This is a genomic window from Nonomuraea sp. H19 (genome assembly GCF_052068215.1).
Classification (GTDB): domain Bacteria; phylum Actinomycetota; class Actinomycetes; order Streptosporangiales; family Streptosporangiaceae; genus Nonomuraea.
Genome location: NZ_JBQHCV010000008.1, coordinates 56,557 through 110,445, shown reverse-complemented (window position 1 = coordinate 110,445; position 53,889 = coordinate 56,557). Strand labels below are relative to the sequence as shown.

65 protein-coding genes and 2 pseudogenes (2 of these 67 cut by a window edge) are annotated in these 53,889 nt (G+C 69.8%); 33 read left to right on the top strand and 34 right to left on the bottom strand.

All coding sequences use genetic code 11. The features are described 5' to 3' along the window. Positions 1-220: the 5' end (the start) of an Rv2578c family radical SAM protein gene (locus ACTMTI_RS19190; RefSeq protein ID WP_441121760.1), read on the bottom strand. 812 nt of this gene lie to the left of the window's left edge; 220 of the gene's 1,032 nt are visible here — the first part of the coding sequence; its start codon is at positions 218-220; its stop codon lies beyond the left edge, outside the window. Between the two features lie 134 nt (positions 221-354). Here ACTMTI_RS19190 and ACTMTI_RS19185 point away from each other — a divergent pair, with 134 nt between their 5' ends. Then, the gene (locus tag ACTMTI_RS19185; RefSeq protein ID WP_441121759.1) at positions 355-621 is read left to right on the top strand and encodes a DUF3040 domain-containing protein; all 267 of its coding nucleotides are present in this window, start codon (positions 355-357) and stop codon (positions 619-621) included. Here ACTMTI_RS19185 and ACTMTI_RS19180 read toward each other — a convergent pair. After that, complete coding sequence (locus ACTMTI_RS19180; RefSeq protein WP_441122094.1) at positions 581-997, bottom strand: ChbG/HpnK family deacetylase; 417 nt, start codon at positions 995-997, stop codon at positions 581-583. The two genes, ACTMTI_RS19185 and ACTMTI_RS19180, sit on opposite strands and share 41 nt — an antisense overlap. Positions 998-1,019: 22 nt before the next feature. Here ACTMTI_RS19180 and ACTMTI_RS19175 point away from each other — a divergent pair, with 22 nt between their 5' ends. The 3 genes from ACTMTI_RS19175 (at position 1,020) to ACTMTI_RS19165 (ending at position 3,018) form a co-directional block, all read left to right on the top strand. Further along, positions 1,020-1,292 carry a hypothetical protein gene (locus ACTMTI_RS19175; protein WP_441121757.1) on the top strand — a complete coding sequence of 91 codons (273 nt, stop codon included), beginning with the start codon at positions 1,020-1,022 and terminating at the stop codon, positions 1,290-1,292. A 325-nt stretch (positions 1,293-1,617) separates the two neighbouring features. Continuing rightward, a complete protein-coding gene (locus ACTMTI_RS19170; protein WP_441121756.1) occupies positions 1,618-1,995 on the top strand; it encodes a hypothetical protein in 378 nt (125 codons plus the stop codon). Between the two features lie 468 nt (positions 1,996-2,463). After that, positions 2,464-3,018: an EF-hand domain-containing protein gene (locus ACTMTI_RS19165; RefSeq protein WP_441121755.1), complete on the top strand. Its 555-nt coding sequence runs from the start codon at positions 2,464-2,466 to the stop codon at positions 3,016-3,018. 499 nt (positions 3,019-3,517) lie between these two features. Here the strand turns inward: ACTMTI_RS19165 and ACTMTI_RS19160 are convergent, their stop codons facing one another. Further along, a complete protein-coding gene (locus tag ACTMTI_RS19160) occupies positions 3,518-4,207 on the bottom strand; it encodes a FadR/GntR family transcriptional regulator (protein WP_441121754.1) in 690 nt (229 codons plus the stop codon). 148 nt (positions 4,208-4,355) lie between these two features. On the opposite strand from ACTMTI_RS19160, the gene ACTMTI_RS19155 reads away from it, so the two are divergent. From ACTMTI_RS19155 to ACTMTI_RS19145, 3 genes are read left to right on the top strand one after another with little or no spacing between them, the layout of a single operon-like run. Further along, entirely contained in the window at positions 4,356-4,514 is a 159-nt protein-coding gene (locus tag ACTMTI_RS19155) for a hypothetical protein (protein WP_441121753.1), read from the top strand. After that, positions 4,511-5,368 carry a dioxygenase family protein gene (locus tag ACTMTI_RS19150; RefSeq protein WP_441121752.1) on the top strand — a complete coding sequence of 286 codons (858 nt, stop codon included), beginning with the start codon at positions 4,511-4,513 and terminating at the stop codon, positions 5,366-5,368. Before ACTMTI_RS19155 ends, ACTMTI_RS19150 begins: the two co-directional genes overlap by 4 nt. Beyond that, on the top strand, positions 5,365-6,216 hold the full coding sequence (locus tag ACTMTI_RS19145) for a fumarylacetoacetate hydrolase family protein (RefSeq protein WP_441121751.1): 852 nt from the start codon (positions 5,365-5,367) through the stop codon (positions 6,214-6,216). The genes ACTMTI_RS19150 and ACTMTI_RS19145 overlap by 4 nt, the downstream gene beginning before the upstream one ends. 144 nt (positions 6,217-6,360) lie before the next feature. On the opposite strand, the gene ACTMTI_RS19140 is transcribed toward ACTMTI_RS19145, so the two are convergent. The 6 genes from ACTMTI_RS19140 to ACTMTI_RS19115 form a co-directional block, all read right to left on the bottom strand. Beyond that, positions 6,361-6,945, bottom strand: coding sequence for a TetR/AcrR family transcriptional regulator (locus tag ACTMTI_RS19140; RefSeq protein WP_441121750.1), 585 nt, complete (start codon positions 6,943-6,945; stop codon positions 6,361-6,363). Between the two features lie 133 nt (positions 6,946-7,078). Next, a complete protein-coding gene (locus ACTMTI_RS19135) occupies positions 7,079-8,416 on the bottom strand; it encodes an alpha/beta hydrolase family protein (RefSeq protein ID WP_441121749.1) in 1,338 nt (445 codons plus the stop codon). Between the two features lie 269 nt (positions 8,417-8,685). Further along, positions 8,686-8,853, bottom strand: a complete 168-nt coding sequence (locus ACTMTI_RS19130; protein ID WP_441121748.1) for a hypothetical protein — start codon at positions 8,851-8,853, stop codon at positions 8,686-8,688. Between the two features lie 308 nt (positions 8,854-9,161). Then, on the bottom strand, positions 9,162-9,377 hold the full coding sequence (locus tag ACTMTI_RS19125) for a hypothetical protein (RefSeq protein ID WP_441121747.1): 216 nt from the start codon (positions 9,375-9,377) through the stop codon (positions 9,162-9,164). A 70-nt stretch (positions 9,378-9,447) separates the two neighbouring features. After that, positions 9,448-9,957, bottom strand: a complete 510-nt coding sequence (locus ACTMTI_RS19120) for an OsmC family protein (RefSeq protein ID WP_441121746.1) — start codon at positions 9,955-9,957, stop codon at positions 9,448-9,450. A 125-nt stretch (positions 9,958-10,082) separates the two neighbouring features. Next, entirely contained in the window at positions 10,083-10,727 is a 645-nt protein-coding gene (locus ACTMTI_RS19115) for a GntR family transcriptional regulator (protein ID WP_441121745.1), read from the bottom strand. An 80-nt stretch (positions 10,728-10,807) separates the two neighbouring features. Here ACTMTI_RS19115 and ACTMTI_RS19110 point away from each other — a divergent pair, with 80 nt between their 5' ends. The 3 genes from ACTMTI_RS19110 to ACTMTI_RS19100 all read left to right on the top strand — a co-directional run bounded on the left by ACTMTI_RS19110 (position 10,808) and on the right by ACTMTI_RS19100 (position 14,077). Beyond that, positions 10,808-12,328, top strand: a complete 1,521-nt coding sequence (locus ACTMTI_RS19110) for an MFS transporter (protein ID WP_441121744.1) — start codon at positions 10,808-10,810, stop codon at positions 12,326-12,328. 117 nt (positions 12,329-12,445) lie between these two features. After that, a complete protein-coding gene (locus ACTMTI_RS19105) occupies positions 12,446-13,087 on the top strand; it encodes a PadR family transcriptional regulator (protein ID WP_441121743.1) in 642 nt (213 codons plus the stop codon). A 138-nt stretch (positions 13,088-13,225) separates the two neighbouring features. Next, on the top strand, positions 13,226-14,077 hold the full coding sequence (locus ACTMTI_RS19100) for an alpha/beta fold hydrolase (RefSeq protein ID WP_441121742.1): 852 nt from the start codon (positions 13,226-13,228) through the stop codon (positions 14,075-14,077). Between the two features lie 17 nt (positions 14,078-14,094). Here the strand turns inward: ACTMTI_RS19100 and ACTMTI_RS19095 are convergent, their stop codons facing one another. From ACTMTI_RS19095 to ACTMTI_RS19075, 5 genes are all read right to left on the bottom strand, one after another. Continuing rightward, the gene (locus ACTMTI_RS19095; RefSeq protein ID WP_441121741.1) at positions 14,095-15,669 is read right to left on the bottom strand and encodes a penicillin-binding transpeptidase domain-containing protein; all 1,575 of its coding nucleotides are present in this window, start codon (positions 15,667-15,669) and stop codon (positions 14,095-14,097) included. 65 nt (positions 15,670-15,734) lie between these two features. Further along, a complete protein-coding gene (locus ACTMTI_RS19090; protein WP_441121740.1) occupies positions 15,735-16,394 on the bottom strand; it encodes a lysophospholipid acyltransferase family protein in 660 nt (219 codons plus the stop codon). Positions 16,395-16,647: 253 nt separating this feature from the next. Further along, positions 16,648-17,244, bottom strand: a complete 597-nt coding sequence (locus ACTMTI_RS19085) for an NUDIX hydrolase (protein ID WP_441121739.1) — start codon at positions 17,242-17,244, stop codon at positions 16,648-16,650. Positions 17,245-17,348: 104 nt separating this feature from the next. Further along, complete coding sequence (locus ACTMTI_RS19080) at positions 17,349-17,618, bottom strand: hypothetical protein (RefSeq protein WP_441121738.1); 270 nt, start codon at positions 17,616-17,618, stop codon at positions 17,349-17,351. A gap of 84 nt (positions 17,619-17,702) precedes the next feature. Continuing rightward, a complete protein-coding gene (locus ACTMTI_RS19075; protein WP_441121737.1) occupies positions 17,703-19,691 on the bottom strand; it encodes a HelD family protein in 1,989 nt (662 codons plus the stop codon). 66 nt (positions 19,692-19,757) lie between these two features. Between ACTMTI_RS19075 and ACTMTI_RS19070 the strand changes: the two genes are divergently transcribed. After that, positions 19,758-20,366, top strand: coding sequence for a TetR/AcrR family transcriptional regulator (locus ACTMTI_RS19070; RefSeq protein ID WP_441121736.1), 609 nt, complete (start codon positions 19,758-19,760; stop codon positions 20,364-20,366). Positions 20,367-20,395: 29 nt separating this feature from the next. Here ACTMTI_RS19070 and ACTMTI_RS19065 read toward each other — a convergent pair whose 3' ends face one another. Together ACTMTI_RS19065 and ACTMTI_RS19060 are read right to left on the bottom strand one after the other, a co-directional pair. Further along, complete coding sequence (locus tag ACTMTI_RS19065; protein WP_441121735.1) at positions 20,396-21,367, bottom strand: tyrosine-type recombinase/integrase; 972 nt, start codon at positions 21,365-21,367, stop codon at positions 20,396-20,398. Positions 21,368-21,395: 28 nt separating this feature from the next. Beyond that, positions 21,396-22,574 carry a cysteine desulfurase-like protein gene (locus tag ACTMTI_RS19060; RefSeq protein WP_441121734.1) on the bottom strand — a complete coding sequence of 393 codons (1,179 nt, stop codon included), beginning with the start codon at positions 22,572-22,574 and terminating at the stop codon, positions 21,396-21,398. 9 nt (positions 22,575-22,583) lie between these two features. On the opposite strand from ACTMTI_RS19060, the gene ACTMTI_RS19055 reads away from it, so the two are divergent. From ACTMTI_RS19055 to ACTMTI_RS19035, 5 genes are all read left to right on the top strand, one after another. Beyond that, positions 22,584-23,630 (top strand): winged helix DNA-binding domain-containing protein, encoded by a 1,047-nt coding sequence (locus ACTMTI_RS19055; protein WP_441121733.1) that lies wholly within the window; start codon positions 22,584-22,586, stop codon positions 23,628-23,630. Positions 23,631-23,751: 121 nt separating this feature from the next. After that, a complete protein-coding gene (locus tag ACTMTI_RS19050) occupies positions 23,752-25,182 on the top strand; it encodes a WS/DGAT/MGAT family O-acyltransferase (RefSeq protein ID WP_441121732.1) in 1,431 nt (476 codons plus the stop codon). Positions 25,183-25,243: 61 nt separating this feature from the next. Then, a complete protein-coding gene (locus ACTMTI_RS19045; RefSeq protein ID WP_441121731.1) occupies positions 25,244-26,182 on the top strand; it encodes a winged helix DNA-binding domain-containing protein in 939 nt (312 codons plus the stop codon). Next, positions 26,085-26,348, top strand: coding sequence for a DNA glycosylase AlkZ-like family protein (locus ACTMTI_RS19040; protein WP_441121730.1), 264 nt, complete (start codon positions 26,085-26,087; stop codon positions 26,346-26,348). Before ACTMTI_RS19045 ends, ACTMTI_RS19040 begins: the two co-directional genes overlap by 98 nt. Beyond that, complete coding sequence (locus ACTMTI_RS19035) at positions 26,300-26,620, top strand: hypothetical protein (RefSeq protein WP_441121729.1); 321 nt, start codon at positions 26,300-26,302, stop codon at positions 26,618-26,620. Before ACTMTI_RS19040 ends, ACTMTI_RS19035 begins: the two co-directional genes overlap by 49 nt. A 161-nt stretch (positions 26,621-26,781) precedes the next feature. On the opposite strand, the gene ACTMTI_RS19030 is transcribed toward ACTMTI_RS19035, so the two are convergent. Continuing rightward, positions 26,782-27,549: a TetR/AcrR family transcriptional regulator gene (locus tag ACTMTI_RS19030; protein WP_441121728.1), complete on the bottom strand. Its 768-nt coding sequence runs from the start codon at positions 27,547-27,549 to the stop codon at positions 26,782-26,784. A gap of 182 nt (positions 27,550-27,731) precedes the next feature. On the opposite strand from ACTMTI_RS19030, the pseudogene ACTMTI_RS19025 reads away from it, so the two are divergent. The 5 genes and pseudogenes from ACTMTI_RS19025 to ACTMTI_RS19005 form a co-directional block, all read left to right on the top strand. Next, positions 27,732-28,643 (top strand): annotated as a pseudogene (locus tag ACTMTI_RS19025) (RNA polymerase sigma factor); the annotation flags it as partial. A 162-nt stretch (positions 28,644-28,805) separates the two neighbouring features. Further along, positions 28,806-29,573, top strand: a complete 768-nt coding sequence (locus ACTMTI_RS19020) for a class I SAM-dependent methyltransferase (RefSeq protein ID WP_441121727.1) — start codon at positions 28,806-28,808, stop codon at positions 29,571-29,573. 66 nt (positions 29,574-29,639) lie between these two features. Next, positions 29,640-30,584, top strand: coding sequence for an adenosine deaminase (gene add, locus ACTMTI_RS19015; RefSeq protein ID WP_441121726.1), 945 nt, complete (start codon positions 29,640-29,642; stop codon positions 30,582-30,584). 43 nt (positions 30,585-30,627) lie between these two features. After that, positions 30,628-31,068, top strand: a complete 441-nt coding sequence (locus tag ACTMTI_RS19010; RefSeq protein WP_441122093.1) for a phosphotransferase — start codon at positions 30,628-30,630, stop codon at positions 31,066-31,068. A gap of 32 nt (positions 31,069-31,100) precedes the next feature. Further along, a complete protein-coding gene (locus tag ACTMTI_RS19005; protein ID WP_441121725.1) occupies positions 31,101-31,586 on the top strand; it encodes a hypothetical protein in 486 nt (161 codons plus the stop codon). Here the strand turns inward: ACTMTI_RS19005 and ACTMTI_RS19000 are convergent. The 8 genes and pseudogenes from ACTMTI_RS19000 to ACTMTI_RS18965 form a co-directional block, all read right to left on the bottom strand. Next, entirely contained in the window at positions 31,577-32,068 is a 492-nt protein-coding gene (locus tag ACTMTI_RS19000) for an NUDIX hydrolase (protein WP_441121724.1), read from the bottom strand. The genes ACTMTI_RS19005 and ACTMTI_RS19000 overlap by 10 nt on opposite strands. A 97-nt stretch (positions 32,069-32,165) precedes the next feature. Next, entirely contained in the window at positions 32,166-32,975 is an 810-nt protein-coding gene (locus tag ACTMTI_RS18995; protein WP_441121723.1) for a glutamate ABC transporter substrate-binding protein, read from the bottom strand. 248 nt (positions 32,976-33,223) lie between these two features. Beyond that, a complete protein-coding gene (locus ACTMTI_RS18990; RefSeq protein ID WP_441121722.1) occupies positions 33,224-34,060 on the bottom strand; it encodes an AraC family transcriptional regulator in 837 nt (278 codons plus the stop codon). A 33-nt stretch (positions 34,061-34,093) separates the two neighbouring features. Beyond that, entirely contained in the window at positions 34,094-34,459 is a 366-nt protein-coding gene (locus ACTMTI_RS18985) for a hypothetical protein (RefSeq protein WP_441121721.1), read from the bottom strand. Between the two features lie 139 nt (positions 34,460-34,598). Then, a complete protein-coding gene (gene mltG / locus ACTMTI_RS18980; protein ID WP_441121720.1) occupies positions 34,599-35,549 on the bottom strand; it encodes an endolytic transglycosylase MltG in 951 nt (316 codons plus the stop codon). Beyond that, positions 35,546-36,058: a SigE family RNA polymerase sigma factor gene (locus ACTMTI_RS18975; protein ID WP_441121719.1), complete on the bottom strand. Its 513-nt coding sequence runs from the start codon at positions 36,056-36,058 to the stop codon at positions 35,546-35,548. Before ACTMTI_RS18975 ends, mltG begins: the two co-directional genes overlap by 4 nt. A 171-nt stretch (positions 36,059-36,229) precedes the next feature. Next, positions 36,230-36,406: pseudogene (locus ACTMTI_RS18970) on the bottom strand (phosphotransferase); the annotation flags it as partial. A gap of 261 nt (positions 36,407-36,667) precedes the next feature. Continuing rightward, complete coding sequence (locus tag ACTMTI_RS18965) at positions 36,668-36,820, bottom strand: hypothetical protein (protein ID WP_441121718.1); 153 nt, start codon at positions 36,818-36,820, stop codon at positions 36,668-36,670. Between the two features lie 153 nt (positions 36,821-36,973). Here ACTMTI_RS18965 and ACTMTI_RS18960 point away from each other — a divergent pair, with 153 nt between their 5' ends. The 6 genes from ACTMTI_RS18960 (at position 36,974) to ACTMTI_RS18935 (ending at position 42,907) form a co-directional block, all read left to right on the top strand. Then, positions 36,974-37,789, top strand: coding sequence for an oxidoreductase (locus tag ACTMTI_RS18960; protein ID WP_441121717.1), 816 nt, complete (start codon positions 36,974-36,976; stop codon positions 37,787-37,789). A 51-nt stretch (positions 37,790-37,840) separates the two neighbouring features. Beyond that, positions 37,841-38,923 (top strand): SMP-30/gluconolactonase/LRE family protein, encoded by a 1,083-nt coding sequence (locus ACTMTI_RS18955; protein ID WP_441121716.1) that lies wholly within the window; start codon positions 37,841-37,843, stop codon positions 38,921-38,923. Positions 38,924-38,975: 52 nt separating this feature from the next. Beyond that, positions 38,976-39,566 carry a TetR/AcrR family transcriptional regulator gene (locus ACTMTI_RS18950; protein ID WP_441121715.1) on the top strand — a complete coding sequence of 197 codons (591 nt, stop codon included), beginning with the start codon at positions 38,976-38,978 and terminating at the stop codon, positions 39,564-39,566. A 61-nt stretch (positions 39,567-39,627) separates the two neighbouring features. After that, complete coding sequence (locus ACTMTI_RS18945) at positions 39,628-40,536, top strand: alpha/beta hydrolase (protein WP_441121714.1); 909 nt, start codon at positions 39,628-39,630, stop codon at positions 40,534-40,536. 850 nt (positions 40,537-41,386) lie between these two features. Next, the gene (locus tag ACTMTI_RS18940; protein ID WP_441121713.1) at positions 41,387-41,602 is read left to right on the top strand and encodes a hypothetical protein; all 216 of its coding nucleotides are present in this window, start codon (positions 41,387-41,389) and stop codon (positions 41,600-41,602) included. Between the two features lie 318 nt (positions 41,603-41,920). Beyond that, positions 41,921-42,907: an NAD(P)-dependent alcohol dehydrogenase gene (locus ACTMTI_RS18935; protein WP_441121712.1), complete on the top strand. Its 987-nt coding sequence runs from the start codon at positions 41,921-41,923 to the stop codon at positions 42,905-42,907. A gap of 17 nt (positions 42,908-42,924) precedes the next feature. On the opposite strand, the gene ACTMTI_RS18930 is transcribed toward ACTMTI_RS18935, so the two are convergent. The 3 genes from ACTMTI_RS18930 to ACTMTI_RS18920 all read right to left on the bottom strand — a co-directional run bounded on the left by ACTMTI_RS18930 (position 42,925) and on the right by ACTMTI_RS18920 (position 44,303). Beyond that, positions 42,925-43,134 carry a DUF1304 domain-containing protein gene (locus ACTMTI_RS18930; RefSeq protein WP_441121711.1) on the bottom strand — a complete coding sequence of 70 codons (210 nt, stop codon included), beginning with the start codon at positions 43,132-43,134 and terminating at the stop codon, positions 42,925-42,927. A 99-nt stretch (positions 43,135-43,233) separates the two neighbouring features. Beyond that, positions 43,234-43,494 (bottom strand): hypothetical protein, encoded by a 261-nt coding sequence (locus ACTMTI_RS18925; protein ID WP_441121710.1) that lies wholly within the window; start codon positions 43,492-43,494, stop codon positions 43,234-43,236. A gap of 416 nt (positions 43,495-43,910) precedes the next feature. Beyond that, positions 43,911-44,303, bottom strand: a complete 393-nt coding sequence (locus tag ACTMTI_RS18920; RefSeq protein ID WP_329081569.1) for a DUF6326 family protein — start codon at positions 44,301-44,303, stop codon at positions 43,911-43,913. 242 nt (positions 44,304-44,545) lie between these two features. On the opposite strand from ACTMTI_RS18920, the gene ACTMTI_RS18915 reads away from it, so the two are divergent. From ACTMTI_RS18915 to ACTMTI_RS18895, 5 genes are all read left to right on the top strand, one after another. Beyond that, a complete protein-coding gene (locus tag ACTMTI_RS18915) occupies positions 44,546-45,766 on the top strand; it encodes a sensor histidine kinase (RefSeq protein ID WP_441121709.1) in 1,221 nt (406 codons plus the stop codon). Beyond that, positions 45,745-46,425, top strand: coding sequence for a response regulator transcription factor (locus ACTMTI_RS18910; protein ID WP_329081573.1), 681 nt, complete (start codon positions 45,745-45,747; stop codon positions 46,423-46,425). The genes ACTMTI_RS18915 and ACTMTI_RS18910 overlap by 22 nt, the downstream gene beginning before the upstream one ends. A 637-nt stretch (positions 46,426-47,062) precedes the next feature. Next, entirely contained in the window at positions 47,063-47,575 is a 513-nt protein-coding gene (locus ACTMTI_RS18905; RefSeq protein WP_441121708.1) for a hypothetical protein, read from the top strand. Between the two features lie 101 nt (positions 47,576-47,676). Further along, positions 47,677-48,957, top strand: coding sequence for an alpha/beta hydrolase family protein (locus ACTMTI_RS18900; protein WP_441121707.1), 1,281 nt, complete (start codon positions 47,677-47,679; stop codon positions 48,955-48,957). A gap of 312 nt (positions 48,958-49,269) precedes the next feature. Continuing rightward, positions 49,270-49,458: a hypothetical protein gene (locus ACTMTI_RS18895; RefSeq protein WP_441121706.1), complete on the top strand. Its 189-nt coding sequence runs from the start codon at positions 49,270-49,272 to the stop codon at positions 49,456-49,458. 5 nt (positions 49,459-49,463) lie between these two features. Here ACTMTI_RS18895 and ACTMTI_RS18890 read toward each other — a convergent pair whose 3' ends face one another. Continuing rightward, entirely contained in the window at positions 49,464-50,315 is an 852-nt protein-coding gene (locus tag ACTMTI_RS18890; RefSeq protein ID WP_441121705.1) for a hypothetical protein, read from the bottom strand. A gap of 93 nt (positions 50,316-50,408) precedes the next feature. Between ACTMTI_RS18890 and ACTMTI_RS18885 the strand changes: the two genes are divergently transcribed. After that, complete coding sequence (locus ACTMTI_RS18885) at positions 50,409-50,615, top strand: hypothetical protein (RefSeq protein WP_441121704.1); 207 nt, start codon at positions 50,409-50,411, stop codon at positions 50,613-50,615. Positions 50,616-50,956: 341 nt separating this feature from the next. On the opposite strand, the gene ACTMTI_RS18880 is transcribed toward ACTMTI_RS18885, so the two are convergent. The 5 genes from ACTMTI_RS18880 to ACTMTI_RS18860 all read right to left on the bottom strand — a co-directional run. Then, positions 50,957-51,253 (bottom strand): hypothetical protein, encoded by a 297-nt coding sequence (locus tag ACTMTI_RS18880; RefSeq protein ID WP_441121703.1) that lies wholly within the window; start codon positions 51,251-51,253, stop codon positions 50,957-50,959. 77 nt (positions 51,254-51,330) lie between these two features. Beyond that, complete coding sequence (locus ACTMTI_RS18875; RefSeq protein WP_441121702.1) at positions 51,331-51,909, bottom strand: RICIN domain-containing protein; 579 nt, start codon at positions 51,907-51,909, stop codon at positions 51,331-51,333. Positions 51,910-52,021: 112 nt separating this feature from the next. Further along, on the bottom strand, positions 52,022-53,095 hold the full coding sequence (locus ACTMTI_RS18870) for a helix-turn-helix domain-containing protein (protein ID WP_441121701.1): 1,074 nt from the start codon (positions 53,093-53,095) through the stop codon (positions 52,022-52,024). 238 nt (positions 53,096-53,333) lie between these two features. Further along, positions 53,334-53,525 carry a hypothetical protein gene (locus ACTMTI_RS18865; RefSeq protein ID WP_441121700.1) on the bottom strand — a complete coding sequence of 64 codons (192 nt, stop codon included), beginning with the start codon at positions 53,523-53,525 and terminating at the stop codon, positions 53,334-53,336. 315 nt (positions 53,526-53,840) lie between these two features. Beyond that, positions 53,841-53,889, bottom strand: partial view of a hypothetical protein gene (locus ACTMTI_RS18860; protein WP_441121699.1) — the 3' end only. It continues 185 nt past the right edge of the window; 49 of the gene's 234 nt are visible here — the last part of the coding sequence; its start codon lies beyond the right edge, outside the window; its stop codon occupies positions 53,841-53,843.

Here is a 53,889-nt window from a genome sequence, read left to right as displayed (position 1 = left end):
AGCGATGACTGCAGCCGCGGTAGGGGTTGATCGTGTACTCGAACGGCACCCGGCTCGCGGCCGGCACGCGGTTGATGATGGACCGGGCCCTGATCTCGTAGAACGTCATGCCCTTGAATTCGGGCGTGTCGAACGTACGGGTCACCGCGCCGCGGGCGAACAGCGGCACGGCGGGATCGTCCTGACCTGGGCCGGTCAGCCGCAGGTTGTCCCAGCGCATCCCATGATTAGAACAAAAGTTCGATCTTGATCGCAACCTCAAAAGAGGGTGCAATTACCTGGTCAGCCCGCGGCTAATGATCTTCAGGGTTGGGCAGAAAGAGGCCACAGAGCTTGCGTTCCGGAGGTGCACCCATGGCCTGGTCGCAGGACGAGGAGCGGATGCTTGCTCAGATTGAGCAGCACCTCGTCGACGACGATCCGCGACTCGTCGCCCGGCTCGAGTCGTTCAACGCGCGGGTCCGTCGCAGCGAGGAGAGGTCCAAGGGGCAGCTCGGCGGCAGGCGCCGGCCGCGCCGCTCGACGGTCATCATCCTGATCAGCTGGCTGCTCATCGCCACGCTGGTCGCCACACTCCTGATCATGGTTCTCCGTCACGACGCCGCTGCCCTGGCGTTCTGAGTCTCACCGCGCGGTCCAGGCTCGACGGACCGTCTCGTGGCCGATCGCGGTGATCCCTGCAGCACCTCCTGAGCCGGATCGAGCCAGGCTCGCACCGCCACGGCCGTGCTCGTCGGCCAGGGGCCACGGTCAGCTCGAAGACGTCCTCGCGCCCGCCGTCGGCCAGGCAGTGCCAGTCCAGGTGGGCCGGGGCCGGGGCCGGCCCGGCGTCGAGCACGGCGCGGGTCTGTGCGCGGAACTCGATCTCGATCTCGTCCAGCCGGGCGTGCGCCAGCAGTTCGGGAATGCGGTCGCGAGGGTAGAGTCCGCCCGTCTCGTCAAGCAGCGAGGGCACCCGCGCCTTGTCCGCCGGCGGCCCCCACGGCCGTCCCGGCAGCTCGCAGACCAGCGTCAGGTGAATGCCGAATCTCCGGCCGTTCGCGCACCAGGTCCATGGCGTGGCCGGCGGCCGGGCACGGCGCCATCAGGCTGCAGGAGATCACGTCAGGGGAAATAAGTGGGTTGCCAACAAGCCGTCCAAAGTCACCAATGGGCAGGCCGGTTCTGAGTTCCCCCAAGGTCGTAAATTTTTTCAGACCGACCCGACGCGACTGAAGGAGTTCAATAATGCCATCGCTAAAACGATGCAGACCGAGGCGGTCAAAGGGCATAACGGGTCAAGAATTCCGTGAACGACCCGGGGCAGGACCGCAACCCGAACGCGAAGCATTATCATGTTCCGGGGCAGACCGGAAGCCGCCGGGCTTCCTTCGCGGCATGATCGGGGCCAAGCAATAAGATAGGCGTCCTGGGCGGTCTGCCCTTCGTGCTCACCGGTGCGGCCTGCGCCGCCGATCCTCAATGTACGGATGACTGCCTCCGCGAAGAGTATGGGCTACACCATCCGTCGGAAGTGGTTGCATGATGGCTCTGCACTCGGAATGGGCTTGCGCATCGGAATGAGGCCTCCTTGACCTATCACTTCAGTGCTCGCCGAATATTCCCTCAGGGATGGCCATGAATGAATTTGATCTCGACCGGTTTGTAACCCTGGAAGAACTTATCGAGCGGACTCGGGAGATCCTCTGGAAGATGCCCTCTGCGCGGCGATTCATTCAGGCGCTCGACGCGGAGGCCGAGGAAGACGGATCGGACGTCCACATGTTCGACTATCTGCTCGAGGTCGTTACCGAGGTGTTTGGGCCAGCAGTAGAGGAGGACGACAAGGACCTTATCAAGTCCTTCTTCGTCATCTGCGAAGAGCTTCTCGGCATGAACAGCAGCCTCCTCAGGGAAAAGGTCGACGATCTCGTGGCAAAGATGCTCATTCGATATTATCCTCACCTTATTTCACAGAGCGGCCCGCAGCTACAGAAACTCATCGCCACTCACTGAGATGATCCAGAGCCCCAGCAATCCGGCCATGGCCCGGAAGCCGCCACCGCCATGGGGATGTCGCGAGCGCGCTTCAACCCGTCGGGTCACAGCGCGGCTCGCTGGCGTCACCGGGGACTGTACGGTCTTCTGCCACAGGGCCGATCACTGGACAGGCCCTGGTCTCCCGCAGCGGGTGCGAGCGGGCGGTGACCATGGCGACGAGCGGGATCCGGGAGCGGTGCCGCTCGGCGATCCGCCCCGTTCGTGAAGCTGGACAACAGCGGTCGCCTGCGCGGCACCTCAGGGTCATACGGCTGTGTCGCTGCGGCTAGTGCTGCATTGACCTGGTAATACTACGCTCTGCAGTTAGTCAATCACCGTAAAGGGTTGGGGTAGCGATCGACGTGGGACAGCTGGCCCGCTCCTCCTGGGCGTGGACACGCCAATGCACGGATCCCCCTGACCGTAGCTCGCGGAGGCGTACACATGTCCCAGGAATTGCTCGAGGCGAACCTCATCGGCGTGTTCACCGTGCTCGACACCGACGGCGATGGCCACATCACCGTCGCCGACTTCACCGAGAAAGCCGATCAACTGTGCGCCGCCTACTCGCTCGAAGCGCAGTCCCCACACCACACCGCGATGCAGCGGGCCTACGCCGCCTGGTGGGAGCAGATCCGCCGGGGCGCCGACAGCGACGGCGACGGAAGGGTGAGCCAAGCGGAGTTCGTCGCGGCGATCCGTTCGGGCACTGCTGCCGACCCGGGTTATCTCCAGACCGTCGACGGGGTGTGCCACGCCGTCTTCGACAGCTCCGACGGCGACGGCGACGGCCGTATCTCGCGGGAGGAGTTCGAGCGTATCTACGGGGCGGTGGACATGCAGGCCGACGTCACGCGAGTAGCCTTCGACCATCTGGACACCGACGGGGATGGCGTGATTTCCCGTGAGGAGTTCGTGGCGGGCGTACGTGCCCTGCTGACCAGTGCGGACCTGAGCCAGCCCGGCACCTGGATGGTGGGCGAGACCGGCGTCCGCTGAATGTTGCCCATGCGACTGAGCTGAGCCGGCCTGCCGCGCGGCAGGCCGGCCCAGAAGGACGTCTTCTGCACTGAGGGTGATCTGTTCAAGATCTTTACGTTGCCTCCGGCTTCACGCGGGGCCCATCTGGATCGCCCGGCCGCCGCCATCCGGATCAGGCTGGCGAGCAGAGCCTGAACTCTGGCTACCTGTTCCAGTGGCCGTGGGCCACCATGACCTACATCGCCGACCTCCCATACCGGGGCCCGTTCGCGTCGAGGAAACCGAGCGTCGACGGTGCCACCGTCACCGAATCCTGATCCCATTCCCCTCTGCACCACGTGGGTGGCAACACCTGCCCAACGCCCCGGTCAGGGATTCCGGGCTGTCGGCGGCGTGAGGTGTCGGGTCCGTCTGGGTCTGGTTGAGGATGGCGTTCGATCTGACGCTTGGCCCGGAGAACCAGTCGCGCACGCAGGGCGCTGTCCTGCGCGGCAACAGCGAGTCCCGCCGCACCTCGTCAACTTGGCGAGGGGGCGTGATGGCGCTCGACAGCCGCGACAGTCCTCGCCACGTCGCCCGCGATGATGGCCTCCACCAGTTCGGCGTGCACCTCCAACCGCAGGCGAAGATAGTCCTCGGTGCGGCTGGCGTCGTCGGGGTCGGCGTGTTCGGACAGGTCGCTGATGCACCGGGTCATGCTGAGGTAGACGGCCTTGGCCACATGGTTGGGCGTGATCTCCGCGATGCGCTCGTGCAGGGCCCAGTTGGCGCGCATGAACCGGTCCGTGCTGGTCGTGGCGCGTTTGAGGGCGGCCATGAGCCGGCGTAGGTCGGAGATGTCCTGCTTGGTGCGATGCTGGGCGGCGTCGGTGCAGATCAGCGGCTCGAGTGACTCGCGTACGGCGATCGCGTCCGCCACCGTGGTGGGCATCCTCCGCACGGTCAGCAGGGTGTTCCGCAGACGCACGATCGGGTTGGGCCGGGCCACGAACAGGCCGCCGCCGCGGCCCGGCCGGATCTCGACGGTGCCGCGGTCGTTGAGCAGGCGCGCGGCTTCGCTGATCGTCGCGCGCCCGTAGCCCGAGCGGTCGCGGAACTCGTCCATCGTGCCGATCAGGTCACCGGGGCCGAGCCCGCGGTCGACGATCATCGACTCGATGTCGGCGGCCAGCGCCTCGGCGCGCGTCAGGGGTTCAGCGTTAACCACCCGAATGATTCTACTGGATTCCTGGCCATTCCCCCCGGTCCGGCGGTACGCTCCGGCGAGAACATAACACCCTAAACATCCGGGTGGTTATGTTCATCCACCAGCCTGCTGACCAGCGGTTATTTCTTCCGCGCCAAGGAGAGTCGCCATGACCCGTCTGCTCGTCAAGGGCGGCGCCGTATTCACCATGGACCCGGGCGAACGGCTATGTCGGGACGATGTGCTCGTCGAGGACGATGCGATCGTCGCGGTCGAGCCCGGCATCGAGGTCGGCGCCAAGGCGATCGATGTCAGGGGCACCGCATGACCACCCCGCTGCTGCGTCAGGTGCTCGGCCAGATCAACGGATCGGACCCGCGCCTGAACGAGATCGTCTCCGCCCTGGTCACGCACCTGCACGCCTTCGTGGAAGAGGTGCGTCCGACCGAGCGCGAGTGGCTGGCCGGGCTCGACTTCCTCATCGAGACCGGCAAGATGTGCACGCCGGACCGCAACGAGTTCATCCTGCTGTCCGACATGCTCGGCGCGACCAGCGCCGTCGACGACGTCAACCACGCCGGACCCGAGGGCATGACCCCGTCCTCGGTCGAGGGCCCCTTCCACTCCCCGGCGCCGGCGCGTGAGCTCGGCGCCTGGATCAGCTCCGGCCCCGAGCGGGAGCGGGCGGTCCCCACGGTCGTGCACGGCCGGGTGCTGGACTGCGACGGCACCCCGCTGCCCGGCGCGGTCGTGGACCTGTGGCAGGCCAACGACACCGGCCTGTACGACACCCAGGACGATACGCAGGACCGCGGCAACCTGCGCGGCCTGTTCACCACCGACGCCGACGGCCGCTACTGGTTCCGCACCATCCGGCCCAGCAGCTACCCGGTGCCCACCGACGGCACCGGCGGCAAGCTGCTGCACGCGATCGGCCGCCATCCCATGCGCCCGGCCCACCTGCACTACCGCGTCACCGCACCGGGGTACCGGACGCTGACCACCCATGTGTTCCTGGCCGGCGACCCCTACCTCGACTCCGACGCCGCCTTCGCGGTCAAAGAGGAGCTGATCTGCCATCCGCGGCCGCGTACCGAGGGGTGGGGGATGGACGGCGCCCGCGAGGAGATCGAGTTCGATCTGAAGCTGGTTCCCGACGATTGGACGGAGGACGGCAAGTGAAGCTCGCCGGAGTGCGGCTCGCCGGAGACGACACCATCCACATCGCGCGACTGGACGGCGACACCGTCCAGGTCGTGACCGGCCTCGCCCGCTTCTGGGCCGACCCCCGCGGCTGGACGGCCGAGGCCGCCGGCCTCACCGGTGCCGGCGTGCCCGCCGAGTCGGTGCGGTTCGCGCCGCCGGTGCCGCCGTCCGCGCGGGTGATCTGCGTCGGGCTCAACTACCGTGCCCACGCCGCCGAGGGCTCGTTCGAGGTGCCGGAGTACCCGACGCTGTTCGGCCGATGGACGGCCTCGCTCAGCGTCGGCGACGTCCCCGCCCCCGTCCCCACTGGAGAGGCGGGCCTGGACTGGGAGGGCGAGGTGGCCGCGTACGTCGCCGAGCCGCTGGCCGACGCCGACCCCGAGACCGCCCGGGCCGCCGTGCTCGGCTACTCCACCTTCAACGACCTGACCGCCCGCCGTGCCCAGAAGCTCACCACCCAGTGGACGCTCGGTAAGAACGGCGACCGCAGCGGCCCCATGGGCCCGATCGTCACCGCCGACGAGGTCGGCGATCCGCGCGACGGCCTGCGCGTCCAGACCCGCGTCAACGGCACCGTCGTCCAGGACGGCAACACCCGCGACATGCTCTTCGACGTCGGCGACGTGCTGTCTCTGATCAGCCGCACGTTCACTCTGAACCCCGGCGACGTCATCGCGACCGGTACCCCCGACGGCGTCGGCTACGTCCGCACGCCGCCGTGGCTGCTCCAGCCCGGGGACGTCGTCGAGGTAGAGATCGACCGGCTCGGCGTCCTGCGCACCCCCATCGTCAACCCTGACCGGCAACTGGAGTGCGCACGATGACCATCCCGCAGCAGACGTCGCGCTGGACCCGCTCGATCGCCTGGAGGTCCCCGCCGTCCCCGGCGTCATAGTGTCTTCAGCGGCCCGGCCCTCACCAGGGCCTTCGCCGTGACCGGAGATCCGGCCGGGCGTGACCGACGCTCCTCAGTGTGGCGGCGCGAGGAGGATGTCGCGCAGGCTGTGGGCCAGATAGGCCTTGAGCCGATCGGGGGACATTCTCGCCAGCGCCCCGTCCTTGATCACATATCGGGCAAAGGTGATCCCGATGAGCTGCGCGGCCAGCAGGTCGACGCGCTCTTCGACGTCATCACCGGTGAGCACGGCGCGATAAGCGGTGACGCTGCGCTCCTGCATGGCGTGATACAGCGTGGTGGCGGCATCCTCGCTGGAAGCGGCGCTGCGGATGAGGGCGACGAACGGGTCTTCTGTGGCCGCCTTCTCCATGCGTTCGACGAACGCGTGGGCGACCCGATCGGGAAGCTCGGCGCGGTCGCCCTCCACTACGTCGTCGAGATCGCGCGTGCCGGGGACGGCCGCCAGAAACAGCCTTTCCTTCGACTTGAAGTGCCGCATGACCAGCCCGTGGGTGACTCCGGCCCGGGTGGCGATGTCGCGGATGGTGGCGCGAGCGTAGCCGCGTTCGGCGAATGCGGCGCGGGCGGCGCCGAGGATGGCCGCGCGGTGTGCCTCGGGGTCGCGGACGCGCTTCCTGGCCGATGACTGATCCATGACGCAAGTGTACGCCTGGTCATTATGCGGCTCGTATGTCCTTCGGCCGGCTGTGCGGCGCCATGCCGTAGGGGCGTACGAGCACGGACGGAGCGCGCGGCCGACGGTTGCCCATGACGGATGGATGCTCCTGTTACCTCTGCGCCGGGCAGGCGGCGAACAGCCGGCGGGTGCCGGTGGACCAGGCGTCCGGGTCGGTGAATCGGCACCCGTAGTCCGGGTTCGACACGGTGGCCGCATCTATCACGTCGTCCCCGGCAGGGCGCGGACCGCCGCGTTCCCATCGGACCAGGTCGTCCCAGGCGGCCCCGACCTCGGCGTCGCTGAACTCGCAGTGCCCCACCGCCCGGATCGCCCGCTGCACCAGCAACCCGCCGCGCCCGTGACGGGACACGTCGGCTCGGTAGTACTGCTCCATGGAGAACGGCACGAAGTTGTCGCCCAGGTTGTGCAACGAGAGCACGGGCACGTCGATCCTGCCGGAGACAGCGGGGACGGCGGTCAGGCGGTGCGTTCTGCGCGCCACCGGATCTTCGGGAGGCACCCGCTGCACGCTCGCGTCGACGTTCACCGGCGAGTCCGGGCGGTAGCCGGTGTCGAGGTTCGTCGCTACCCTGCCCGGCTCCTGCGCCAGCGTGCCTTCCCCGACAGGCCCCGCGAGCCCGAACAGGAAGTCCTTCCAATAGGCGAAGGCGGCATACGCCCCGGGCCGCTCGCCGCCACCGAGGTTGACGACGATGGCGCGGAACTGCTCGCCGAGCTCATTCACCGGACCCGAGCCGGCCAGCCCGAGCCGTTCCTTGATCCTCGGTACGGCGGAGGTCGCGTAGTCGGCCGGGAACGGGTAGGAGGGCACGTCCGCCAGATCCTGCGCGACGAGGTGGTAGTCGAGGAAGAAGTCGAACAGCTCGTGGTCGCCGAGCACCCCGCACATCGGCAGGGCCGCGTCGTAGTAGCCCGGGTACTGCTCGAGTGAACGGACCGTGACGTGTCCGCCCATGGACACCCCGGCCAGGAACGTCCGCCGTGGCTTGCCGACCACGCGCCTGAAGTGATCGGCAAGGCCGCGGGTGCTCAGCACGCCGGCCCGCACGTCATAGTCATTGGCGTAGTAGGAGGATGCGGCCCACGCATAGCCCTGATCCAGCAGCCGTCGCCGCAACCCGTACCCGGGCGGATCCACGGTGAGCACCCGGGTGTCGCCGCGGAACCCGTGGGCCCACATCAGCAGACCACCATTCCACCGTGGCGGTACCTCGATGTCGAACGCCGCGTGCCCGTGCACTCCCTGCAGGACCCGGCTCGGCCGCCCGGCCACGATCAGGGGCTCCAGCGGCGGGTTGTCGATCGTGTAGCCGGGCAACGGCTGGTCATCCCGCACGTGGTCACCGGGCGCCGCGTCCGCGGCGGTGGAGGTGAGCAGCAGTGCGGATAACGCCATGGCGGACAGGGACAGGCTCCGACGGCGCATCTGCCGTCACCTCCGAGGCGCTTGCTCAGGCGGCTGATGATTCGTTCATACTCCCAGACACCTTGCAGAGGAAGGGTTCGGCAAGACGCCGAAACGGTGGACGTCCCCCAGGCGACCGGCAATGGCGCAAGCGCAGGATCGAGCCGTCGCAGGGGCGGGACCACGCACCTCGCGGTCGTCATGGGAGTCATCGCCCTTCCGAGCGCAAGCCTCCTGAGCGGCCTCGTATACGCCCGGGTCGGTTGCGGGAACGGGTGTCCTGGGCGTGCTCAGCCGGCCCGGCGGGCGACGTACAGGATCCGATCGTGGCCGTCCTCGTTGGCCGGCTCCCGTGCCGACGTCCCCACCAGCCCTCGGGCGGCCACGACGCGCAGTCCGGCCTGCTCTGCCATCCGGCGCACCGTCCGGTCGGAGTGGTGCCGTCGCACGTGCCGCATCGACACCCTCTCCCAGCCGCGCCGTTCCGCTCGAACAGGTCGGTCTCGGGTGCACGCGCAGGTGGTGCCGTTCGCGCGCCCCTGCCAGGAGAGCTGTGTCGCCCGCCGCCTCTCCGGGCAAGCGTGCGATCGAAATTGCGCCGATGTCAGCTCCACGTCGGAGCGGGCCGCCAAGACCACGTTGAAGGCCTCCACGACGCGGTTGTACGTCACAGCACCGACAGGACCCACGGGCCCGGTGCATCGAGCCTCATTTCCGGCGCCCGGACCCCGGCTGGGGGCCAGGGTTCCGGGCCCCGGGGGCGCTCTCACGTGGCGCTCCAGGTGATCCAGCGGGCGCCGGGGGCTGTGTCGGGGCCGATGCCGCCGGGCGGGTGCTGGACGCGACCGGGCGGGGGAGGGAACTCGCCGGGATGCTCGGCGGGCCAGGCGCCGTCGGAGAACGCGCCGGGCCGGGGTTCGCCTACTGCTCCAGGCACTTCGCCGGCCCCGTGCCCGCGCAGCAGATCTGGCCGTTGGCGCATCACGACAGCCTGTCCACCTGGTGCTGCCCGGCGACGCGGCGCGGGCTGGACCACGCGAATCCTTGAGTCGTCACGCCGTGCGCACGGCCGGCTCGTGGCGTACCGGGAAATTGACCGAAGAGGCGATGAAGCACGCCTTGTGGGCGTCGGCGTGCAGCCTGATCGCGGTCTCGGTCATCTCGGGGGCGGCCACGGTGACCTCCGGGCGCAGGACGACCTCGGTGAAGTGGCCGCCGTCGGCGGTCTCGGCCATGGTCCCGACGGCGCGGTCGACGTACTCGGTGACCACGACGCCCGCGACCGCGCACAGGTGCAGATACGACAGCATGTGGCACTGCGACAGCGAGCCGACCAGGAGCTGCTCCGGGTTCCAGCGCGACGGGTCGCCGCGGAAGGCGGGGTCGGAGCTGGACAGGATGGCCGGCGGGCCGTCGGCGGACAGCTCGTGGTCGCGGCTGTAGTCGCGGTATCCGCTGGTGCCGGTGCCCTTGTTGCCGGTCCAGGTCACGACGGTGGGATAGGTGTGCAGGCGGGTCATGCGCAGGTCTTCCTTGCTCGTGCCGGTGTGCGGGTGGGTCATGGGTGGTCGTGCGCGCCGCGTGCGGGCGTGCGGGTGGGTCATGGGTGGTCGTGCGCGCCGCGTGCGGGCGTGCGGGTGGGTCATGGGTGGTCCACGTGCGCGCCGCGTGCGGGCGTGCGGGTGCGTCATGGGCGGTCCTGCGTGCCGCGGGTGGTGGCGCGGGTGTCGAGGACGTGCGTGCGCGCGATCCTCGCGGCCTCCTCGGAGCGGCCCTCGGTGATCGCGGCGAGCAGCTCTTCGTGCTGGTCGGAGACGTGCGCCGGCCGGGCGGGTGGCGCGAGTGAGCGCAGCGTGGACACCTGGATCTGGTCCCAGATCCGCTCCAGCGCGTGCAGCGCCATCGAGTTGGCCGCCAGCACGGCGATCGTCCGGTGGAAGCGCCGGTTGAGTTTGACCGCGTCGGCGAAGCGCCCTTCGGCCGTGGCGGTCGCGGTCTCCGCGGCGACGTCGTCGAGTGCACGCAGGTCGGCGGGGGCGATGCGGCCCTCGCGCTGGCGGGTGGCGGCCAGTTCGGCGGTGAGCGCCTCCAGCGCCGCCCGTACCTGATAAGCCTCGTCCAGGTCGCCCTCCTCCAGCGCCACCACGACCACGCCGCGCCCCGAGGGGCGGACGAGCCCGTCGGCGGCCAGCTCCCGCAGCGCCTCCCGCACGGGGGTGCGGCTCATCTCCAGGGTCGCCGCGGCCTCCATCTCGGTGAGCCGCGCCCCAGGCGGGTAGGTGCCGTCGAGGATCAGCTCCCGGAGGCGGGCGCACGCCGTCTTGGTCTGCATACCACCACTCTATCGCATACATTGCATACATTGCATGCAAACTTGACCTCAACTTCACTTGAGCTTCTACGGTCGGGCTCATGACGGAAAACCTGCGAATGCGGGCAGGACGCCGAGAGTGGACCGGCCTCGCCGTGCTCATCCTGCCGACGCTCCTGCTGTCCATAGACGTGACCGTGTTGCACCTGGCCGTGCCCATGCTCAGCGCGGACCTGAGACCGAGCGCTTCCCAGCTGTTGTGGATCAACGACGTGTACGGGTTCCTCATCGCGGGATTCCTGATCACCATGGGCGCGATCGGGGACAGGATCGGCCGCAAGCGCCTGCTCCTGATCGGCGCGGCCGCCTTCGCCCTGGCCTCGGCGCTGGCCGCGTACGCGCCTAGCGCCGGAATGCTCATCGCCGCGCGCGGGCTGCTCGGGATCGCCGGCGCGACGCTGATGCCCTCCACGCTGTCGCTGATCCGCACCATGTTCCACGACCCGGCCCAGCGGACCGTGGCGATCAGCCTCTGGATGACCGGGTTCACCGGCGGCATGGTGATCGGCCCGCTGGTGGGCGGGGTGCTGCTGGAGAACTTCTGGTGGGGGTCGGTCTTTCTGCTGGGCGTGCCGGTGATGGCGGTGCTGCTGGTGGCGGGGCCGGTGCTGCTCCCGGAGTACCGGGACCCGGCGCCGGGACGGCTCGACCTGATCAGCGTGGCGCTGTCGCTGGCCGCCGTCATCTCCGCCGTCTACGGCATCAAGGAGGTCGCCGCGTACGGGCCGGCCGTGGTGCCCGTGCTGGCCATGCTGACGGGCCTGGCCCTGGGCACGGCGTTCATACGGCGGCAGCGCCGGCTGGCCGACCCGCTGCTCGACCTCGAGCTGTTCGCCGAGCGCAGGTTCAGCGCCTCGCTGGGCACCCTGATGCTCGTCATCCTCGTCGGGCCCGGGGTCATGCTGCTGACCGCGCAGTACATGCAGCTCGTGGCCGGTCTGACACCGCTGGAGGCGGGACTGTGGACGCTGCCGCAGACCGCCGCCGTCGTGCTGGGTTTCATGGTGTCGCCGGCGCTCGCCAAGCGGATCAGGCCTGGGTCGGTCATGGCCGGGGGTCTGGCGGTCGCCGCCGCCGGGGTCGGCCTGCTCATGGGAGCGGGGGGCGCGTCCGGGATGGCGTTCGTCGTGGCCGGGCAGGTGCTGTTCTTCTTCGGCTCGTCGCCGCTCCTGGTCCTGGGTACCGACCTGGTCGTCGGGTCCGCGCCGCCTGAGCGCGCCGGAGCCGCGTCCGCCCTGTCGGAGACGGTGCAGGAGTTCGGCGGAGCGCTCGGGCTGGCGGTGTTCGGCACGATCGCGGCCGCCGTCTACCGGGCGCGGGTGGTCGTACCCGAGGGAGTGCCCGCCGGGATGGGGGAGCAGGCCCGCGACACGCTCGGCGGCGCGGCGGAGGTGGCCATGCGGCTGCCCGATCCCGCCGCCACTGCGCTCCTCACCGCGGCGCGGGACGCGTTCACCGGCTCGCTGCAGGTCGCGGCGGTCGTGGGGGCGGTGGTCGTGGCCTTCACGGCCGCCCTGGCCGCCGTCATGTTCCGCGCCCTGGGCCGGACGCCGCAGTCGTGAGGGCGCTGATCGTCTGCACCGGCAGCCGCCGCGCCCCGCCGAACGTGTAGAGCATTGTGCTCAGATACTCGTCTACGTATACTCGCAGACGAATATACGTAGACGAGGAAGTGAGGGATGGGAAAGCGGCGACCGGTCGGCAATCTGCTGGCGCTGGCCGTGCTCACCGTGGTCGTGCAGCGCCCGATGCATCCGTACGAGATGGCCTCGGTCCTGCGGGCACGCGGCAAGGATCAGGACATGCGGATCAAATGGGGATCCCTATACACCGTCGTCCGCAACCTGGAGAAACACGGCCTGCTGGAGGCGGTGGAGAGCACCCGGCAGGGCGCCCGCCCCGAGCGGACCGTCTACCGCATCACCGACGCCGGCCGGGCGGAGGCCGACGACTGGACCCGCGAGCTGCTGTCCACCCCGCGGCACGAGCCCTCGGCGTTCGAGGCCGGCCTGTCGGTGATGGCCGGGCTCGGCCCCGACGAGGTGACGCCGCTGCTCCGGCAGCGCCTGCAGTTGCTGGAGCAGCGGATCGAGGCCGACCGCCAGGCCCTGGAGCAAGAGGAGCTGCCCAGGCTGTTCCGCGTCGAGTCCGAATACGCGCTGGCGATGCGGGAGGCCGAGGCGGCCTGGGTGCGCTCGCTGCTGGCGGAGCTGATCGACGGCACGTTCCCGGACATCGAGGGATGGCGGGCCTATCACGGGACGGGCCGGCTGCCGGACGCCGTGGCCGACCTCGCGGAAAGGGGACGTACGACCGATTGAAAGACCCGGCGGCGGTGCTGGAACACCGGCCGCCGGGTGATCCCGTACCGACAGACCCGCGGAGCGGGGCCCGGCCACGAGATGGCACTGGCAACAATAGCCGGGCTTCCCTTCGCACGACCAACCATGGGGAGCACCATGATCACGCTCGACACCGTGACGTCCAAGGACGGCGTCACGATCACCTACCACCGGCTCGGCCGCGGCCCGGGGCTGGTGCTCCTGCACGGGGCCATGCAGACCGGCCACAGCAACATCGAGCTGGCCCAGGCCCTGGCCGGCGACTTCATCTGCTACGTGCCGGACCGACGGGGCAGAGGCCGCAGCGGCCCGTACGGACCGGACTACGGCCTCCAGCGCGAGATCGACGACCTCGGCGCGCTGCTCACGGCGACAGGCGCGGAGCACGTCGCCGGGGTCAGCTCGGGCGCCATCATCGCCCTGCGCACCGCACTCGCCCAGCCCGCCCCGCGCAAGGTCGTGGTCTTCGAGCCGCCGCTGGACATCGACGGCTCCAACCCGACCGGCTGGCTGCCGCGCTTCGACCGGGAGATCGCCGCGGGCCGCATCCCGGCGGCGCTGGTCACCGGGATGAGAGCCACCCGGATGGGGCCGCCGATCTTCAATGCCATGCCACGCGTCCTGCTGGAAGCGCTCACCGCCATGATGCTGAAAAGTCAGGACAAGGCGGCCGCGGACGGCGAGCCGACGTTCCGGGAGCTGGCGCCTACGCTCCACTACGACGCCCAGCTCGTCGCGGAGACGGCCGGCGACCTGGACGTCTACCGGTCGGTGGGGGCCGAGGTGCTGCTGCTGGGCGGCACGAAGAGCCCGGCGTACCTGAAGGCGGCGCTGACCGCGTTACAGCAGGTCCTGCCGCGGGCCCGGCGTGTTGATCTGGCGGGCCTCGACCACAGCGCCACCTCCAACGCCGCCATGCGCGGCCGCCCCGAACGGGTCGCGGCCGAGATCCGGCGCTTCCTCAGCTGAAATCCGGGACTCGCCGGTCACAGCCCCTTCAGGAACGTCGCCGCCACCGGGGCCGCCACCGCGCCGCCTCCGCCGCCGCCCTCCACGACCACCGCGAACGCGACATCACCCTTGAACCCCATGAACCAGGCGTGGGTGTCGAGCTTCTCGCCGGTGCCGTATTCGGCGGTCCCGGTCTTGCCGTACGTGCCGGCCGGCAGCCCCGCCGCCTTGGCGGTGCCCTTGGTCACCACGGCCGCCATCATCTCGTGCAGCGGCTCCTTCACCCCGTCTTGCAGTTGCCGCTCGGTGGCCTTCTGCTGCAGCGACGGCACCAGCGTCGGCGGGCGCCAGGTGCCGTCGGCGATCGCGGCGGCCACCGACGCCATCGTCAGCGGGCTGGCGGTGATCCTGGCCTGCCCGAACGCCTCCGCGGCCAGCTCGGCGTCCGACTGCGCCTTGGGGAAGCTGGGCTTGGCCGCCGGCACGCCGATGTTGAGCGGCTGGTTGAAGCCCACGCCCTCGGCCGTCTCCAGGAGCTTGTCCGCGCCCAGCTTCGACTCGGCCAGCGGCGCGAACGTGGTGTTGCACGAGTGGGCGAAGGAGTCCAGGAACGACAGCGACCCGAACGCCTCCTTGTCCGAGTTGCGGATCTTCAGGCCGCCGACGGTGGCGTACATCGGGCACGTGACCTTGTCCTGCGGCGACATCCCCGCCGCCAGCAGCCCGATCGCGGTGACGGCCTTGAAGGTCGAGCCGGGCGGGTAGCGGCCGTCCAGCGCCCGGTTGAACCCGCCCTGGTTGTTGACCACGGACAGGATCTCACCGGTCGACGGCTTGATCGCCACCATCGACGTGGGCTTCTTCAGGTCCTTGACCGCGCCCACCGCCGCCGCCTGCACACGCGGGTCGAGCGTGGTCTGCACGGGCTCGCCCTCGGTGCCCTGGATGGTCTGCAGCGTCTTGCCGCCGAGCTGGATCTCGGTGGACGGGGTGCCCGCCAGCCGCTTCTGGAACGTCTCCTGCAGCCCGCCGCGCCCGACCGCCTGCCCGACCTTGTAGGCGGAGCCGAGCTTGGCCACGTCCTTCTTGGTCGCCTTGTCCAGGAAGCCGACGAGCTGCTGCACGGAGCCGCCGACCGCGCCGGTGTCGATCCGCTCGCCCGCGGCGTCGGTGATCTCGGCGCGCTCCGGCCAGCGCGTCTTGATGGCGAACGTCGCCCCCGCCGTCATCGACGGGTGCAGCGTCTTGGGCGTCCAGTCCACCTTCCAGGTGCGATCGGCCACCATGAGGTCGATCTCGCCCTGGTAGGACCACTGCCCGATGTTCTTCAAGGCGAAGGTCGCGGTGTAGGGGACCCGCGCGCGGTCGTCGCCCTCGGTGACCTTGCCCAGCTGGATCGAGGCGGACTCCACCGAGAGCGCGCTGCGCTGCTGGCCGTACGCGCCGAGCTGCTGCGGCTTGGCCAGCTCCCGCGCCATGGCCGCCTGGTCGCCGGCCTGCCAGGCGGCGGCGAAGCGCTGCGCCGTCTCGGCCGGCGTGCCCCTGGTGTGCAGCAGGTAGTAGGCGCCTCCGGCCGCGGCCCCCACCGCGAGCACGGTGGCGCCGGACACGATCGCGATCGTACGGCCCCGCACCGGTGATCAGCCCCCTGCACCTCGACGACAGGTGTCTGAGCCTAGGGCAAACCGTTGGATGCCTTGACGCTTGCGGCGTAGGAGGGCACGTATTCCTGGCCGGACAGCTTCTGGACGGCCGCCATGATCTCGTCGGTGACACGGCGCCGGTCGCGGGCGCTGGTGTGGTCGCCCTCGAAGCGCATGGGCGCCCCGATGTGGATGCCGATCTTCGCCGGCCTGGGCATCTTGGCGCCGACCGGAAGCACCTTCTCGGTGCCCTTGAGCGCCACCGGCAGCACCGGCGCGCCCGTCTTGAGCGTCAGCCAGGCCACCCCGATCTTGCCGCGGTAGAGGCGGCCGTCGGGGGAGCGGGTGCCCTCGGGGTGGATGCCGAACAGCTCGCCCCGCTCCAGCAGCGCGGCGGCCTCATCCAGCATCACCTGCGCGGCGTGCGCGCTCTCCCGGTCGATCGGCAGGCTCCCGCCCAGCCGCATGAAGAAGCCGGAAACCGGGTTGCCCGAGAAGTATTCGTTCTTCGCGGTGAAGGTCACGTGCCTCGGCAGCAGCGCGGGCAGCAGGAACGAGTCGAGCACCGACAAGTGGTTGGCGGCCAGGATCGCCGGCCCGCTTCTCGGGACGTGCGCCCCGCCGGTGATGTGCGGCCGGCACATCGCGTGGGCCAGCGGCGCTGCGGCGAACTTGACCACTTGGTACAGCAACGGGCTCTCCTGGATCATCGGGCGGTCGGCCACCCCACCATAAAGCAGGCGCCCCGCCGGTGAGCGGGACGCCTGGGGTAATGCTGTTGAGGCCGATGTGGTGGTCGCCTCCTCGGCGAGATGCACAACACGGCTCCAGCCGAACGGTATTCCGTGAAGGCGGTATTTTGCGGCCCGGGGGACACAGCCACATCGGCCTCTTGATGCTAACCGACATCAGGAGAGCGCTATTCCATCCAGCCCCAAGATTCGGTCACGTTCTGGTCCAGTGTGGCTGGGGCACGTCGAAGACCCGCTGCTCACGGCCCCGCAGCGCCACCTCGGCGAACTGCCACAAAATGGCCCCCGTCGGCGCGTGGATCACCATCGACGGTCCCAGCGGCATCTGCAGCACCTCCCCCTTCCAGCGCGGCACCCCGGGCGCCAGGAACCGCTCCAGCGGCACCTCGTGCACCGAGGCGACCTCCCGGGGATCGGGCACGGGCTCCTGCCGGCCGCCGAACGCCACCACCGGCGTGATCACGAACCCGGAGTCGGTGACATAGTCGTCGAGCAGCCCCGCCACCTCGACCCCGGTGACGCCGGTCTCCTCGGCCAGCTCCCGCAGCGCCGCCTCGACGGGCCGCTCCCCGTCGTCCAGCCGCCCGCCGGGCAGCGCCCACTGCCCCGGGTTGCGGCCGCGGGGGGCCCGCTTGATCAGGATCGTGTACGGGACGCGCGCGGCGTCCTCCAGCACGCACACGGTGACGGCGGCCCGGAGGATCCCCCCGGCAGGCGGCACCTCCCGGCGGTCGAACGCGGCCAGCCGGGCGATGATCTCCTCGCGGAGCACGTCAATGGGCGACAGCACGCGTCCAGGATCTCACGGCGCCGTGCGCGGCGGCCGTACTGTGGCCCCCGCAAGCCGCGGCGCGCCGCCCTGCGCGGGCACGCTGGTCGCGTGGTTCCGAGAAATCACGACATGACGCTCTCGAGGATGAAGCTGAGGGCCGTGCCGATGACCATGCCCACACCGGCGGCCGCGGCGGCCCACTTGCCCAGCGGCTCGCCCCTCGCGTGGCCTGCGATGCCCAGCACGATGCCGGCCAGGCCGAACAGGACCGGGGTGAACAGCACGGCCACCACGGCGCAGACGAACCCGATGATCGACAGGACCTGGTCGCTCATGCGCGCCGCGCCGGCGGGCGGATCGCCGCCTCGCGGCGGGTCGTGGGACGAGGTCACGGAGGGCTCCTCTCGGGAGGTGAACACATCACACACCGCGGCCGGGCGCCGTGTCGAGCCGCGGAACCAGGGCATCCCCCCATTTCAGGCGGCCTGTTCCGGGCGGGAGAGCGGGGCCGGGAGCGGGCGCGCGTGGACGACGTCGAGCCGGGAGACGGCCCGCGTGAGGGCGATGTAGAGCCGGTTCAGGCCGCGCCGCTCGGCCTCGGCGATGGCGGCCGGCTCGGCCACGACGACGTGGTCGTACTCCAGCCCCTTGGCCAGCGAGGCGGGCAGCACGCTCAGGCGCCCGCCGAGGTCGAGCCCTTCGTTCCACAGCGCGGCCGTGAGCGCCTCGACGTCGGCGTCCGCCGCGATCACCCCGATCGACCCCTCGTACGCCAGCGCCTCGCGCGCCGCCGCGACCACCCCCTTCTCCAGGCCGGTCACCCTGGTCAGCCGCAGCCTGCCGTCCGAGCGGTACGAGCGGGTCGCCGGCACCTCCACCTCCAGGGCCGCCAGCAGCCTGTTGGCCAGCTCCACCACCGCGCCCGGCACCCGGAACCCGGTCGTCAGCGTGATGACCTCGCCGTCGGGCTTGCCGAGCAGCTCCATCCGCTCCGGCCACGACGTCGCGGCCCACGGCGTGGTGCCCTGGGCCAGGTCGCCGAGCACGGTGAGCGAGCCGTGCTCGCTGCGCCTGGCCACCGCCCGGCACTCCATGGGCGACAGGTCCTGGGCCTCGTCCACGATGACGTGGCCGTAGCCGCGCGGGCGCTCGATCAGTGCCGCGAGCTCGTCGAGCAGCACCAGGTCGGCCGCCGTCCACTTGGCGCTCTTGACGCTGCGCGGCGGCTTGGCCCAGGTGATGGCCGCGCGCTCGGCCTCGGTGAGCACGCCCCGCGCCGGGTCGCCGGCGTCGGCCGGGCCGCGGAGGAGCTCATGCAGGATCTCCACCGGCTTGGCCGGCGGCCAGAGGGCGTCGAGCGGCGGGGTGACGGCGCGGGCCATCTTGCGGGTCCAGGCCGGGGTCGCGGTCTGCCCGCGGGCCTCGGCCTGACGCCGGATCGCGGCCACCACCTGGGCCCGCACGCGTTCGCGGCCCACGCCGTACGGGAGCGACGCGCGCCGGGTGTCGTCGACGATGCGGCGCAGCTCGTCCACGCGCACGCGCCAGCGGTAGGAGCCGTCTGGCGCCACGACGGGCTCGACCGGCTTCCTGATCCGCCCGTACAGCGCTCTGCGCAGGACCTCGGCCATCCGGGCGTCGTGCTTGACGATCGCGGCCGCCTCGCTGTCGGCCGCCGTGACGGGGACGGTGGCCAGCAGCCGGTCCAGCGTGGTCTGCTCGACGTCCACCTCGCCGAGCGCCGGCAGCACGGCGGAGATGTAGCCGAGAAAGGCCCGGTTCGGGCCGAGCACCAGCACGCCGGTGCGTTCGAGCCGCCGGCGGTGCGCGTACAGCAGGTAGGCGGCCCGGTGCAGGCCCACCGCGGTCTTGCCGGTGCCCGGCGCGCCCTGCACGCAGATCGAGGAGTCCAGGTCGGCCCGCACGAGGTCGTCCTGCTCGGGCTGGATGGTGGCGACGATGTCGCGCATGGGGCCGACGCGGGGGCGTTCGATCTCGGCGGCCAGGATCTTGCTCTCGCCCTCCTGGCCCTGTTCGAGCCGCTCGTCCTCGAACGACGTCAAGGTGGTGCCGGACCAGCCGAAGCGGCGGCGTACCGTGACGCCTTGGGGGTCGCGGGCGCTGGCCCGGTAGAACGCCCGCGAGACCGGCGCGCGCCAGTCGATCACCACGGGCGGGCCGCCGTGCTCGCCGGTGATGTGCCGCCTGCCGATGTAGTACGAGCGGCCCCGGTGCTCGGCCGAGCTCTCGCCGAAGTCCAGCCGGCCGAAGAACGGCGGGCCTTCCGGCTCCTCGCTCAGCTCCTTGGCCAGGCTCTTGAGGTGGCGTCCCAGCCGTTCCGCGCTGTAGCGGTCGCCGGCCACGGTCTCACCGACGATCACGTTGTTGCGCGCGCCTTCGAGCATCCTGCGCAGCCCGGCGCGGCAGCGTTCGACGTACTGCCGCTCGTCGTCGAGCGTCCCCATCACACCCCCAAAAGTGTTAACTCGGTTAAGAGATTAACCAGGTTAACACTTTGATAGTGTGTGCACATGACCGGACTGCGACAGCTCCAGCGCGAACGCGTGCGCGAGGCCATCTCGGCGGCGGCCGTCGCGCTCTTCCTCGAGCGCGGCTTCGACGAGGTGCCCGTGACCGAGATCGCGGCGGCCGCGGGGGTGTCGAAACCGACGCTGTTCAAGTACTTTCCGGCCAAAGAGGACCTGGTCCTGCACCGGATCGCCGACCACCAAGGGGAGGCGGCGCGGGTGGTGCGGGAGCGGGCCGCGGGGGAGGCGCCACTGGAGGCGCTGCGCCGCCACTTCCTCGACGGCCTCGCCCGCCATGACCCCGTCACCGGGCTCAACGACCACCCCGCGGTGATGGCCTTCCACCGGATGGTGTTCGAGACGCCCAGCCTGGCGGCGCGGGTGTTCCAGTACATGTCGCGCGACGAGCGCGCCCTCGCCGATGCGCTCCGGGACACCATGGACGATGTCACCGCCGACCTCGTCGCCGCCCAGGTGCTGGCCGCGCAGCGGGTGCTGGCCCGGCGCAACTGGCTGCTGCTGGCGGAGGGGCGGCCGTTGCGGGAGGTCGAGCCGGAGGCGGTGCGCGCCGCCGAGCGGGCGTTCGCGCTGCTGTCGGTTCCTGCGAGCTGAGTCGCTCCCAGGCCGGCGGGCCGGGCGGGCTACGACAGGGGGCGGGCGGTGGGGAGACGGAGGCGGTCGACGGCTTCGCGGCGGGTGCGCTCGGGGCGGCGGTCGTAGCGGGCCGTCGTGGCCGGCGACGAGTGGCCCACCAGCGCCTGCGCCGTCGCCAAATCCACCCCCGCGTCCAGCAGCTCGCCGATGAACGTGCGCCGGAAGTCGTGCGCCGTACGCCGCGAAGCGCCCGCCGCCCCCAGCCGCCGCGCCAGGATGTCGGCGATGCCCTGCCCCGTCAGCCCCACCGGCCGGCCGTCGCGCAGCCGCACCCGCCCCGCCTTGCTGATCGGGCTGAACAGCGCGCCGGGGCCGCCGCCGCGGATCGCCAGCCAGCGCTCGACCAGCCCGATCGCGTCCGTCGTCAGATAGACCAGGCGCTCCTTGTCCCGCTTGCCGCGCACCCTCAGCGACCGCGCCCCCGGGTCGTAGTCGGTCAGCGAAAGCCCGCCGAGCTCGGCCCGGCGGCACCCGGTGGAATAGAGCACCGCGATCAGCGCCGCGTCGCGCACCCCGGCCGGCGAGTCGTCGCAGGCGGACAGGGCCGCGCCGACCACCTCGGGCGGCACGTGGTGCCCGGTCGGCAGCCGGCTCTGCCGTACCGGGGCCAGGTCGGAGGCGCGGGCGAAGTCCTCCGCGCTGGTCTGGCCCAGCCGCCAGGCCTCCTTCAGCACCCGGCGCAGCGCCACCAGGTGCTTGTTGACGTACGCCGCCGACCAGCCCTGATCGGTGAGCAGCGTACGGATGCGCACCGTGTGCTCGTACCGCAGCAAATGCCACGGCTGTCCCGCGCCCGTCGCGCTCTCCTCGCCGGTGAGCAGCCGGGCCAGCCGATCGAGGCAGCCGCGCATGCTGCGGCGCGACTCCGGGCTGGTGAGCGAGTCGAGATAGACGTGGTACGGGTCGCGGGCCGGCTCGACCGCCGGCGCCGCCACTTCAGGTACGGCAGGCACGCTCACCTGGACGATCTTAAGGCGGAACGGCGGCTCAGCCCAGACGGGCCACGCCTTCGAGGAGCCGATCCACGTCGGAGCGGTCGTTGTAGTGGACCAGGCCCGCGCGCACCGCGCCGCCCGAGTCGCGGATGCCCAGCACGCCGGTCAGCTCCCAGGCGTAGTTGTGGCCGTTCCACACGTTCACGCCGAGCCTGGCCAGGTGCTCGGCCACCTGGCGCGGGGCGTGCCCGGCCACGTTGAAGTACGCGGTGGCGGTGCGCCGGGCCGGCTTGCCGTACAGCGTGACGTTCGCCAGCTGCTCCAGCCCCTCGATCAGCACCCCGAACAGCTCCAGCTCGTGCTCCTCCACCGCCGCCATCGAGGCCAGCAGGCGTTCGCGGCGCGAGCCCGTGCCGGGGACCATGGCGGCCAGGTGGTCGACGGCCGCCGTCACCCCTTCCAGGTCGGCGAACGCCGCCGTGCCCGTCTCGAACCGCTGCGGCACCGTGTCCGGCGACGAGGCCAGTTTGTCCGGCCTGATCGTCTCCAGCAGCGCCGGGTCGGCCACCACCGCGCCGATGTGCGGGCCCGACCACTTGTAGGCGCTGGTGGCGTAGAAGTCGGCGCCCAGTGCGCGCATGTCCACCGGGCCGTGCGGGGTGGCGTGCACGCCGTCCACGTACATCAGCGCGCCCGCCCGATGCGCCAGCTCGGCGATCGCGGGCACGTCCGGGCGGGTGCCGAGCACGTTGCTCGCCGCCGTCACCGCCACCACCCTGGTGCGCTCGCTGATCAGGCCGGCGTACTGCTCGACCGGCAGTTCCCCGGTCACCGGGTCCACCTCGGCCCAGCGGATGGTCGCGCCGGTCTGGATCCAGGGGCGGACGTTCGCGTCGTGGTCCAGCCTGGAGACCACCACCTCGTCGCCGGGGCCGGCGATCGCCCTGGACAGGCGGTAGGTCAGGGTGGTCATGTTCGGGCCGAGTATCACCCCGTCGGGGTGGCCGCCGACCAGGTCGGCCACGGCGGCGCGGCAGGCGGCGACGATCGCGTCGGAGCGGTGGCTGGCGGGAAAGGCGCCGCCCACGTTGCCGATCCCGGCCCGGTAGGCGTCGGACATGGCGTCGATCACCGACTGCGGGAGCTGGGTGCCGGCCGCGCCGTCGAGATAGGCGAAACCATCGGTCAAGGCTGGATAAGTGGCGCGTACTGAATTAAGGGGGAAAGGCATGATACGTAGATGCTCACCCTCCGGGACCTCAACCGTGCCACCTTGGCCCGCCAGCACCTTCTCGACCGCCACAAGGGCGACGTGACGGACGTCGTGCACCGGCTCGTGGGGCTGCAGGCCCAAGAGCCGCGTCCTCCTTACCTCGGGGTGTGGTCGCGGCTGGAGGGATTCACACGCGATGACCTGCATACGGCGCTGCACGCGCGCACGCTGGTGCGAGCCACCATGTGGCGCGCCACGCTCCACCTGGTGACGGCGGCCGACTTCGCCGCCTTCCGGCCGCTGCTGCGCCCGGTGCTGGCCGCCGCCGCGCGGCGCTTCGAGGGCATCGACGCCGACGCCGTCGTGGCCGCCGCCGACCGGCTGCTCGCGCACCGGCCGCACACGTTCAACGAACTTCGGCCCCGGCTGCAGGAGGAGTTCCCCGAGCAGAACGAGCGAGCGCTCGGGTACGCCGTACGCATGCTCACGCCGCTGATCATGGTGCCGACCGAGGACCGGTGGAGTTTCCCGCGCGATTCGGCCTTCACACCGCCCGGCATCGCGCTGGACCCCGCGCCCCGCCTGGAGACGCTGATCGAGCGGTATCTGGCCGCGTTCGGCCCGGCCACCCCCGCCGACGTGCAGACCTGGTCGGGGATCGGCGGCATCCGGCGCGTCATGAACGCCATGAACCTGGACAGGCTCACCGACGCCGCGGGCCGGGAGTTGTTCGACCTGCCGGGCGCGCCCAGACCGGGAGGGGACGTGCCCGCCCCCGTACGGTTCCTGCCCGACTTCGACACCCTCATCCTGGGCCACGCCGACCGCACCCGCGTGCTGGCCGACGAGCACAAAGGCCGGGTCGCCACCAAGAACCTGCGCATCAAGGCCGTCTACCTGGTCGACGGGTTCGCGGCCGGCACCTGGCAGATCAAGCGCACCGGGAAGAGGGCCAAGCTGCTCATCAGCCCCTTCACCCCGGCCTCCCTGGAGCCGATCGAAGAGGAGGGACTACGGCTGCTGGCGTTCGCCGAGCCCGACGCCACGGCGCTGTCGCTGGAAATTGCGACGTAGACGTCACTACCTAAGGTGGCGGACGTTCACGGCCAAACCTATTTCAGGGTGTGGTTAAGCGGCGCTGTCGCTTGAAGTGGCGGACGGAGTCTGATTGGTTCGGGACGGAGGTGTCAGACCCATGCCGCAACTGTCCGCCCTGGATGCGCAGTTCCTCCATTTCGAGACCGCCACGAACGTCGCCAACATCGCCGGCCTGGCCGTGCTCGACGGCGACCTCAACCGCGCCGATCTGCAGGGCCTGCTCGAGCGGCGGCTCCCGTACGTGCCCGCGCTGCGGCGCAAGCTGGCCCCGGTGCCGTTCGGGCTCGACCACCCGTACTGGGTGCAGGAGGACGATCTCGACCTCGACTACCACGTACGCGAGATCGGCCTGCCCCCGCCCGGCGACGACCGGCAGCTCTCCGAGCAGGTCTCCCGGCTGCACCCCCGCCGGCTCGACCGCGGCCGGCCGCTGTGGGAGATCTACTTGATCCACGGCCTGCCGGCAGGCCGCATGGGCCTCTACACCAAGATCCATCACGCGGCCGTGGACGGCATCGGCGGCGCCGACGTCCTCGCCGCGCTCCTCGACACCAGTCCCACGCCCGCGCCGCCGCCTCCGTCCGCGCCCGAACGGGACGAGCCGCCGCCGGGAGGGCCGGAGATGCTGGCGCGCGGGCTGGCCAGGATGGCGGTCAACCCCGCCCACGCGGTGCGGTTCGCGGCCAGGGCCATTCCGCACCTGGACGAGATCCCCGTGGTGTCCTGGCTCCCGGGCGCCGGGCTCGTCTCCGGGCTGGCCCGCAAGCTGGCCGGGACCGGGCAGGCGCCCGAACTGCCGACGCCGCCCGCGCCCAAGACGCCGTTCAGCGGCCCGGTCTCGCAGCACCGGCGCTTCGCGTTCGTGTCGCTGCCGCTGGAAGAGATCAAGCGGGTACGCAAGGCGTTCGGGGTCACCGTCAACGACGTCGTCATGGCCGTGTGCGCGGGCGCGCTGCGCAGGTGGCTGGCCGCGCACGGCGGCGTCCCCCGCCAGCCGCTGGTGGCCGGGGTGCCGTTCTCGCTGCGAGAGGCCGGCGGGGAGGGGCGCGGCAACCAGGTGTCGATCATGACGGCGCCGCTCGCCGTGCACCTCGATGATCCCGTCGCCCGGCTGAACGAGGTCCGGTACGCCACGCAGCGGATCAAGGACAGGTTCTCGCTGGCGCCCGCGCGGTGGCTGCGCGAGTTCAGCGAGTCCATGCCCGCCGCGCTCATGGGGCTGGCGTCGAGGTCGGCGTTTGGGCTGGTCGGGCAGACCGCGCCGCCGATCAATGTGATCATCTCGAACGTGCCGGGCCCGCAGTTCCCGCTGTACGTGTGCGGCGCGCGGCTGCTGAACCACTACCCGGTCTCGGTGATCACGGATGTGAGCGGCGGCGTCAACATCACCGCCTTCTCCTACGACGGCTCGGTCGACATCGGCGTCATCACCGACAGGGAGATGATCCCGGACGCCTGGGAGCTGACCGGCCACCTGCGCGCCGCCCTCGACGAACTCCTCGGCGCGGAGGCGCGGTTGCCGCATTGAGGCAGCGCCGTACGGGCTAATGCGGAATCATCCTTGCCGCGTTAGTTCGTACGCTGCCCGCATGATCCTGAATCGCCGGGTGCTCAACCGTACCGCGCTCGACCGCCAGCTCCTGCTGAGCCGCTCGCCCCTGTCGGCGGCGCAGGCCATCGAGCGGCTGGTCGCGGTCCAGGGGCAGGAGATCGACGCGCCGTACCTCGGACTGTGGTCCCGCCTGGCCGCCTTCACCCAGGACGATCTGGCGGACCTGCTGCACGGCAGGCAGGTGGTGCGGGGCTCGCTGCTGCGCGGCACCCAGCACCTGGCGCTGGCCGGTGACTACGTGTGGATCCGGCCGCTGGTGCAGGTGATCCTTTCCAGGACCAGGCAGGCGGCCTGGGGGCGGCTGATGCGCGACGTGGACCCGGAGGAGCTGGCGCTCCTGGCGCGCAAGCACCTGGCCGGGCGTACGCTCACCCGGCCACAGCTGCGTGACCTGCTGCGGGAGCGGTGGCCCGAGGTCGATCCGATGGCGCTGGGCTTCTCGGCCCAGGCGCTTTTGCCGATCGTGCACCCGCCGCCGAACGGAATCTGGGGCCGGGGCGGGGCCACGCCGTTCACACTGGCCGAGGAGTGGCTGGGGCGGTCGCTGGAGGACTCGCCGCCGGTGGAGCGGCTGGTGGTGCGGTATTTGGCCGCGTTCGGGCCGGCGAGCGTGATGGACGTGCAGATGTGGGCGGGGCTGACGCGGCTGCGGCCGGTCGTGGAGGCGATGCCTTTCCTGCGGAAGTATCAGGACGCCGAGGGCCGTGTCCTCTATGACCTGGCCCGATGCTCCGCTCGCCGCGGCGGACGCGCCCGCTCCCGTACGGTTCCTGCCCTGGTTCGACAACCTCATCGTCGCGTACGCCGACCGCAGCCGGTTGATGACCGCCGAGCAGCGCAAGGCGGTGTGCGTGGGCGCCGCCATCTACCCCACCATCCTCGTCGACGGAACTGTCGGTGGCATGTGGGACCTTAAGAACGGCGTGCTGACGGTCGAGCCCTTCCACCCGCTGCCCGACGGCGTGATGGCGGAGCTGGCCGCCGAGGCGGCGCGCCTGATGGCTTTCGCCGGTGCCGAGGAAGGGAGCATCACATGGCTACCGCCGAGGAGCTCTACGAGGACATGGTCGCCGAGCATCTGACCAGGCCTGATGTGAGCATGGGCCGCATGCTGCACGCCGACGGCCTCAAGGTCGGCGGGAAGGCATACGCGTTCTTCTCCAAGGATCGCGGGGTGGTGCTCAAGCTTCCGGCGCCGCGCGCCGGCGAGCTGGTGGGGGAGGGCACGGCCGAGGTGGTCCGGATGGGGACGCGGCAGATGCGGGAGTGGGTCGCGCTGCGCGAACCGGACGAGGAGGTGTGGCGGCGGCTGATGGCGGAAGCCGCCGCCTACGTCGCCGGCTTAGGCCGCTGACCAGGCCGTTCCTGGGGATGGGCGATCGGGACGCGGGGCGCCTGGCGAGGGCGCGGCATGGTACGGACGCGTGCCGGGCGCGGCTGCTCGTTTGGCGCGGATCGCATGGGGGTGGCTGGGCGTGGTGTCAGCGGATCGCATCGAGGTGGCTGGGCGTGGTGTCACCGAACGGCGTACTCGCCGATGGCGGGCTCGAGGAGGTCGAAGACGTGCTGTGCGGCCTCGGTGAGCGCGGCGGCGATCTCGTCGTCGCCCTGGCCGGCCAGGGTCCGGCTCTGCAGCTCCCGGAAGAGCAGCCGGTCGGCCGCCGAGAGCTGGGCGGCCACCGCCCGCGCCAGCAGCTCACCGCCCCGCTCACCGGCGACCGCGTCCCGGCCCTGCGCAGCCGGGACGCCATCGCCGGGCAGTGCCTGCGCGGCGGGGACACCGCCGGGCCGGAGCGGAGGTGCCGGGACACCGCCGGGCCGGAGCGGAGGTGCCGGGACGCCGGCCGCCTCGGCGGCGAGCTGGGCGGCGAGGGCGTCTTCGCGCTGGTCGTGCAGGTCGCGCAGCCGGGCGACCAGGATCGGGCTGTCGGCGATCATCCGGGCGAAGTCCCGCCCCGTGAACCCGATCACCGGATCGCGCCGCTCCAGCGCCGACACATAAGCCCGCCGCAGCGCCGCCAGCGCCGACTCGCCCGGCGTGCGCGCCGCGACGACCGACGCCAGCCCCTGCACGAACTCCTCGTGGTGGTCGAGGGCTAGATCTTCCTTGCGGGGGAAGTAGTTGGTAACGGTCATCTTGGCCACCCGCGCGGCGGCTGCGATGTCGGCGATCGTCGTCCGGTCGAACCCACGCTCCAGGAACAGTTGGGTAGCGTGGTCTGAGATGGCCTGCCTGGTCTCTCGCTTCTTCTGTTCCCTCAAGCCCAAGGTGTCGGTGCTCATAGCCACAGTCTTCCACAAATTATTAGGTTCGACCTGATTTTAGGTTGACGCTTGCGACAGTCTGACCTAAAGTTAGGCGCGACCTAAACTTGGTGCGTCCATCCAACGCGAGCTAGGAGAGTGTTTTGTCCGAAGCGGCAGAGGTTCTCGAACTGGACGACAGCGTCGCCGACAGCGGCACGGCCGGCGGCGCAGACTCGGTCAAGGCGTATCTGAAGGAGATCGGCCGGGTGCCGCTGCTGACCGCCGAGCAGGAGATCGACCTGGCCAAGCGCATCGAGGCGGGCCTGTTCGCCAGGGAGAGGCTGGACACCGAGCCGTGGCTGTCCGCCGAGCTGCGGGCGGATCTGGAGTGGATCGCCGACGACGGCGTCCGCGCCAAGCGCCGCATGCTCGAGGCCAACCTCAGGCTCGTCGTCTCCATCGCCAAGCGCTACACCGGCCGCGGCATGCTCTTCCTCGACCTGATCCAGGAGGGCAACCTGGGCCTGATCCGGACGATCGAGAAGTTCGACTACCGGCTGGGCTTCAAGTTCTCCACATACGCGACCTGGTGGATCAAGCAGGCCATCTCCCGGGCCATGGCCGACCAGGCTCGCACGATCCGCATCCCCGTGCACATGGTGGAGCTGATCAACAAGGTGGCGCGGGTGCAGCGCCGCCTGCAGAGCGAGCTGGGCCGCGAGCCCACGCCCGAGGAGATCGCCGCCGAGGCCGAGCTCGACCCGGCCCGCGTGATCGAGGTCCAGCGCTACGGCCGCGAGCCGATCTCCCTGAGCACGCCGCTCGGCGAGGAGGGCGACAGCGAGTTCGGTGACCTCATCGAGGACACCGAGGCCGTCTCCCCGGCCGAGGCGGTCTCGTTCACGCTGCTCCAGCAGCAGCTGCGCAGCCTGCTCGACCAGCTCTCCGAGCGGGAGGCAGGCGTGATCAGCATGCGGTACGGCCTGACCGACGGCAAGCCGATGACGCTGGACGAGATCGGCCGGATCTACGGTGTCACCCGCGAGCGGATCAGGCAGATCGAGGCCAAGACGATGTCCAAGCTCCGCCACCCGTCTCGCGCGCTGGCGCTGCGCGAGTATCTGAGTTAGCCGTACTGATCAGATAAAAGGCCGATATGCCTGCCCGGGCGCCGAATATGGGTGACGGCACCTTTGTGGGCCGGCCCGCTCGTTGAAAGGCTGCGTAAACGGAAACTCAAGACTGTCGCATCGGGCCTTTGAACGGCGTGGCGGGTGTCCTAGATTCCAATCGTGAAACGCTCCCGTTCCAGCCTCGTCCACCAGGTGACCTACGCGGTCAAGAAGCCGCACAAGATCGCGCCGCACCTGCGTCGGCTGGCCCGCGACACGTGGTTCAGGCTGCGCACTCGCGACCACATCGCCTACTACCGGGCCGTCATGAAGTCCGACACGGCACGCGATCCCGAGGGCGCGGTCGGGTCGCACACCCACAGACGCTGGCTGGCGCTCGGCCGCATGCAGTTCGACTACCTGGTCGAACACGGCCTCAAACCGGAATGCCGGATGCTGGAAATCGGCTGCGGCAACCTTCGCGCCGGCCATTTGTTCATCGATTACCTGCACAGCGGCAACTATTACGGCATCGACATCTCGCCCGATATCCTCATGGCCGCCCAGGAAACGATCGTCCAGCACGGCCTGCGGGACAAACTGCCGTATCTGACCCCCGTACGCGACCTGCGATTCGCGTTCCTGCCCAGCGAGCATTTCGACGTCGTGCACGCGCACAGCGTCTTCTCCCACTCGCCGCTGGAGGTCATCGAGGAGTGCTTCGCCCACGTGGGCCGGGTCATGAAGCCGAACGCCTGGTTCGACTTCACCTTCGACAGGACCGAGGGCAAGGAGCACCAGGTGCTGCGGGAGGACTTCTACTACCGCACCGAGACGCTCGTGGCCCTGGCCGGCAAATACGGCTTCGACGCGATGTTCATGGAGGACTGGGAACGCCTGCCGCACAAGCAGTCGAAGATCCGCCTCACCAGGAGGCCTGTCGTCTAGCTCCTTGGCCGCCGCCGCGAAAAATCGGACTGCGTACGAACCGGGACGTGCCCTAGGGTCTTGGCTGTGAGAGATCTCCGATCGCTGCCCAAGGCCCACCTGCACGTTCACCTGGAGAGCACCGTACGGCCGGAAACCGTGCGCGAGCTGGGCGGGCAGCCCGAGCCGGAGGGCACGTTCGCGAGCTTCAGGGAATTCGGCGACGCGCGGGCCCGGGTGCGGGGGCTGCTGCGCACGGCCGAGCACTTCAGGCGGATCGCCGTGGAGTTCTGCGAGGACGAGGCCGCTCAGGGCACCCGCTACGTGGAGGTGACGTTCACCGCCGCCTCCCACGGCGAGCGGCTGGGGCAGCCGGAGATGCCGCTGGAGGCGGTGCTGGAAGGGCTGGCCGAAGGCGGGGCGAGGTACGGGATCGAGTGGCGGGTGCTGCTCGACCACTCCAGGCGGCGGCCGGTGGAACGGCTGTGGCGGACGTTCAAGCTGGCCACCCGCCACGACGCCGTGATCGGCATCGGGCTGGCCGGCGATGAGAGCCACCTCCTCGGCCCGTTCGCCGAGGTGTGCGACGCCGCCAGGGACGCGGGGCTGCGCCTGACCCACCATGCGGGGGAGACGGCCGGGGCGGCCAGCATCCGCGAGGCGCTCGACGTGGGGCACGCCGAGCGGCTCGGGCACGGGATCCGGGTGCTCGACGACGACGCGCTGGTGGCGGAGGTGCGCGAGCGCGGGATCCCGCTCGAGGTCTGCCCCACCTCCAACGTGCTGCTCGGACTCGTCCCCTCGCTGGCCGCGCACCCGCTGCCACGACTGCGCGCGGCGGGGCTGGCCGTCACGATCAACACGGACGGGGAGACGGCGCTGGCGGACGAGTACGCCCGGCTGCGTGAGGTCTTCGGCTATGGGGACGCCGACCTGGCCGACCTGGCGCGCACCTCGATCGACGCGTCGTTCGCCCCCGAAGGGCTCAAGTCCCGGCTCAGGGCCGGGGTGAATGCCTGGCTCGAGTCGTAAGCCATGACCTGCCGACCTCCCACCGGGGGCGGCGGCGCGGCGGATCGGGTGCCGGTGCCGCCGAAGGGCGGCGAGGCGGCTGATCGCATGCCCGCGGACGCGATGTGGTGTACCCGGCCGGCGTGGCAGGCGCCTGCCGGTCGTCCTGACGCACGGTGACTTCTCCGCGCGAAACCTGCTCGCCTCCGCGGGTACGACCGTGCTGCTCGACTGGGCCACGCTGGACGCCGGCCCCGTCGGCGCGGATTTGGCCGCGCTGGCGCTGAGCACGTTCGCCGACCCGGTGGAGGACTACCTGGCCGGGGCGGACGGGCGGTTTGCCAGGGACGACGTCGAGCTGGGCTATCGCGCGACCCTCGCGCTGACCGGCGCGGGGGCGGCTGCACTGGATGTCGTCACGCGGCGTGCGACCACCCGACTGCTACGAGGACTTCATCCTCTCCCAGGCCCGGTGAGATGCATGAATCGTGATCGATGCGCGTAGCTGGCGATATAGCGGGATCGCATGCTGATGGGGTGGAGTTATCTCAGGCGGGCGCAGCCGAGCGGCTTTCTCAGCGGGTGGTCTCCGCGGGGTTGGCCGGAGCGATCATTCCGTTCCTCCATTTCGGCTGGATGCTTCTCGTACTGGCTCTGACCGGCACCGGCACCTCGCGATGCGGTCTTCTGGGGTGCCTCGGCCAGATCGCGGACGCGTGGGAGTCGGGGCGCTGGGCTTCGCTCGTTCTCGCCTGGCCGCTGCTGTACCTGCTGCGCGTGCGTTCGGCGTGGCCCGTCGCCCTCGCGGCGCCCTTCTTCCTGGTGCCCCTCTGGGAGCTCGCCGACGGACTGGTAGGGCCGGCCGTCGTGATGACCGGCGTGTTCGCGTACCCGTTCGCCGCCCTGGTGACCGCGCCCCGGATCTCCTGGAGGTGGCGTGGCCTGATCCTGGGCCTGTTCCTCGTGCTCTGCGCCGTCCTGGCCTTCGTCCCCGGTTGGGCGCTCAACTCCGGCTATTCCTGAAGTCTGCCGTTCCGCGGTCGCAGGCGGTGGAGGGCGAGGCCGACGTCCACCACGTCGGACCGTTCGAGATCGGCGACCCGGTCGAGGTCCACCCACGCGGCCTGGTCGGTGGAGCCGCCGACCTCGTGCGTCAGCGTGCCGCCGGCGATGCGGCCTTCGTACACGATCCGCAGCCCGTGAAAGTCCGCCTCGCGCCCGAGCCCGCGCGGGTAGCGCCGCCGCACCGTGTCCATGCCCAGCAGGGTCTCGATAGCGACGGTGTAGCCGGTCTCCTCGCGCACCTCGCGGATCGCGGCGTCCAGGGGATCCTCCGCATGGTCGATTCCGCCGCCCGGGAGCGTCCAAAGCCGCTCGCCGCCGGGGCCGACCCAGCGTGCGAGCAGGATCCTCCCGTCTTCCACGCAGACGGCGTACGCGGACACCCGCAGTTCCTTGGTGATCATCACATTGGTCAGGTCTATCACCGGTGGGGCGGCGACCACGACCCATATTCCAGGCCTGGCCGGTCGGGCCGGCGACGGCGGGGCCGGCCCGTGGTGGTGCGGTGTGGTCGCGTGCGATGGCCGAGGCCCGAGTTCATCACAGCGTGCAGCCCTCGAACTCCGGCACGAAGGCCGACAGCTGGAGACCGCTCGCATCGAACCACTTGTCCAGGAGCCTGGCAGCGGTTCCGTCCTGGTACATGTCCCTGATGGCCCGGTTGACCTCCTCGCACCCGGCTATGTCACCCAGGGGCAGGGCGATGCCGTACCTCTCCGCCGTGAACGGCGCGTTCACGATGGTGAACGCGCCGCGCTCGCGGGCGGCGAACCCCGCAAGGATCAGATCTCCCGTGGAGATGGCTTCCACGTCCCCCGATTTGAGCAGGTTGACGCACTCCCCGTAGGTCCTGGCCGGAACCAGCACCGCGGCGATCTGGCGCCCTTCCACGATGCGTGAGGTGGAGATGGAACCCTGCGCCTCGCACAGCCTGCGCCCTTTGAGGTCACGCACGTTCCGGATCCTGGTGTATCCCGCGCGTACCAGAATGTCCTGGTGAGAGACATAGTACGGCCCGGCGAACGTCACCTGCCTCTTGCGTTCCGGGCTGATGGAATAGGTCGCGACCACCATGTCGGCCACCCCGTCGCGCAGCTTCGCCTCCCGGCCTTCCGAGGTCGTCGCGACGAAGGAGACCTTCTTCCCCAACCGAGCGGCCACATAGGCGGCCACGTCGACCTCGAAGCCCTGGAACACTCCGTTGCGATTTTTTACCGCCAGACCGGGCTGATCCGTTTTCACGGCCACGACCAACTCGTCCTTGTCCAGGATCGACCTGGCGCCGCCCAGATCGCCACCGCAGCCGGACAGCAAGAGTGCTGCGGCGACAGACGAGACAAGCTTCCGCATGGGCCCCCTCCAGGAGGCCTTCAGCGTAGGGAGCGCCAGTGAAGCGCCGGTGAACGGCGTATGGCCGTAAACCATGAATGCCCTAGGTCTGTGCCATCGTCGTCGCATCTGGCTTTCTCGCGGGCTGACGGCCACCTGGCCACCGCAGGACCAACCCCCGAAACCGGATCAATGTTAAACGCCCATGGCCGCTCCAGCCTCCGCCCAAAGGGCGGGAGGTGTCCGGCCTCCCGATCGCAGGGCTGGCGTTACGCCCCTTTCGAGATCGCCGAGTTCTGTCGGCGGTAAGCGCCGGGAGCGGTGCCGAAGTGCCGTTTGAAGGCGGTGGCGAACGCATACTCCGAGCCATAGCCGACCTTCCGCGCCACCGCCTCCAGCGGCTCATCGGACTCGCGGAGCGTCTGAGCCGCGACGTTCATCCGCACCCAGGTGAGATAGCCGAGCGGCGGCCGGCCGACGAGCGAGGTGAAGCGGCGGGCGAACGCGGACCGCGACAACCCCGCCTCCGCGCCGAGGTCGTGAACCGTCCATGACCGGCCAGGGGCGTTGTTGATGCGACATAGCACGTGGCTGATCACTCGATCGTTCAAGGCCGGTCCCCAGCCGACCCAGGCGCCATGTGACCCGTACCAGGCGCGTAGCGCGAACAGCAGCAGGGCGTCGAGCAACGAGCCGATCACCGACTCCGACTCCGTACCGATGCCTGGCTTGTCCAGCTCCCCGCCCAGAAGGTCGATCACATTGCGCAATGGTGGCTCGTGGCCCAACTGGGCCGGAAGGTGAATGATGTCGGGCAGGTCGTTGATGATCGGATGGCAGCGCTTGTCGTCAACGGGGAACATTCCGCTCAGCACCACGGCGGAGATCGGCTGGCCAGAAGATCCCAGCGAGATTGTCCGCGGTTCGAGCCGGAATTCGTCCCTCCGCGTGAGAGGGACATCTTCCAGCTCCATTCCGGGACTGTCGGCCGGCCCGTGGCCGCGCCCGTTGGCGAGCAGCACGACATCGCCCACACCCAGCGCGACGGGATCGCCCGCACGGGGAATCAGCGTGCAGGCCCCGCGCAGCACCACATGGAACGCCACGCCTGCGACGGGCAGCCTGAGGAAGCAAAAGGTTCACTGGTGCGCGTCGTCCCGGAACTCATACCAAGGCCCCCTCACGTGCCGGACATCGCCCGGCCGGCTCGCGGGGCTCCAGACGTAGCCGTAGCCGTCCCCTCCCCAGCCCTTGCCTCGGTAGAAGTAGACCTGTTCGTTCTCCCGGCGGACGAACTCGAATGAGAGGCTTCCGATGCTTTGATCCCTGAGTTCCACGCCCTCCCCCAGCGTGCGGGCGACCGCCTCCATCTTCCCTGACGAGTGGATGAAGCGCAGGTCCTCAACCCAGATCAGGGCCACAATAAGGATGGCGGTCAGGAGCGCCGCACCCACGTACGCAGCTCTGCGTAACGCAGGCCTTTCCATGCGGCTCGTCTTGATCACGGGGTCATCTTCACATGTGCCCGGGCAGAACTACGAGGTCGTACGAGGATGAAAAGGGTTCACTGTCGTCCGCGGCCGTCGCTTTCTCTTCCGGAGCGGCCGGTACTCGAAGGATCATCGCGATGGCCGTTCGGCTACATCACCGGGTTCCGTGCTTCTTGTCGTGTTCTTCGACCAGTTTGGTGTACTCCCCTGGGGAGTCGGCGAACTTCATGATGCCCGTCTTCGGGTCTATCTTCACGTAGAAGAGCCAAGGGCCGGAGGCCGGCTTCAGCGCGGCCCTGATGGCGTCGTCCCCCGGGTTGCCAATGGGGGCGGGCGGCAGGCCAAGACGCCTGTAGGTGTTGTACGGCGACGGGCTCTTGAGGTCCTCGAGCGCTGCGCTGACGCCGTACTTGCCCAGGCCGTACAAGACCGTGCTGTGCAGCTGCAGCCGCATTTTCCGGTTCAGCCGGTTGTATATGACCCGGGCGATCTTGGGCATGTCCTCGTGCTTGCCCGCCTCGGCCTGGACGAGGCTGGCGATGGTCAGGATCTCCAGCGGCGTTCTCCCAGCACGCCTGGCGCCGTCGACCAGGTTGGTGTCCTCAGCGGCGTCCCCGAACCGGGCCACCATCGCCCTAAGGATCTCGCCCGGGCTCATGGTGGGGGAGAGCTCATAGGTGCCGGGGAAGGCGAACCCTTCGAGCGCCCCCTTGGCGTAGGACGGCAGGCCGAGCGCCGTGCCGTCCTTGGCGGCCTTCTCGAACTCCGCCACCGGCCTGCCGGTGAGCGACGACAGAGCCTTGAAGAGCTGCGAGAGCCGCATTCCTGCCACCACGGTCATGGTGGCCGCCGGCCGGTGCTCGGGGGCCAGGCTTGGGACGTCGTTCTGATGCCCGGCGACATCACCGGGTGTCCGTGACGACATCCCCTGGACCACGAGTGTGGATCCGACGGCCAGCGCGGCGACGGCCGACGCCGCCATCAGGGCGAGGCCGCGGCGACGGGGTCGGCGCTCGCGGACTTGGAGGAACCGACCCGGCGCGGGTGGCTGCTCTTCGTCGGCCATGTCGTTGAGAGTCTCACGCAGCAGGTTTTCGATGTTCATCCGAACTCCCTCACAGTGGTCAGTTCAGGTGCCGTCTTCTTCAGGCGTTCCAGCGAGCGGTAGATCTGGCTGCGTACCGACCCCACCCTGACGCCGAGCAGTCGCGCGATCTCGGTCTCGGAGAGGTCCTCGAAGTAGCGCAGCACGAGCATGGTCCGCTGCCGGGGTGTGAGCCGGGCGAGGGCGGCGCGCATCACCATGCGAAGGTCCACAACGTCGGCGTGCCCGTCACCGATCTGGTCAGGCAGCCATTCGGTGGACACCTCCGCGACGCGTGACCGTCGCCGCCACCAGCTCACCTGCTCGTGGTACATGACACGGCGGACGTATCCCTCGATGGCGGCCGGATCACGCAGACTGCGCCACTTCGCGGCCGTCTTGACCAGGGCCGACTGCACCAGGTCCTCGGCGGCGTGCCGGTCACCGGTCAGCAGGTACGCGGTACGGAACAACGCCCCCGATCGGTCGACGACGAAGTGCCGGAAGGCCGCATCAAATCCTGGATCCACCCAATCCTCCTCGCGATGTTCACAGGCAAGGACGCGGGCAGCACGTCGATCTATGCCGGCACGATCGAGGTTTCTCGCTCGGCTCCATCCAGCGCTCCTTTGGGCTCATGGCGCCGACTCTGAACTTCGATCTGGACACCAAGGAAGGCCGGGCCGAGCGGGCGACGCGCCCGCCAGCGTGTCGGCCGCGTGGGCGCCGCGGCTGATCGAGCCGTGGTCCAGCGGCTCGCCGGGAACCCATGTCATCACGGTCCAGTGCTTGGGGAAGCGCTCGGACGGTTCGCCGAACCGCACCGGGGTCGGCACCGGGAGCGGCAGGCGCGGGGCCGGCACAGGTAGCCACCTCCGGCTGCACGAGATCGAAGCAGACCTCAACGCTCGTCGAGATCGTGCCGAGAGCGAGGGCTGGCGCGGCGAGATCGAGGGCATCGAGGTGACACTGGACCACCTGCGCTCCAAGCGCGACCGAGCACAGCGCATCAGCCCCACCGCACCGGTCACGCTGCCGATGCCGATGATCCGCGACAGTTCAGCGGCTGACGATCGCCCGAGCAGTGCGCCCTGACCGACCGTCGACATGCGAGATCCTGCAAGGTGTGGGGGGCCTCGTCAGCAGAGCGGGCGGTTGGTGCGCGTCAGCCCCGCGTCCGCCATCTGCATGGCGATCCCTGAGCCGTCGATGCCGTCGGTCTTGAACCGGCGGCCGCGGCCTCGATGCTCCGCTGCCGCGTCGCCTGCTTGTGCTCCTTGCTGGTACCGCACCGCATCCTTCCTTCACCCCGCCGGCCCGCTGGTGGTCCTCGTCTCACCCCTCATTGAGAGTACGACCATAATTTAATTTCTAGAAGATCTTGCCCCGCGACCGCCGGCCCGTTATGGTCGTACGAACGTAATCTAAACCGTCGGGAGCCAGCGATGACAATAACTCAGCAGGTCGTGCTCGTAACAGGCGCCACCTCAGGCATCGGCAAGGCGGCAGCGATCGCACTGGCCGCCGCGGGCTTCGAGGTGATCGGAACCGGCCGCAACACCGCACGAGCCACCCCGTCCGCCGGGGTGACCTACCTCGACCTCGACGTGACGAGCGACGAATCGGTCGCCTCAGCGGTCAAGCAGGTGATCGACCGGTTCGGGCGCATCGACGTCCTGGTCAACAACGCCGGCGTCGGCTCAACCGGCGCAGCCGAGGAGTTCTCGATCGCTCAGACGCAGGACATCTTCGATATCAACGTCTACGGCGTCATGCGGATGACCAAGGCGGTCCTGCCGCACATGCGGGCGCAACGGCAGGGGCGCATCATCAACGTCTCGTCCCTCAGCGGGTTCGTCCCCAGCCCGTTCATGACCCTCTACGTCTCGACCAAGCACGCGGTCGAGGGCTACTCGCAGTCGCTGGACCACGAGGTCCGCCAGCACGGCGTCCGGGTCCTGCTCGTCGAGCCCGGCCCGATCAACACTCCGTTCGCAGGCCACAGCGTGGAGGCCGACACCCCCATGCCGCTCTACGCGGCGGGACGGCGCAACTACGACGAGCTGCTGGAGAAGAACCTCAGCAGCGGCGACGACCCCGCCGTCGTCGCCAAGGTGATCGTCGCGGCGGCAACCGACCGGAACCCGAAACTACGGCGCACCGCCGGCACGACCGCCCGGACCATCAACGCGGTGTACCGCGTCGCCCCGGCCCGGATCTTCGACCGCGTCATCCGCAGATTCAACCGGATGCCGAGCTGATCGCTGCCGAGATCCACTAACCAGTCATTCGCAGATCTACCGAGGAGAGTCATGCAGCAGCAAAGCCAGCAGACGGCCCGGCGCAGCCGATCGAGCGCAGGACGTTTTCTGAAGAGGAACGTCGGAATCGCGCTGGCGGTCACCGCGACGGCGGCCGTCCTGGGATCGGCGCCGTCCGCGTCCGCGGCGACGGGACACTCGTATGCCGGATCCGTGGTCACCGACGTACGGACCGTGGCGGAGTTCGACTACGCCGCCGGCGAGATCCCTGAGAACATCACCGTCAACCTCGATGGCTCAGTGACCCTGTCGTTGCTCGGCAGCTGCGCGGTGTGCGAGCGCACCCACGCGCCGCAGCTGATGCGGATCTCCGCGTCCGGACACCGCACGGTGCTCGCCACCGGGCAGGTGGGTGAGGCGATCAGCGGCAACACCCGCGGCGATGACGGCACTGTCTACTACAGCGTGTTCGCCCCGGGCGACGCGGCCAGGAACGGCGTGTACGCGGTGCGTCAGGACGGCACCTCGCAGCGGATCGCCGCGCTGCCCGCCGGCGCGGGGCCGAACGGGCTGGCCATCGACCCGGCCGGGGACACCCTCTACATCGCGGACAGCTTCCAGGCCACCATCTGGTCTGTTCCGGTCTCCGGCGGATCGGTGACCCCGTGGCTGACCGACGCCGCGCTCGCGCCGGTGCCGACCGAGGCCCTGCCGATCGGCGCCAACGGGCTCAGGTTCCACAACGGCGCTCTGTGGGTCAGCAACTTCAACCAGGGAACACTGCTGCGGGTACCGCTCACCCCCGCCGGCGCGGCCGGTCCCATCCGCCTTGTCGCGGGCGGCCTGCCCAACATCGACGATCTCAGCTTCCTGACTCCCTGGTCCGATGTGGTGTTCGTGGCGCAGAACGGCTCCTCCTCGCAGAACGGTCCGGACAGGATCGTGGTGGTCTACCCGGACGGCACCTACAAGCCCGTCCTGACCAGCGCGGACGGTCTCGCCTCGCCCTCCGCGACAGCGGTTCGCGGCAACCGGCTGTACATCACGAACGGAGGCGTTCCCGAGCCCCACGACGCGAAGCTGCAGACCGGGAAAATCAACGTCACGGCTCTCCTTGCCGACGCGGCACACTGACCTGGCCAGGGCGGTATCCGGCGCGTAAGCCCGGGCTGAGATGGAGGAACGCATGGTGCGGTACACGAAAGAACACATGCAGGAAACACGGCAGCGGATCATCGCGACGGCCGGTCGACGGTTGAAGCGGGACGGCATCGACGGCTCCGGAGTCGCGACGCTCATGAAGGACGCGGGCCTGACCAAGGGCGCCTTCTATGCCCACTTCGCATCCAAGGACAGCCTCGTCGACACCGCGATCGCCGACCAGTTGCACACGCTGCACGTGAACATCGTCGAGCAGGCGGAGCCCGGCCCGGCCGGCCTCGAACAGATCGTGCGCTGGTACCTGTCAGCCCCCCACCGGGACGACCGCGACGACGGCTGCCCCAACGCCGCCCTGCTCGACGAGATCGCGCGCAGCGGTGACACGACCAGGCAGGCGTACACCGACGGCGTGCTGGTTGTCATCGACGGCCTCGCCGCCCGCATGGCGCCCGAGGATCCGCTCTCGGCCCGCGTGAAGGCGCTCGGCCTCCTCGGCCTGATGGCCGGGACGCTGCAGCTCTCCCGCGCCCTGACGGACCGCCAGCTCTCCGACGACCTCCTCGAGCAGGGCCTCCGCAACGCCCTGGCCCTGGTGGACGCCGAGCTCCGACCATGACCGACACTTCCGCTGACAAGCCGGCACACCCGGCGACGTCGCCCTCCCGTCAGGAAAAACGATGACCGAGCACCCCTTCAACCCACAGCTGCGAGCCGCGCGGTTCCTTCCCCGCACCATCATCAACGCCCGAACGCTTCCCACGCTCCGTGTCCTCACCAAGCTCACCGGGAGGGCTCGGCGGCCGGACGCGCAGGTCGTATCCGTGGACGCCGACGTGTCGGTACACGTCTTCCGGCCGGCTTCGGCCCGGCCTCGGACTCCGGCGCTGTTGTGGATCCACGGCGGCGGAATGGTGCTCGGCGACGCGGCGCAGGACAGCGGCTTCTGCCGCCGGATCGCCGATCAGCTCAATATCGTCGTCGTCTCGGTGGAGTACCGGCTCGCACCCGAACACCCGTTCCCGACGCCGCTGGAGGACTGCTACACCGCGCTGCAATGGCTCGCCCGCCAGCCCGACATCGATCCCGCACGCATCGCCGTCGGCGGCGCCAGCGCCGGCGGCGGTCTGGCCGCCGCGGTGACGCTGCTGGCGAAGGAGCGCGGCGAGATCCGTCCGGTCCTGCAGCTGCTGTCCTACCCGATGCTGGACGACCGGACCACCACCCGCACCGACATCGACCCGCGGCGGCTACGCATATGGAGCCCGAACAGCAACCGGTTCGGCTGGCGCGCCTACCTCGGCCCCGCCACCGCGGACGGCAACGTGCCCCCGCTGGCCGCGCCGGCCCGCTACGACGACCTCTCCGGCCTGCCGCCCGCATGGATCGGCGTCGGCACCAACGACCTGTTCCACGACGAGGACCTCACCTACGCACGGCGCCTGCAGCAGGCCGGCGTCGCCTGCACCCTTCACGTGGTGCCCGGCGCCTACCACAACTTCGACTCCTTCGAAGCGAAAGCCGCCATCTCCCGGGCCTTCGTCAAGGCCCAGACCACCGCACTGGACGAAGCACTCAACGGCGACTGAACGGACGCCCGCAATGGGTTCAGGTCGGTGACCATCGGGCCGGGGCGTACCCCGTGAGGTGCGGCCCCCCAGCGGTGCTCCTCAAACCATGATCCAAGCCTTGTGTAGTACAACAGCCGCCGGTCTCGAAGAGCTGGGCTGGGCGCGCCGTCGATGTACCCGTCACGGGTGAGCACGCCGACCAGGCCCTGCTCGAGGCGAGCGGAAAGGACAAGGCCCGCACGCCGGTAGGGCTCGGCAGGGATCCCCGAAGACCAGCTCGTGACGATCATGGGCAAGACATACTGCACGAGGACGGTGTGCCCCAGCTGCGAGTGGGGCGCACACGCGACCGGAGAAGAAGTACATCTGAAAGTTGCACTCCGACAGTCGGCCTGCCCCCTAGTGGACGCAGGATGCCCGCTGCAGCGGCCATTCGTTGGCGGCTGAGAACCGGTTGGTGCAGATGAACTTCGGGCTGCGCAAGGTCGAGCTCGGCGCCTGCGGCCGGCCCTACGGCACCCCCTGCGCCCACGAACATGTCCCGTTGACCGAACTAACTCTTCGTCGGTGTGCGCGGCGGAACGGGCTAGGCCGAGGGCGGGAGGGTCTGGGTTCCGTGGCTGCGGTGGTTGATCGTCACTGCGGGTGATCGGCTGGATCTGTTGTGATCGCGTGTCGTTGAGGTCGTCGGCACGCGGAGGCTGAGATGGCAGAGCCCGGGATTCGGGACGTCGCGGCGTTGAGGGTGGAGCGCGTCGGTCGGGTCGTGGAGACGGGCGATCCGCTGCGGCCGTACGCCTTGCTGCTCACCGGGAAAGCGACGCCAGGGCTGCAGTACGCTCCCCGGAGGCGTCGCCATGCTCGGGCGGTGATCCGTTCGTTCTATGAGTACCACCGCGAGATGCACGGTCGGCCGTTGATCAACCCGTTCCCCGCAGCCGAAGGCGCCGAGGACGGCAGGGTCAACGCTCACCACAACCCCATGCAGCCGTTCCGGCAGCCGACGCGGCGGGCCGCCTATCAGCCCAAGGAGCCCAAGCCGTCACTGAGGATCATTAAATCGAGCCCGTTGCCGTTGCTGTAGCGCGCGATGCGGTCCACCACGGACCGGGGCACGGCGCGGCCAGTGGGGTCGAAGTCGTCGGCGAAGAGCACGCTCACGGGCTTGTTCTGCCGGGCGTACTCCTGGACGGCCTCGTAAACAAAGGTCTTTGAGGACTGGCCGCGGCAGCATGGCGATCCGCCGGATGCCTCTTGATCTGCGGAGACGCCCTCCGGCCGGCGACCGATGTTAAGAATCGTTGACACGATGTCTGCTGTGCTTTACGTTAGACCGTGTTAAAGGTTCTTTACATGGAGCGATCCGGCGCCCACCGCACCTCCACTCGAGAAGGGACACCCCATGAGAGCAGTGACCTACTACAAGTACGGCGCCCCCGACGTTCTGCGCATCGAAGAGGTCCAAACCCCTGACCCCGGCGACAAGGACGTGCTGGTGAGAATTCACGCCGCCCTGGTGACCGCGACGGACGCCACCTTCCGCGCAGGTACCCCGTTCTTAGCGCGGATGTTCACCGGTCCCATCAAGCCGAAGGCCAAGACGCTGGGCGGCGAGTTCGCCGGTGAGGTCGTGGCGGTCGGCAAGGACGTGACCCGCTTCACCGTGGGCGATCAGGTCTTCGCGGACACCGGTCCGGCATTAGGCGCCCACGCCGAGTATGTATGCGTGCCCGAGGATGGAGCACTGGCCGTCATGCCGGCCGGCCTGGACTACGCTCAGGTCGTCGCCGTCCTTGACGGCGTACTGACTGCCCTGCCGTTCCTCCGGGACAACGCACATCTGCGCGAGGGGCAGGAGATCCTCATCAGCGGCGCCGCCGGCAGCGTGGGCAGGGCGGCGGTGCAAATCGCCAAGCACTTTGGGGCGCGGGTCACCGGAGTGTGCAGCACCGCCAAGCTGGAGCTGGTGAAATCGCTGGGCGCCGACGAAGTCGTCGACTACACCAAAGAGGACTTCACCCGCGCCGGCCGCACCTATGACGTGGTCTTCGACGCCGCCGGCAAGAGCTCGTTCTCGCGGAGCAGGCGCGTGCTGAACAGCGGTGGCGTCTACCTGTCGACAGTCCCCTCCCCTGGGATCCTTTTGCAGTCGTTCTGGACGCGGAAGTTCGGCGACAAGCGGGCGGTCATCGCCTTCACCGGCCTGCGTCCCACCACTGACAAGGCCGAAGACCTGCGCTTCCTCACTCAGATCACCGAAGCCGGGCAGATGAGGCCGGCCATCGACGGGCGCTACCCGCTGGCAGAGGCCGCCGAGGCGCACCGGCGTGTCGAGTCCGGTCGCAGGCAGGGTTCCGTCCTGCTCACCATGGAGCACAACGGCAACTGACCGAGGTCCGGAAGGCTTCAGCGGGTCAGCAGAACCAGGGCCAGGCCGATCAGCGCGGGAACCGTCTGCACGAACAAGATCCTCCTGCTGGCCGTGGCGGCCCCATAGAGGCCGGCCACACCGGCGCAGACCAAGAAGAAGATCTTCGCCTGGAACACGACCGGGTCGTCGGCGATCAGACCCCACGTCAACCCCGCTGCGAGGAAGCCGTTGTAGGAGTGCCACAAACTGGCGACCTCGCGTATTCAAGTGTCGCGTGTTCGCGCGTCTGGAGTCGCAAAGGCCACACGGCGTAGTGGCCAGCGGATGGGCGGAGCCACTGGTCGTCAAGCCGGACGGCGTCTGCTTCCTTCCGGTGTGAAGATGAAGGTGTTCTTGAACGCTCCGCTGCCGAAGCGGACGGCCAAGAGGACGGGTTCGTCGTAGATGGGGTGCCAGGTCGTCTCGGTTTCGTCGGGGCTCCCGTTCCAGAGATGTAAGAAGATGATCGGTTCCGTCGCCTGTTCGGTCAGGTAGGCGAGTGTCTTGCCGTAGAAGGGGTTGGTGCCGCCGAGAAGAAGGGACGGCGGGCCGAACTCCTCTCGCACGTCGGTAAGTGTGCGGTCGTGAGCAGCCCAAGCGACGAGTTGAAGGCGCCCCGGGATTCCAGCGTTCGCAGTGCTCGCGCCCACTCCTGATCCTGGTGCTCGGCGTAGGCCAGGTGATCGAGCAGGAGGCGCAGCGCCATCTCACCACCGAACATGCCGGGCCGGCGAAGCGCCTGGTTGAGCCGGGTCTTGAGGTAGGCGCGGATCTCGGCCGACGAGCGCGGGCCGGGGAAGGTCGTCATGATGCTCATTCTCATGTCACAGCTGTCCGGCGCTTCCGCGAGGCCGGTGCGGGCCCGGTCCACGCCCTCCTCGATCGCGCCTTCGCCCGCCTGCGCGCTTAGGCATGCGTGGACTGGCACGCGCAACTGACGGAGGCGGCCTTGAGGCCCGCCGGGCCCGGCATCGGCGAAGCCTCATCCCGCAGGACGGCTCACGGCGGGTGAGGTGTCCATGCGCCAGGCCTGCCGCAGGATGACGGCCAGGCACACCACTTCCACGGCGGCCAGGACCAGGTAGTGGGGTTTCGCCGATCCGCCGCCGATGATGAACGCCGCGGTCAGCGGGACCGCCACCAAGGTGACCCGCCGGGTCACCGCCGGTTTCAACACACGCGACAACACCACCATCACGATCGGGATCTCGACCATGACCGCGGATCCCACCAGGAGCAGCGGGGTGACGGGAACGCCCTCGGCATGCCCCGCCATGAGCCCCCGCAGAAATCCGGCGTTCAGGAAACTGAGGACATCCGCGTAGAGCATGGTGAACATGACGACGATCCACAGGGTGGAGAGTCGTGCTCGCACGTCACTCATTCGGCCTCGGCGCCTTTCTGGGTCGTTGGACGGGGGTCCGGGGATTCCCGGCCGGTTCCGCGCGGCTGCCGGCGATGACGGAAGCTGCCCGTACCGGTCATGGGGACAGGCTGGCGCGACGGGCGGGCGCATCGCTACGGCCGCAGGTCGGTGCCCGGATGGCCGAAGGTTGGCGGTACGGGATCTACTTTGGTCGGATTCCGCTGGACCGGGGGCGGCCGTACCCTTTGGTCGTGACGACCCCGGCAGGCCTGGACCATCGGATCCTGCTCCCCGCCAGCGCGCTCAGCGGCCCCGAGCCCGCCCCGGCGCGCCCGGCCGGACGCACCAGGCGCGATTGGGCGGCCGATGTGGGGTTGTTCCTGCTGGCCATCGGCCTCACGGCGCTCAGCGTGGTGGAAGGCCTCGGCCAGCATCCAGCACCGGTGCCGTTCGCGGTGGACGCCGCCCTCGGCGGGCTGAGCTGCCTGGGGGTGTGGCTGCGCCGGCGCCGGCCGGTCGGCTTCGCGGCGGTCGCGGTGGCGTTCAGCGTCTATTCGATGTCGGCCGCGGGGGTGGCGCTGATCGCGCTGTTCACCGTCGCGGCGCACCGGCGCGTGGCGGTGGCCGGCCCGATCGTGGCCGGGTGCGTGCTGGTGCCGTTCCTGACGCCGCTGGTCCGGCCGGACGTCCCGGTGCCGCCCTGGTGGCAGGTCCTGCTGGGCTTCGCCTGCATCGCCGCGGTGCTTGCCTGGGGGATGTTCGTACGAGCCCGGCGGCAGTCCCTGCGCGAACGGGCCCGGCGGGTCGAATCCGAGCGGGAACTGCGCCTCGCCCAGGTCCGCCAGTCCGAACGCGACCGGATCGCCCGGGAGATGCACGATGTGCTCGCCCACCGCCTGTCCCTGCTCAGCCTGCACGCCGGGGCGCTGGAGCTTCGTCCCGACGCCGCGCCCGAGGAGGTCGCCCAGGCCGCCGGGGTGATCCGCGACAGCGCGCACCGGGCGCTGGAGGATCTGCGCGAGGTCATCGGCATGCTCCGCGCCGGCCTCGACCGGTCCGAGGAGGGGCCGGAGCGGCCCCAGCCCACTCTGGCCGATCTTCCCGACCTGGTCGATCAGTCACGGCGCGCGGGCATGCGGGTGCTGCTCGACTGCCGGGTGGGGGAACCGGCGGCCGCGCCCGCGGCGATCGGGCGCGGCGCGTACCGGATCGTGCAGGAAGGGCTGACCAATGCCCGCAAGCACGGCCGCGACGGCCAGGTGTCGGTGGCCGTCGGCGGGGCGGCGGGGGAGGGGCTGACGGTCGAGGTGCGCAACCCGGCCGGCGCCACCGCCGTCGCCGGGATCCCGGGCGGCGGCAGTGGCCTGATCGGCCTGGCCGAGCGGGCCGGCCTGGCCGGTGGACGGCTGGAGTACGGCCCGACCGCCGCGGGTGAGTTCCGGCTGTGGGCATGGCTGCCGTGGCCGAGGTGAACGCCGCGATCCGGGTTCTCATCGTGGATGACGACCCGCTGGTACGGGCCGGCCTGGCGATGATCATCGGCGGTTCGCCCGAGCTGAGCGTGGTGGGCGAGGCGGCCTGCGGAGCCGAGGTGCCCGCCGCGGTGGAGGCCTGCGCCCCGGACGTGGTGCTGATGGACATCCGCATGCCCGTGCTGGACGGCCTGGCCGCCACCGAGCTGCTGCGTGCCCGGCCCGACCCGCCCGAGGTCGTCGTGCTGACGACCTTCGACGCCGACGAGTACGTGCTGCGCGCCCTGCGCGCCGGGGCCAGCGGCTTCCTGCTCAAGCACACGCCGCCCGCCGAGATCCTGCGCGCGATCGTACGGGTGTCGGCCGGGGAGCCCATCTTGTCGCCGACGGTGACCCGCCAGTTGATCGCCCACGTCGCCGACACCGGCGCCGCCGCCCGGCGGCAGCACGCCGTACGCGTGCTGAGCCTGCTCAGCGAACGGGAACGGGAGGTGGCCGTCGCCGTGGGCCGGGGCAGGTCCAACGCCGAGATCAGCGGCGAGTTGTTCATGAGCATCGCGACCGTGAAGGCCCACATCTCGCGCATTCTCGACAAGCTCGACCTCAACAACCGCACCCAGATCGCCCTGCTCGCCCACGACGCCGGCCTGACCGGCTGAACCTCACCCCGGCGGCACCTGACCCGGATGCCCGCCGCCTCGCCTCCCGGGCGCGTTCTGGGCTCATGTGAACCCCTACGGCCGGTTCCGCCTTGACATGGAAACCCGGCTCGACCTGACGTTGCCGTGAGCGGGTCCCCGCTTCACTGCTGGGTGCGCGGCCGCGGCAACCTCGGCGAACGCGGAGCTCTCCAGGACGGGGATCTTCGAGGTGGCCGCCGGGTCCTCGAACAGCAGCACCCCTCGGGGACGCCCTCGGTCCGGATGAGGAGGCCAGCCTCTGTGAGAATGTGCCGCAGCTGCAGCAGCGACTGCGTCGTGGTCGACGAGCGCGAGTAGACGATCCGCACCGGGAGCTCCTCGAGGAGAGGAGGGAACCCTCTTCTACCTGTCGGGAAATCCTGTCGCCGATCCGGGCCCGGAATCGGCCGCCTGGAGCGATGTTTCATCACCCGGCGTCTGGTTTTCCGGGCCACTGGGAACCGGTTGGGCGGGGTGTCGGGAGACCTTCTAATCCCGACAGGATCGCTCGAGGCTGCGGAGTTGCACGACGAGACTGTCGTTAACGAAAGCTGTCACCAGGTACAGGCGTCTGCGTCGGCCTGCTGGGAGCCGCCTGAACCTGGGATGGCGAATTGTGCGATCAACGCGCTGCTCGGTCGCGGCGGCGTCGGGCGCCGCGATTTTCGGCGTCGGCGACCTTGTTGTCCAGCAGGGCTGTCCGGATCGGCGGGCGAGGGCCGGGGAACCCGACGACGGGCACGCTGCTCTGGTCGGGCGGGATCCCCACACAGCGCTGACGGAGCTGAGCCGCACCACCGCGGTCACCCTCCTCCCGCTCGACGCCCACCTGCCGGCGCCGCGGGCGGGCTACGGCCCGGTGTACGACCAGGTCCACGTCCCAGCGCAGGCTTGTCAGGGAGTCGGCGAACTGCGCACGATCGGCGTCGCCAACCTCCTGCTGGCGGCGCTTTCCCTGCCCGACGACGTCGCGGCCTCCGTGGCGCGCGTGCTGGTCGGCCACGCCGCCGACCTCTTGCCGGCGCCTGCGGTGGGGACGCAGTTCCTCGACGTCCGGACACTGAGCGGTACGGGCAAGGTGGCGCTGCACCCCAGGGCCGCGTCGGCCTACCGTACCCCTCACGGGTGAGAGCACGGCTCCTTCCGAAGGGGGATGCGCGTAGTGCCGGGGCGCTGCCAGGGTCGGAAGCAGGCGGCCGCTGGGCCGCCCGATCCGGAAGGACTTCAGCAGTGTTATCGAGACACATCAGGGTGGTGCGGGGTTCGGCGCTGATCGCGGGCCTCGCGCTCGCGTGCGGGCTCACCGCGACCGCTCCCGCCGTGGCGGCGGAGCAGGCCAAGCTTACCGCGCCGACCCTCACCGGCCGGTACGACGTCGGCACCACCGACCTCCACCTCGTCGACCCGTCCCGCCCCGATCCGTGGAAACCGGAACGGCGCCGGGAACTCATGGTCACCGTCACCTACCCGGCGGACCGGTTCGCCGAGGGCCCGCGGGCACCGTGGCTCACGCCCGGCATGAGCACCGTGATCGACCAGGCGCTGGCGGGCGAGGACTACCTCGATCTCCCGGCCGGCTCCATCGACTGGGCATCGGCGAAGCGAAGGGCCGAGACCGGCGTCCCCGTGGCGCACGGCGCGCCGAAGCCGGTCGGGCTCTTCTCTCCTGGCTTCGGCTTCCCACGCGAGATGTACACGGCGATCGTCGACGACCTGGCGAGCCGCGGCTACGTGGTCGTCTCGCTCTCGCACACCTACGAGAGCGTAGCGGTCGAGTTTCCTGGTGGGCGGCTCGAACTCGCGGTGTCCGAGGGTGAAGGCCCCGAATTGAAGAAGGCGCTCGACGCCCGGGTCGCCGACAGCCGGTTCGTCCTCGACCAGCTCACGAAGATCACCCGGGGCGAGAACCCCGACACGGGAAAGCGGCCGCTCCCCCGTGGGCTCGGCCAGTCGCTCGACCTGTCCCGGGTCGGCGCCTACGGGCACTCCTACGGCGGGTTCACCGCGGGCGAGACGATGGTCCACGACCGCCGTGTCGACGCCGGGATCAACCTGGACGGCGCGATGGCGACCGCGGTCGGCTATCCCCCGGGAACTCCTTACGTGCCGGGCGAAGTCACCAAACGCGGCCTGGACAGGCCGTTCCTCCTGATGGGCGCCGAGGGCGTCGACGAGAACGGGAAACCGCTCGAACACACCCACCGGAATCCCGAATTCGACCGCAGCTGGGCGGACTTCTGGGCCAGCCAGCGAGGCTGGAAGCGGGATCTGCTCCTGCGCGGCAGCACGCACGAGGCCTACAGCGATCTGCAGATCATCGTGCCGCAACTCGGCGCGCGCGTGGCGCCGGAGAAGCGTGAGGCGCTCATCGGCACCATCGATCCCCGTCGTTCGCTGGCCGCGCAACGGGACTACATCGGCGCGTTCTTCGATCTGCACCTTCGCGGACGGGACCGGCACCTGTTCGACGGCGAATCCCCGCGGCACCCGAACATCGACTTCATCGACTAGGGGGCTGAAGGGGACTTCCCCGCATGTGCTGTGGCGCATGCTCTCGCGCCTCGCTGCACGCACTGATCACCCAGGTCAACCCCGAAGTGGCGGGTGGTAGCAGTCATGTCAACGGCACCCCATGAACGGCGGCCCACACCAGCCTGCTGTCCCAGATGATCGCCGATCTGGAAGCCCGCCTCGCCGAGCCGGCGGCAGGCTGACCAGGGCCCGCCCCTCAACGACCAGCCAGGAGCCCCACCATGACCACGCTCGAACGCACCCTTGCCAAAGCCCTCACGGAGATCGTCATCAGGCTTGATCTCAGCGAAGATGACGCCATCGCGCCTGAGGGCCGCGATGCAGGTGCTCGTGCCGGTGATCGCCCTCCTGCACAAGCTCCCCGAGCAGGACCGGCAAGCCCTCGCCGAGCTGATCAACCAGTTCGCGCAGGAGGAAACCGACCCTGAGCGGCAGCTGACGGCCTGGGAAGCGCCCGAAACCCTGGGCCTTCTGGCCTAAAGGCATCACTGCTGTCCAGCAAGGGCACCTTGCAGAGGGATGTCGTAGGTGGTGCCTGTGCTCCACAGCCGCGGATGGATGCCCGCCTGGTGGAAGGTCCGGTCGATGACTCTTGCGAGTTCGAGCATGGTTTCCGGCGGGTCGGACGCCGTGCGCTGGTAGAGCTTGATCCCGGCCATGTCGCAGTTGTCGTAGCCGCCGAGCGCGGCGAACTCCTGGAGCAGGGCGCGTCCTTCCTCGGACCACAGCTGGCCCATGCCCGGGCATACGAGGGACGCCTTCGGGTCTGTGGACCGGATGATGCGGCTGGCCCGGCGCGTCATCTCGACCAGGGTGGCCATGCTTCCGCTGTAGAAGCGACGGTCGTTGGCCAGGACCCATAGTTCGTACGCCTCGATCCGGCCGCGATAGCGCGTGACGAGGGCGGTCACGAAGGCGTCCCCAATCGGCCAAGCGGTCGGGCGGCGAGGGCCTGGAGCCGCCCGGGTACGGGCCGACGGGATCGTTGGGGCTGGCCCATCGGGGGTGCCGCCCATCACGAACAGCACCGGCAGTCCGGCCCGCCGTGCTCCGTCCACCAGGCGGTCGAGGGTCGACCAGTCGAACTCATCCCGGTTCGGTTGAATCTCCGACCACTTGGTACTGCTGTCCCAGAGTCGTACGGCACCCACGCGGAAGGCGGGCATGGTGCCGGTGGAACTGTTGAGCGTGACGCCGAACAGCTCGGCCGGAACGGGCGTCTCCGGGCGCGTCCAACTCCCCGACTCGATGATCCCCGGAGTCTTGGCGGAGGATAACGGCCGTGCGCGCGGGCCATGGTCGAGTAAGTCCGGCGCGACCAGCGAGGCCAAGCCCACGATCAGCAGAAGGACGGCGCTCCAACGTCTGGCGGGCCGCTGTGGGTCGGCCGCCGACCGATTTTCGGCGTCATCCTCCGACCGACCCTCGGTGTGCTGATCGGCCCGCGGGACAGTTCCAGCGGTTATTACTTTTACTACGACGTAGACGGATTCCGTGTTCTGCGCGGCTGCCGCGCCACCGTGCAGTACAACGGCGGCGGTGACGTCAAGGTCTACGACCGGCGGGGCTACAGCACCAGCATGTGGGTACGGATCACCCTCAAGAGTCAGGCGAACATCATCAGCTACACCTACTGACAGACTGCGGCGTCCTGTCTTGGGGACGGGTTACTCAAGACAGGACTCCCATTCGGGCCTCGCTTCGGCCTGCGCCTCGTCCCAGTTCTTGCCCCGGCCCCCAGAGAAGCGAGAAGAACAGCCGGCAGTCCTTGGCGTACGCACCCACAGCGTCATGGCCATCGTCGATGTCCTTGAGCGTACGGCGCAATGCCTCCTCCGCGCGTGGGCCGAAGCGGCGAGGTGTCATGGCCGTCCCCTGCTCGCCGTGGCGTCGGCGCACGGGCATGCCGCGCAGCGGCTGCTGGATCGCCTAGCGTCCTGCCGCGGCCGTGCCTGGACCTGCGCTGGCCACGTCGCCTTCATCGCGGTGCTCGGTCGCGTTCCCGCGCGGCCAGTTGCTCCTGGCGGCGGGCCGGCAGGTCGGCCAGGCCGGCGTGCAGGGCCGGCCAGTCGCGGGTGTCAGGGTAGACGGCCTCGGCGGGCAGGCTGCCGACGATCAGGCTCATCCGGGTGGGCACGTGGTGCGGGCCGACCACGGCCGGCCAGCCCGCGCACAACCGCATCGGGTGCGCGGTGCCCGGCTGATCCTTATGACAGAACATCACCGGTTCCTGGGCGGCACGCATGTCGTCGAGGGTGGCGTCGACCGCGCGCACGCCACGCTCGGCGCGCCCACCGCGATGAGCGAGTGCAGATCGGCAACCGCGGCTACGACCTCACCCTCGGCCCCACTTCACCATCCAGGTACGGGTTCCTCCGACCAGCCCTGGTTGAGCGCCCCATCGCAGCGATACTGTGCCGCCCGCGCCCCATCGTGGACGGACGCGTTGGAGATGCCCAGACACAGCCCGCTCTTGCGGTTGACCAGTGCGAAGACGCCTGCCGGGTAGCGACTGTCGTCACGCTGCTGCCAGTCCTGGTTGGGGTCCCCGGCCGGGTTCGCCAGGATCGCTGACGCGTCAGCCGCGGTGCTACCGCCACTGATGCCCATGTTCAGGCGTTGGTGGATGTTCTCGAAGCTGCGATAGAAGCTGCCGTCCGGGATACGACACCAGTACTGGTACGTGACGAAGGGATGGGGGCTCCATTCGGTGTCCTGGACGACCGTGCTGCCGAAGCCGCCCAAGGCCGCCAGGACCTTCTTGGACTTGAAGTTCCGGTACATGTAGGGACCATCGCCGATGCATACCGGAGCGACGGCCCGTTCGCCGCTCTCGGCCGAGCCCGCATGAGCGATCGTCGGATTGGCGGCCGGTATCAGTGCGGCGGCCATGATCACCGCAGCGGCCTTCCTGGTACGTGGCGCTCGCATGGTGCGTCTCCCTTGCGTGGAGTTCTCATCCGGCCGGACGGGTCGGCGCGGGCATGACGCCTCGTACGCGCTCGTCCAACCGCCGGTGAATCTCAGCATCGGCGCGCGGCCGTCAGATGGTGAGGGTGTTTCGGCGTCCGCCGAAAGACGCTGGTCCGCGGGCGGGCCGCCCGGCGAGGAGGTCGGTGCCCAGTTCGGTGGGGTAGTGCAGCACCAGGTTGAGCTGCCGGACGCTGACGATCAGGTTGGCCTGGCGGAGCACGTGAGCGTGCTCGCTGGCCGTGGACGGCGAGACCCGCGCCCGGTGGGCCAGCTCACCGGTGCTACAGCCCGGCGCGTGGGCGACGCAGCTCAGGATCTCTGCTCGGGTGCGCCCCAGCAGCGCCGCCAGCGCCTCGCCCCCGGCGGCGGCGCTCCCGGCGGCGCGGCGCTGGCCAGGGCGGCGGATCGGGTAGGCCAGGACGGGAGGCAACGCCGGATCCACCAGCGCCACCGGGTTGCCCCGGCAGAAGTAGGACGGGATCACCGTCAGCCCCCGCCCCCGCAGGTGGATCTGGCGGTCCAGTCCAGCCGGATAGTCGACCTCCAGCACCGGAGGGCGCCAGCGCATCGCCGGCGACAGGTGAGCGAGCACCTGCTCGGCGCCACCGGTGACGAGGTGCCGTTGCAGGATGGCGCGCTCGTGGGCGAGGGCGGGCTCCGCTTGCGGCCGGTGCGGCGCGAGCACCGCCTCGCAGTAGCCGGCCACAACCCGCCCGAGCCGCTTGATGGCCTGCCGATTCCCCCGCGCGAGGTCCACCAACTCCGCAGAAGGCAGACCGGCACCGCGGCGCAGCAGCTCCATCTCGGCCCGCATCCGCTTGCCGGGCGTGTCCGCGAGCGCCTGCAGGGCCTGCTCGTCGCCCAGCTGGGCTTCGATCGGGGTGAGGAAGTCGGGAAAGTACGGCCCTCTGGGCGCAAGCGGCAGCAGCAGCGAGCGGACGGACGCCAGCAGGCCGGCATCGGTCAGTCGGGCCCGGGCTTGGCGTCGCCAGCCGGTCATGGTCTGCCCGCCGTCGCGGGCTTGCAGCCGGTGCAGACTGCCCACCATCTCCCACAAAAGGTCAGTCCGGGTCGCCAGCCGAGTGAGCGCGAGGTCTTCGGAGGTGAAGATGATCGTCAGCACGCCGCAAGAACGAGGGGACATGTCCTTCCCTTCCGGTGGATGGGGAGGTGCGCTTTCCTGACCGTTCCGGTTGCCCTGTGGTTGACGACAGTGCCAGAAACGCCGGGCGTCCGCATCACACGGAGGCTCTCCCGGCCCCCCGTGAATGCCGTCGGGCGGCGTCGCCATGCCGTCTTGATCGCCCCCCAGCAGTTGAGCCAGCGGGCGGCGGCTTGCGCAGCGTTCGACGCAACATGCCTTGAGGGCCAGTCAACGTGCCTCACGTGCCAGAAGAGATCATCTCGCTCTGATCTGCGAGAAGAGGCCAAGAACCCCAGATATCCATCGCGGCGTGGAAACGCGTGTGGGCGGCCTCGCGGCGCTCCTCCGCGCCGAGTCGCAGCACTTCGTCGCCCAGCAAAGATGCGTCAGCCGCGCCGACGGCCCGCTGGATGTTGTCCCATCCGCTCACGCTCGTGCCTCCCCGTCATCGAGGCGTCATCGAGGCGGCGCGGACATCGTCCCGAGGGGTGAGCAGGCGCGGCAATCGTCATGAGGCGAACAGTAGAGATCACCGCGGCGGAGACCGCGTCGCAGGCGAGCATCACCAGCCGGAGGTCCACCCGGTCGGCCACGGCCCCGCCGAGCGGGGGGCGAGCAGCGACGGCAGCGTGGCCAGCATCGAGACCAGCGCGACAACGGCGCGGGATCGCCAGTTCGCCAAGCCTTCCCTGCCTGACATCCTGCGGGCAGAGTGCCGGGGCAGCGAGCGCGCGGCCGGTCAGTGTCACCCGCCGTCGGCGGTGCGCCTGGCCATCATGGTGGTCAGCCAGGCA

Excerpts from the sequence above, each read along its gene's own strand:
- ACTMTI_RS19030 (WP_441121728.1), bottom strand. The coding sequence starts at position 27,549 with ATGAGCACCGACACCTTGGGCTTGAGGGAACAGAAGAAGCGAGAGACC.
- ACTMTI_RS18945 (WP_441121714.1), top strand. The coding sequence starts at position 39,628 with ATGACCGAGCACCCCTTCAACCCACAGCTGCGAGCCGCGCGGTTCCTT.
- ACTMTI_RS19150 (WP_441121752.1), top strand. The coding sequence starts at position 4,511 with ATGACCACCCCGCTGCTGCGTCAGGTGCTCGGCCAGATCAACGGATCG.
- ACTMTI_RS19135 (WP_441121749.1), bottom strand. The coding sequence starts at position 8,416 with ATGCGCCGTCGGAGCCTGTCCCTGTCCGCCATGGCGTTATCCGCACTG.
- ACTMTI_RS19050 (WP_441121732.1), top strand. The coding sequence starts at position 23,752 with ATGCCGCAACTGTCCGCCCTGGATGCGCAGTTCCTCCATTTCGAGACC.
- ACTMTI_RS19155 (WP_441121753.1), top strand. The coding sequence starts at position 4,356 with ATGACCCGTCTGCTCGTCAAGGGCGGCGCCGTATTCACCATGGACCCG.
- ACTMTI_RS18995 (WP_441121723.1), bottom strand. The coding sequence starts at position 32,975 with ATGCGGAAGCTTGTCTCGTCTGTCGCCGCAGCACTCTTGCTGTCCGGC.
- ACTMTI_RS19140 (WP_441121750.1), bottom strand. The coding sequence starts at position 6,945 with ATGGATCAGTCATCGGCCAGGAAGCGCGTCCGCGACCCCGAGGCACAC.
- ACTMTI_RS19075 (WP_441121737.1), bottom strand. The coding sequence starts at position 19,691 with ATGGGGACGCTCGACGACGAGCGGCAGTACGTCGAACGCTGCCGCGCC.
- ACTMTI_RS19035 (WP_441121729.1), top strand. The coding sequence starts at position 26,300 with ATGGCTACCGCCGAGGAGCTCTACGAGGACATGGTCGCCGAGCATCTG.
- ACTMTI_RS19110 (WP_441121744.1), top strand. The coding sequence starts at position 10,808 with ATGACGGAAAACCTGCGAATGCGGGCAGGACGCCGAGAGTGGACCGGC.
- ACTMTI_RS19105 (WP_441121743.1), top strand. The coding sequence starts at position 12,446 with ATGGGAAAGCGGCGACCGGTCGGCAATCTGCTGGCGCTGGCCGTGCTC.
- ACTMTI_RS18950 (WP_441121715.1), top strand. The coding sequence starts at position 38,976 with ATGGTGCGGTACACGAAAGAACACATGCAGGAAACACGGCAGCGGATC.
- ACTMTI_RS19120 (WP_441121746.1), bottom strand. The coding sequence starts at position 9,957 with ATGACCCACCCGCACACCGGCACGAGCAAGGAAGACCTGCGCATGACC.
- ACTMTI_RS18895 (WP_441121706.1), top strand. The coding sequence starts at position 49,270 with ATGACGCCATCGCGCCTGAGGGCCGCGATGCAGGTGCTCGTGCCGGTG.
- ACTMTI_RS19185 (WP_441121759.1), top strand. The coding sequence starts at position 355 with ATGGCCTGGTCGCAGGACGAGGAGCGGATGCTTGCTCAGATTGAGCAG.
- ACTMTI_RS19170 (WP_441121756.1), top strand. The coding sequence starts at position 1,618 with ATGAATGAATTTGATCTCGACCGGTTTGTAACCCTGGAAGAACTTATC.
- ACTMTI_RS18935 (WP_441121712.1), top strand. The coding sequence starts at position 41,921 with ATGAGAGCAGTGACCTACTACAAGTACGGCGCCCCCGACGTTCTGCGC.
- ACTMTI_RS19045 (WP_441121731.1), top strand. The coding sequence starts at position 25,244 with ATGATCCTGAATCGCCGGGTGCTCAACCGTACCGCGCTCGACCGCCAG.
- ACTMTI_RS19060 (WP_441121734.1), bottom strand. The coding sequence starts at position 22,574 with ATGCCTTTCCCCCTTAATTCAGTACGCGCCACTTATCCAGCCTTGACC.
- ACTMTI_RS19115 (WP_441121745.1), bottom strand. The coding sequence starts at position 10,727 with ATGCAGACCAAGACGGCGTGCGCCCGCCTCCGGGAGCTGATCCTCGAC.
- ACTMTI_RS19130 (WP_441121748.1), bottom strand. The coding sequence starts at position 8,853 with ATGCGGCACGTGCGACGGCACCACTCCGACCGGACGGTGCGCCGGATG.
- mltG (WP_441121720.1), bottom strand. The coding sequence starts at position 35,549 with ATGAACATCGAAAACCTGCTGCGTGAGACTCTCAACGACATGGCCGAC.
- ACTMTI_RS18875 (WP_441121702.1), bottom strand. The coding sequence starts at position 51,909 with ATGCGAGCGCCACGTACCAGGAAGGCCGCTGCGGTGATCATGGCCGCC.
- ACTMTI_RS19055 (WP_441121733.1), top strand. The coding sequence starts at position 22,584 with ATGCTCACCCTCCGGGACCTCAACCGTGCCACCTTGGCCCGCCAGCAC.
- ACTMTI_RS19100 (WP_441121742.1), top strand. The coding sequence starts at position 13,226 with ATGATCACGCTCGACACCGTGACGTCCAAGGACGGCGTCACGATCACC.
- ACTMTI_RS19070 (WP_441121736.1), top strand. The coding sequence starts at position 19,758 with ATGACCGGACTGCGACAGCTCCAGCGCGAACGCGTGCGCGAGGCCATC.
- ACTMTI_RS18960 (WP_441121717.1), top strand. The coding sequence starts at position 36,974 with ATGACAATAACTCAGCAGGTCGTGCTCGTAACAGGCGCCACCTCAGGC.
- ACTMTI_RS19165 (WP_441121755.1), top strand. The coding sequence starts at position 2,464 with ATGTCCCAGGAATTGCTCGAGGCGAACCTCATCGGCGTGTTCACCGTG.
- ACTMTI_RS18910 (WP_329081573.1), top strand. The coding sequence starts at position 45,745 with ATGGCTGCCGTGGCCGAGGTGAACGCCGCGATCCGGGTTCTCATCGTG.
- ACTMTI_RS18955 (WP_441121716.1), top strand. The coding sequence starts at position 37,841 with ATGCAGCAGCAAAGCCAGCAGACGGCCCGGCGCAGCCGATCGAGCGCA.
- ACTMTI_RS19125 (WP_441121747.1), bottom strand. The coding sequence starts at position 9,377 with ATGCGCCAACGGCCAGATCTGCTGCGCGGGCACGGGGCCGGCGAAGTG.
- ACTMTI_RS18870 (WP_441121701.1), bottom strand. The coding sequence starts at position 53,095 with ATGTCCCCTCGTTCTTGCGGCGTGCTGACGATCATCTTCACCTCCGAA.
- ACTMTI_RS19175 (WP_441121757.1), top strand. The coding sequence starts at position 1,020 with ATGCCGAATCTCCGGCCGTTCGCGCACCAGGTCCATGGCGTGGCCGGC.